This is a genomic window from uncultured Mucilaginibacter sp., assembly GCF_903893715.1.
GTDB lineage: Bacteria > Bacteroidota > Bacteroidia > Sphingobacteriales > Sphingobacteriaceae > Mucilaginibacter.
The window spans coordinates 1-56,047 of the sequence record NZ_CAITNG010000038.1 but is presented as its reverse complement, the minus strand read 5'-3'; the positions used below and the strand labels follow the sequence as shown (position 1 = coordinate 56,047).

The window sequence follows — 56,047 nt, the reverse complement described above, 5'->3', positions numbered from 1 at the left end:
GCATCCTCGCGGCCTTTGGCAAAACGCAGGGCAAGCGTAAACACAAAACGCTGGTGCCGTTTAATCAGGATGGCATAAGCCCCCTGGTTACCCGCCAGTGTTTGGTCTATCAGTTCTATATCTGTAAGCTTGCTTTGCATTATATATAGTACTCTGACGCATGTACCCGTTTTGAGGTTACATTTAAAATTACATTAAATTATTCATGCAACCTTAAATTTATTTTCCGGAAAATAATTTGTACCCGGGTGTAACCTGTTTAAAAATGCTGTTGTCATAGCTTACATAACACACAGTAATAATCGATTTTTTAACTTTAATTTAGACAAAATGAATAGCGGAGATTTAGTAGGTGCAATAATTTGCACAAGTATGTTTGCCATGATATTTGGAATTGTGTACCTGTACAACAAACAAAAAATGGCCATGATTGAACGGGGGATGGACCCAAGGTCATATCGGTCGCAGCCGGCACCCTTCAGATACTTAAAATGGGCCTGTTTGTTAATGGGCGCCGGATTAGGCCTGTTTTTAGCCAACATTCTCGATCGCACGATAATGGCACCACCTGTACAGGATTTCGAAAAACACAACCCGGCAATCTACTTTTCGCTTATCGCGGTATTCGGCGGCCTCGGTTTATTTATCTCGTACCTTATCGAAAAAAAGGAAACGGTTGATAAAAAAGAAGAGTGATTTTAATGGAAGATGTATGATGTAAGATGGGCCAAAAGCCGTCTTCCATCTTACATTTTCCATCTTCCATCCAAAGCTATTGCTTTGGTAGTATCGCCACCGTCAGCCTGCTGATGCAATTCATCTTCCCCCGGTCATCATATAGCTTAATGTCCCACACATGGGTTTTGCCACCAATGTGGATAGGGGTGCAGATCCCGGTTACCTGCCCGGTTTTTACCGGTCGCAAATGGTTGGCATTTACTTCCAGTCCAACAGCCATATATTTTTCAGGGTCAATTATCAGGCTCGATGCTATGCTGCCCAAACTTTCGGCCAATACTACCGACGCCCCGCCATGTAAAATGCCATAAGGCTGGTGGGTACGGGCATCAACGGGTATAGTGGCTTTGATGTAGTTGTCGCCTATTTCAGTAAAGTGCAGCCCGATGAGGGCGCCAATGTGGTTGGTATGGCGGCCATTAATGTCGTCAACAGTAGGGTCGCCAAACCAAATTTTGCTCATAGGTAACGTTCTTTTATAATACCGATGTGATGGTGCTCATGCCCGGCAATAATGTACAGCAGCGCGTTTACTGTAACAGGGTTTCCGCTGGCCAGGCCCCCGCGTTTTTTTTCTTCATCGTTCAGGTTTTTAAAAAAGTACAGGTTGGCTTTGCGCAACTGCATAAACTCATCGGCCAAATCGTCCAACGTACGCTCGTTAAAACGCGAGTTGGCCATATAATCGTCCTGGTCAAAACCTTTTAGTTCGTTGCTGTCGTTCCGTGCAAAACGCAGCGCGCGATAGGCCATCACCCGTTCGGTATCGGCCATATGGCCCCAAACTTCTTTAATGGTCCATTTGCCGGGGGCATAGGCATATCCGGCTTTTTCGGCAGGTATGCTTTTAGCCAAAGCATGGGTGCTGTGCATTTGTTGTTCTAAAATGTCGACAATGTCACCGTCGCCAACCTTGCTTACATAGGTGGCATAAAACGGCACGTACTCTTCAGGTCCCGGTTTATTCATAGCTGGTCTGGTTTTCTAATATAATGCGGAATGTTGTTCCTATCCCCAATTCGGAGTCTTTTACAAATATATGTCCGTTATGGTAATTTTCTATCATCCTTTTGGTGAGCGATAATCCCAAACCCCATCCCCGTTTGCGGGTAGTATAGCCCGGCTCAAACACCGTCAAAAATTTTGAACGCGGTATGCCCTTGCCCGTATCGCTAATGTCAACATATACCTGCGGCTTTGTTGGGTGTGCCGATATATCAATGCGGATATTCCCGCTCTCGTCAATGGCATTTACAGCGTTTTTTAGCAGATTCTCTAAAACCCAGTCAAACAAGGGCACATTCAACCCGGCCTCTACAGCTTGGTCGCCTGTTAATTCGAAATGTATCTTGTTGCTTACGCGGACTTTGAAATAGTCAACGTAGTCCTTTACCACATTGTAAACATTATGTAGTTCCAGCTTCGGTTTCGAGCCTATTTTCGAGAACCTGTCGGCAACAATCTCCAGGCGCTTAATATCGTTCTCCATCTCCGCCACAAGCGGATCATCTTCGGCGCTAAACTTATTTTTTATCAACTCCACCCATGCCATCAGCGATGAGATAGGCGTGCCCAACTGGTGCGCCGTTTCTTTGGCCAAACCCACCCAAACCTGGTCCTGCTCCGATTTACGCGAGGTATTGAACGCGATATAAGCCATCAGCAAAAATACGCTGATAACCGATAATTGTACATAGGGAAATATCCTCAGCTCCGTCAGCAAAACCGAATCCTGATAATACACCAACCAGTACTGGCTGCTAAATAAATTGATGCGGATAGGCTCATGCTGGCTTGCCATATAGGCCAGCTTCGCCTTAAAATAAGGGAGATCATATTTAAGTGCCTTTTTGCCAACCTGCCTGTTTTCGGCCGAAGGCTGTATCCAGGTACGTGTCGAATCCAGCTCACGTGCAAATACAAAATCGCCCTTTTCATCAACCACAATGGCCGGCATCGACAGGCTATCACGCACCGAAGTAACATAGTTGTAAAAGTCGTTGTCATCCATCGAGAACAACTGCCGCATACTCGCCGCCCAAATCTGCGCGTTTTTGCGTTCCTGCCGTTCCAGTCCTCTCACCAAAAAGCGGGTGTACAGCAACGAACCCAAAGCAATCACTACCGCAAAGGCAAGCAATAAATATTTCCAGCGCCGTTTTTGTTCGTATGGGTTCATTTAGCTGCACAAATTACTTATTTATTTCGGATGTGGTGTCATTTCGGATGTCGGATTTTCAATTTCGGATTTAGAAGACGCTTACATACCTGTTATTTCAATTAAAAATAAAATAAATCCGAAATCGAACATCCGAAATCCGAAATCGAATATCTTTGCCCCCATGTCAAGTCCTAAAGTCCGTGTACGTTTTGCGCCAAGCCCAACCGGTGGTTTGCACCTGGGTGGCGTGCGTACAGCCCTGTTCAATTATCTGTTCGCCAAGCAAAACGATGGCGATTTTGTTTTACGTATTGAAGATACCGACCAAACCCGCTTTGTTGAAGGCGCCGAACAATATATAATGGACTGCCTTGCCTGGTGCGGCATTACACCCGATGAAGGCCCGCATACCGGTGGCCATTACGCGCCATACCGCCAAAGCGAACGCAAATCAATCTACCGCGAGTACGCCGAAAAACTGGTGGCACAGGGACATGCTTATTATGCTTTTGATACTCCCGAGGAACTGGATGCCAAACGCAAAGAAATACCAAACTTTCAATACGGACAGTTTTACCGCAGCGAGATGCGTAATTCCACGTCCCTCAAAACAGCCGAGGTGGAGCACTTGCTTGATCAGGGCACCCCACATGTAATACGCATAAAAGTTCCGGCCGATGAAACGGTGCGTTTTCACGATTTAATACGCGGCAACGTGGTTTTCGAAACCAATCAGGTTGATGATAAAGTTTTGCTTAAGGCTGATGGTATGCCCACTTATCACTTAGCTGTAGTGGTGGATGATTACCTGATGAAAATTACACACGCTTTTCGCGGAGAAGAGTGGTTGCCTTCGGCACCTGTACACATCCTGTTATGGAAGTATTTGGGCTGGGCCGCCGATATGCCGCATTGGGCGCATTTACCATTGATATTAAAACCCGACGGGCATGGCAAACTAAGCAAGCGCGACGGCGCACGTTTTGGTTTCCCGGTATATGCCATGGATTGGCTCGACAATAAAACCGGCGAATTGACACCCGGCTTCCGCGAACTCGGCTTTTTACCCGAAGCTTTTTTAAACCTGCTGGCCATGCTGGGCTGGAACCCCGGCGGCGACCAGGAAATATTTTCGTTGGATGAACTGGTTGAAAAGTTCTCGGTCGAACGCATCAACAAGGCGGGGGCAAAATTCGATTACGAAAAAGCCAAATGGTACAATGCCGAATGGATAAAAAAGGTAGATGCCAAAAGGCTGTTGCCCGAAGCTAAGACCATATTGGAAGCCAAAGGCATAGCAGTTGCCGATGACGAGAAACTGCTCAAAGTGTTGACGCTGGTTAAAGACCGCTGCATACTCCTCACCGACATTTACCAACAAGCCGGCTACTTTTTTGAAACACCAAAGGAGTACGACCTGAACGCCGTAAAACCCAAATGGAGCGATACCAAAACCGATTTCTTTGGCTCATTGATTAACCAGTTTAAAGAAGTGCCAAGCTTTGAGGCCATGCAACTGGAGATAGACTTTAAATACCTGTGCGAAGAAACGGGCTTTAAAATAGGCGACGTGATGCTGCCCTTCCGCATTATGCTGGTAGGCGGCAAATTTGGCCCCCACGTTTTTGATATTGCCGAACTGCTTGGCCGCGAAGAAACTATCGCGCGGATTGAGAAGGCATTGGTAGCATTTGGTTCCTAAAAATAGCGATGGGTTTGAAACCCATCGCTATTTTTGCAAAGGGCTAACAGGGCTGATATTATATCCCAACCCTTCTATTATTTTCCCGCTATCTATCACCTTCCACTCCCGCAACTCATCTACAAATCCCGGTAAAGGTAAACCGGCATGTTTCGCCGCTTCGGTATAAAAATCCTGTTTGGCCGGGTGGTTTGGCGCGGCTGCGTGGTAAACTCCGTCAAATTTCTCGTGCTTTAAAACAGCTTCAACTATGCCAATGCAATCATCCAGGTGAATCAGGTTTACCGGTGCTTGCCCGTTAGGGATGTTTTGCCTGCCCACGAAAAAACGTGCCGGTGGCCTGCCGGGACCTATCAATCCCGCAAAGCGGATAATGGTCGTTTTAAATTGGGGGCATTCTGCAAAAAGCTGTTCCGATTGGTACAGCACATTATCGGGGTCAGCTTCGTTCACATCGCTGATTACTTTGTTCAATTCCGGATAAACCGAGGTCGAGCTGATAAATACCACATATTTAACCGGCGAGAGAGCAACGACTTGCCGCAATTGTTTCATTTGGGCCAAATAATCTGTGCCCCTCTGCTTGCGCAAACCCGGAGGTATGTTGATGAGCAATACCTCGCTTTCAAAAAAGTTTTTATCCGCAGCTGTTATGTTAGCCAGATGCACCAAATACGGCTCAATGCCTTGTTCGGCAAGCACCGGTAACTTGGTTTCTGTTGTGGTCGACCCTTTCACCTGCCAGCCATCTTCCAGCAGTTTAATGGCCAACGGAAAACCTAACCAACCACAGCCTAATACCGAAATGCTTTTATCCAACGTTATTTTTATATAATTGCAAAGGTATCATAAAAACTATTTGGCGCTTACTTTGTAACTTTACCAACTAAACAGAACATACATATATATGAATACTTTGAAACTAAAATTCGCTATTTGCAGCATTGCCCTCGCCACTTCGGCCATGTTGGTAACCAGCTGCGATACATTAACTAAAACACAAAAAGGTACCGCTATTGGCGCAGGTGCAGGCGGTACCATAGGCGCATTAATTGGCCGAAAAGCAGGCAATACGGCTTTGGGTGCCATCATCGGTGGCGCATTGGGCGGCACCGCCGGGGCCTTTATCGGGCGTAATATGGACAGGCAGGCCGCAGAAATAAAAAATACAGTTCCCGGTGCCGATGTGCAGCGTGAGGGCGAAGGCATCATTGTTAAATTCAGCTCGGGCATTTTGTTTGACATCGACAAAGCCGACATGAAACCCGCTGCCAAAGCCAATATCGACCAATTAGTGATATCCCTAAAAAACAACCCGCAAACCAATATCCTCATTGTTGGCCACACCGACAATACCGGTACAGCAGCCCATAACATGGACCTGTCCCTGCGCCGTGCCGAAGCAGTAAAAGCTTACGCGGTTGCCGCCGGTGTAGATGCTGCCCGTTTAACCACTCAGGGCAAAGGCGATACCGAACCCATTGGCGACAATACAACCATCGACGGGCGTACCCAAAACCGCCGCGTCGAAATTGTTATCGTGGCTAACGACCAGATGAAAAACCAGGCCAAGCAAAGCTCAGGACAATAAGGCATTTAGTAAGCTACAAAAGCGACCCCGGCAAAATGCCGGGGTCGTTTTTGTTTTCAGGTTTTTGATAAAAGCATGACAGACAATTACATCATTACCGCATAACTTCGCGGGCACTAACAATCAAACACATGAAAAAAACAATCCTTTTATTGACCGTAGTATTGAGCAGCGCTTTTGCTTTCGCCCAAAACAACAAAGTAGCCTGCTGTTACCCAACTGCAACACAACGTTTTGCCATGCTGGCCTCCGACAAGAAATTTATCATGGCGCACCCCAACCCAAAGGTCTTCCATTTTCAAAGCAGTATAGGCAAAGCCATTACCTATACCACAGCCGATGGTAAAACCGCCAACGCTTATGAGCTGAAAGCAAAAACACCTACCAACAATTACCTTTTAGTAGTACACGAGTATTTTGGCCTCAACGATTATATCAAACAAATTTCAGAAAAGCTATATAACGACTTTGGTAATGTAAACGTTATCGCCCTCGACTTGTACGATGGCAAAGTAGCTACCACCCGAGAAGATGCCGGTAAATACATGGCAGCAGTTAAAGAAGACCGCGCTCAAGCTATCATAAAAGGCGCTATAGCTTATGCCGGTCCAAAAGCGCGTATTGCCACTATAGGCTGGTGTTTTGGCGGCGGCTGGAGCTTGCAAAGCACGTTGGATGCCGGCAAACAAGCCATCGGCTGTGTAATGTACTATGGCATGCCCGAGCAGGATGTAAACAAACTGAAAACTTTAAATACCGACGTATTGGGCCTGTTTGCTAATCAGGACCAATGGATAAACACCAAGGTAGTAAGCAAATTTGAAGAAGACATGAAAGCTGCGGGCAAAAAACTAACCGTTTACCAATACGATGCCAATCATGGTTTTTCTAATCCCAGCAACCCTGCCTACAACAGCGCCGCCACTACCGACGCTTATGCCCACACTGTTGAGTTTTTAAAACCAAGGTTTAAATAAGCCATATTTTACATGATGCCAAAATGCAACGGATTGCTTTAATCCTTCCCATTTTGGCATAACATGTCCTTTATAATGGTCAAATCATGCTTTGTTTCGGGGTCGTTTTCCTGCAGCTTTGGTCGTTAATTTTAAAACTGACGCTATAAACTATCTGACAATCATGTGGTTAAGTTATCTTTAATATACGGATAGAAAAATACCGCGATAAGCTTTTTTTTGCATAATTTCGGACATATATGTTTAAACTTTGAATGGAAAGTTTTAACCCGAATAATAGCGAGGATGAATTGATAAGGCTGCTGCTCAAACGGCAATCCGAATTAAACTCATTGCTCGAAGTAACCCGGGCTATCAATAAAAACACTTCTACACAGGTATTGATAGAGATGTTGGAGGTAATTCTGAAAAATTACCTCGCAGTGGGCACGCTCCGTTTCCTGATTGAAAAGTTTGGTAGCTATGCATGTGTCTCAAAATACGGCGGTACGTTCGAAACCAATAACGAACTGTACAAGGCATGCATGAAACTAAACAAGTTTAAATTGCCTACCCTCGTATCCGACCATAAAGACCCCTTACTGTCAAAATACGATTACTTTATCCCCATCTATCATAAAAGCAAACTGCTGGCATTTGCCCTGGTAGGCGACTTTAACACCACCGACGAAATGGTGGATAACGACCTGGCATTCATCAAAACACTGATGAACGTAATCGTGGTGGCGCTCGAAAACAAGAAACTCTTCCGCGAGCGCATCGAAGCCGAACGCTTTCAGCGCGAAATGGAGCTCGCGGTCGAAGTGCAAAACATGCTCATTCCGCAAAGGCTGCACATGGAAAAAGGCGTCGATATCGGCTCCCGCTACCTGCCCCATCAAAACATCGGCGGCGACTATTTCGACTTTATGCGCCTTAACGACAAAGAATACTTATGGTGCGTTGCCGATGTGTCGGGAAAAGGGATATCGGCAGCCTTGTTAATGGCCAATTTCCAGGCCAGTTTACGCGCCTGGGCCACGGTTGAAGACGACCTGACGGCGCTTATCGAACGCCTTAACCAAATAGTTTTACGCATTACCAAAGGCGAAAAATTCATCACCCTGTTTTTGGCCAAATACAACGAGGAAACGCGAAAGTTGACCTATATCAACGCCGGGCACAACCCGTCTCTGTTGTACCTTAACGGTACCGCCGTACCGCTGAACGTTGGTACCACCATGATCGGTGTTTTTGACGAACTGCCCTTTTTAAAACAAGGCGAATTAAAAATTGAGCCCGGTACGCTCATATTTAATTATACCGATGGCCTGTTGGATTATGAACCCGAGGATGCCAACGTGTGGAACGAAGAGGTGCTGATGGGCTTCCTGTTACAAAACGGCGACCTGCACCCAGATAAGTTCAACCAGAAGTTATTGAACGAAGCAGGGATCCTTGTGAAGTCGAAACCTATCGACGATATTACCATACTTACACTAAGGATATATTAACGCGTCATGCTTTCGGCCAGGTTTCAATATGACCATTTGGAATGCGGTTGCGACGAAGCCGGTCGCGGTTGTTTGGCCGGCCCGGTATTTGCCGCAGCTGTAATTTTGCCCGAAAAATTTGAACATCCGCTATTAAACGACTCCAAACAACTCTCGGAAACGGCCCGCTATCAACTACGCACCGAAATTGAACAATGCGCCGTGGCCTGGGCCGTAGAATCTGTGGACCATGCCGAAATCGACCGTATCAACATTTTAAACGCCTCTTTTTTGGCCATGCACCGTGCAATCGACCAGCTAAAAACAGTCCCTGGTTTTTTGATTATCGATGGCAACCGTTTTAACAAATACCAACAGGTGCCGCATCAATGTATAGTTGAAGGCGACGCCAAATATTTTAGTATAGCGGCAGCTTCCATACTGGCCAAAACCTATCGCGACGATTACATGAAAAAAATAGCCGAGGAGTGCCCGGGATACGATTGGTTGAACAATAAAGGCTATCCCACCAAAAAGCACCGCGAGGCTGTCTTAAAGCTCGGTTATTCACCTTATCACAGGCTCACCTTTAGGATAACCGACCCCCAACTGTCATTTTTTTGATGCATTGCTTTGAATAAGCAAAGGGTCTTGGTATTTTTGGGAAAACAGCAATCTTAATTTGTGAAGATATTAATACTGAGTAACCGCGTTCCTTTCCCTCAAAATGGTGGCTATCCTATCGTGGTGCGCAATACCATACTGGGCTTGGTGAACGAGGGCCACGAGGTATCTGTATTTACACTGAACAATAAAAAGCAGCTTACCGATATACAAACCAATGATGAGCTCATCAATCGGATACATTACCAAAGTTATGACATCGACATCAGTATTTCCGCTTGGGACATATTCATCAACCTCTTTCGAAAGAAAACGTACAGTATCGACCGTTTTTACGATATAGGGTTTGAACGGCTGCTAATTACCGAACTTAAGCAAAAAAAATACGACATCATCCAGTTCGAAGGTTTGTTTATGTCGTCGTATGTGGCTGCCATCCGTAAAAACAGTACGGCCAAGCTCATCTACAGGGCGCACAATATCGAGCATCTCATTTGGCAGCGCCTGTCCGAACAAAAAAACGACCCCTTCAAAAAAACATATCTCAGCCTGTTGGCCAAACGTATCAAAACGTTCGAACTGATGTACCTCGAAAGCTTCGACGCGATTGCCGCGCTTACCCAGCAGGACAAGCAGCAAATGCTCAAATTTAGCACCCAAATACCCATCCGTGTTTTGCCGGTTGGCATCGATATCAGCCGCTATAAACCCGATTATAACAAAACCGAATTTCCCAGCCTTTTCTTTTTGGGTGCGCTGGATTGGATGCCTAACCGCGAAGGGATGGAATGGTTTCTCGAGAATTTTTCGACCGAGCTGACGGAAGGCGACCTGCGCGTTAAATTTTATGTGGCCGGCCATAACATTCCTGATGATTTTGACGACTACCAGGTACTGGGCAAAATATTTATCCAGGGCGAGGTTGACGACGCTTTGGAATTTGTAAACAGCAAAGCCATTATGATTGTTCCGCTGCTATCGGGTGGGGGCATGCGCGTTAAAATCGTGGAAGCCATGGCCATGCAAAAATGCATCATCACCACCTCACTCGGTGCCGAAGGCTTGCGTTACCAACACGGTTATAATATCCTGATTGCTGATAACCGCAACGAATTTCATGATGCCATAAAACGCTGCATTGCCGATGAAGCCTTTTGCAAAGAAATAGGCGACAACGCACGTAAGCTGATAGAAACCGACCACGACATGAACGTGGTAACTGCCCAGTTCATCAAATTCTATAAAGAGCTCATCAAGGCTTAACGTTACCCGCATTTTTACTAATTTAGCACCATAATTTAACCATAATGAAGAATACGGCTTTAACTGATATACACATACAACTGGGCGCCAAAATGGTGCCGTTTGCGGGTTATAACATGCCTGTGCAATACGAAGGCATCAATGCCGAACACCAAACGGTGCGTAACGCGGTAGGTGTATTTGATGTGAGCCATATGGGCGAGTTTATTTTAAAAGGCGATAATGCCCTGGCCCTGATACAAAGAGTTACCAGTAACGACGCCTCAAAACTATATGATGGCAAAGTACAGTATTCATGCCTGCCTAACGAAGATGGCGGTATAGTTGACGACCTGTTGGTTTACCGTATCGACGAAAAAACATACATGTTGGTGGTCAACGCCTCGAACATCCAAAAAGATTGGGATTGGATATCAAAATATAACAACCTTGGCGTGGATATGAAAAACATATCCGATCAAACATCGCTTCTCGCCATACAGGGTCCCAAAGCCACCGAAGCTTTACAAAGCCTCACTAATATCGATTTGGGTTCGATGGAGTACTACACTTTCCAAAAGGGTGTTTTTGCCGGGATAGGTAATGTTATCGTATCGGCAACGGGTTATACCGGCGCAGGCGGTTTCGAGGTTTATTTTAATAACGAATACGCCGAAGAAATTTGGAAAGCCATTTTTAAAGTAGGCGCGCCTTTGGGCATTAAACCAATAGGCCTTGGCGCACGCGATACCCTCCGTTTGGAAATGGGTTTTTGCCTGTACGGTAACGATATTGACGATACCACATCGCCTTTAGAGGCCGGCTTGGGCTGGGTAACCAAATTCAATAAAGAGTTTACAAATTCTCCGGCATTACAGAAACAAAAAGAGGAAGGCGTTAGCCGTAAATTGGTGGGCATCGAAATGATCGACCGCGGTATCCCCCGCCATGGTTACCCGATAGTTGACGCCGACGGCAACGAGATTGGTGTGGTAACCTCGGGCACGCAATCGCCATCGCTGCAAAGGGCTATTGGCATGGGCTATGTAAAAACCGAATTTGCCAAGGAAGGCACCGAAATTTACATCAGCATACGCGATGCTAAAATTAAAGCCAAAGTAGCAAAACCTCCATTTTATAAATAAAAAAGAGTCATCCTGTCCGTTAGCTAACGGATCGGGATCCCATCATACATCCCGCTACATGCAAAGTGGGGTGCTGAAACAAGTTCAGCATGACAGAGAAAAAACGATTAGAAGTTTGCCTTACCCCGGCCTTATTGCCTTTATTCGATATCGAAGACAGCATTGTGGTCATCATCGATATATTCAGGGCTACCTCATCCATTTGCTACGGGATAGAAAATGGCGCCGAAGCAATTATCCCTGTATCACAGGTGGAAGAGTGCGCCGCTTACCGCGAAATGGGCTTAGGTTATTTATTGGCTGCCGAGCGCGACGGCAAAGTGGTTGATGGTTTCGATTTTGGCAACTCGCCATTTTCGTACACCAAACAAAAAGTTAATGGTAAAACCATTGTGCTCACCACTACCAATGGTACACACGCCCTGCATTTATCAACCGAAGCTAAACGTATCATTATCGGGTCTTTTTTAAACCTTACGGCTGTATGCAATTGGCTAAAAGCACAAAACCAAAATATACTACTGGTGTGCGCCGGTTGGAAAAACAACTTTAACCTCGAAGATACCCTGTTTGCCGGGGCAATAACTGAACGTTTAGCAAACTATACCCACACTGCAGACGACGCCGCCATAGCTGCAGCTGATTTGTACAGTTTAGCGAAAGACGACCTTAACGCTTACCTCAAAAAAACATCGCACAGCGAGCGCCTGAAACAATTGGGTATTGAAGCGGATATCGACTTCTGCCTGAATGTGGACGTTGCGACAGCGATACCTGTTTTGGATGGCAACAGGTTAGTCAGGCTGCGCCATTAATGGCCCATAATCACAAAAACGTAAACAAGGGCAAAAACTGTAAGCAACAGGTCTACTACGATTACGATACCAATCGCTTTGAAAAATGATTGTAATTTGTGCACGGCCCGCGCCATCAGTTCGGCATCTTTTACCATAATGGCAGCCAATGCACGGTTGGCAAACTGGTACAAAAACAGGTGGATAACAAAGCTCACCAAAGCCGCGGCAATATAAACGGCTGTAAAAATAACCACCGTACTCGATGTGTACGCGGCTAAAGCGGTAAAGGATGTTAGCGATGAACTTGCGCCAACGCAAAAGGCCGCGATGGCTATAAAAGCCGAAAACACAAAGCCGATTATAGCTATAAACCTGGCCCATCTGGCGGCCTTGCCCAAATCAAATACAGCAATTTGGGTTAAACGTATGCCGCCGTCATCAGTGGCATTTGTTTGTTTTTCGGTAAATTCGCTCATCTTTCAAAACTTTTTACGATAAGTTAAAAATATAAAAAATGAACAATAAAAGCTTGATTGGTCATGCTTTTGAAGGAATTATTTCAATTTTTCATTTTCCCGGTGCCTGTCTTTGTCCCTGATGTTTTTCTTTTCCATATTTTTCACTAACGCGTCTGTCAGGTCTATCCCGGTTTGGTTGGCCAGGCATATCAGCACAAAAAGCACATCGGCCATCTCGTCGGCAAGGTTTACTTCCTCGTCGCTTTTTTTAAACGATTGCTCGCCGTATTTTCGCGCCATTATCCGCGCAACCTCGCCAACCTCCTCCATTAAAATGGCGGTATTGGTTAGTTCGTTAAAATAACGTATGCCGGTGGTGTTTATCCAGTCGTCAACCAGTTGCTGGGCTTCTTCTATCGTCATTAAGCTCTCAGCTTAGCCATCTGATAACATTCAAAGGCTTTTTCTTTATTATATTCCAACGCGAGTGTTTTGTGATTAGCAAGGTCGACGATTGAGCCAATAAAGCAAAACCCCAATGTAAAAAAAAACAATAAGCCCATTCCTATTTGCCCTATCATAAACCTTTGAAAACCGTGAAGAAAGGTAGCAAAGCCGATAATACAATACATCAGCATATCTGATTCACTTTTGCGTTTACTCGAATAATACAATTGAAAAGCGGACATCTGACTCTCTGTTAAACCGGTGACAGCCTGTCGTAAAAAGGCTATCTCTTCGTAGGTAGCGCCCGGAAATGCGAAGTTTGGATTTTCGAACATAAGGTTAAGTTTTTTTAAAGATAGCGGTTTGCAAAAACAAAACAAACATGCGGTGAAATATTATGATAACAGCCGGCACACCCAGCCAATGCGCACGGAAAGATGGCAGCAATTTGCCGCGAAAAAGGTACGATATGGAATGCCCAAGGCCACAACCGGGGCACCAGCTAAACCCCATCAGTTTTAAAGGGCATAAAGTGTAATGCGGCTTGGTCGGGTCGCTAAAGGCAAGCGCAACCATGGCCGATACCCAGAATATCAGTTCAAAATTATCGCGCAAGAACTTTTTTAGCTCATACATTTTTATGCTTGTTCGCCAGCAGCAACGCTACCGCTAACGAAAATAGCAAACCCAACAGCAAAGCGCCAAATATTTGTCCCGAAAAATCGGTAATGCTCATCGCCGAAACATAGGAAATAAACAAGATGGCAAAGGCAACGGCTATCATACCACCTAAAATCAATATCTTAAAACTTTCGGACAGGCCTTCCAAAAAACTCATTTGCCCGCCCAATACTTCATTGCGGTAAGCGCGTACACCAAAATATAGTCCCAATAAAGGTATCAGTCCTGCGGTCAGTTCTATCGGGCTAAAATCTGTCGTTGGTTTAGTGCTAATGCCAAGCCTATACATTCCAAATATCCAAACTGCGCTAAGCACGCCAATTATGGCGCCGGAAATCAAAGTGGTTTTCATCATTATTCAGGTTGGTTTATAAATATAAATTTATATTTAATTGTTCAAAATCAACACTTTATTCAGCTGATTGACAATTATAATTTACAAGTAAATTATGCTGCCTTTTGTTTTCATTTTTTTGTTTGGCGCTAAAAAGCTTCGCCCGCTAAGCCCGCTTTCCGTATATTTGCAGCGATTTGAATATTCGAGATATACTGGAGCGATACAAAGCCGACGAACGCATACAAACGTTGGCAAAAGCGCTGAATGCTACTAAAAACCCGAGGGTACACCTACGGGGGCTTGTCGGATCGAGCGATGCGGCCATGGCGGTAGCTTTGTATTTTTTGAAGCACAGCCACATGCTGTTCGTACTGCCCGACAGGGAAGAGGCCAGCTATTTTCAGGCGGATTTGGAGAACATGCTCGACAAAGAAGTATTGGTATTCCCTTCCTCCTTCCGCAAACCTTTTGAGTTTACCCAGCCCGACAGCACCCATGTTTTGGCCCGCGCCGAAGTACTGAACGAATTGAACCATTCATCCGAATACGGCAAACTCATCGTTACTTACCCCGAAGCCATCGCCGAAAAGGTGATAGACCGCGCCTCGCTCGAAAAGAATACCCTCGAAATTGCCATAAACAACAAACTAAGCCTCGATTTTATCAACGAGTTTTTAATTGAGTACGATTTTGAACGCGTTGATTTTGTGTACGAACCCGGCCAGTTTTCCATTCGCGGTGGTATTGTTGATATTTTCTCCTTCTCGCACGATTTGCCCTACAGGGTTGAGTTTTTTGGCGACCTGGTGGAATCCATCCGCACCTTCGAAATTGAAAGCCAGCTATCCGTCGAGCAGGTAAAGACCATTACTATCGTGCCTAACGTACAGTCGAAGTTTTTAACCGAGAACAACATCTCCTTGTTAGAATATATCGACCCATCCACGCAGGTATGGATAAAAGATGTGCAGTTTACACTGGATATCATCCAAACCGGTTATAAAAAGGCCACGCAATTGTGGAAGGCTTTATCGGCAGAGGATAAAAACCAAAACCCCGACTGGATAGACCCCAAGTTTGCTTTTACCGATGAGAAGCTTATCGCCGACCAGCTCCATGATTTCCCGGTTATTGAATTTGGCAAACAGTTCTTCTACACCCCTACGGATAGCGTCCAGTTCGATATCAGGCCACAGCCATCCTTCAATAAGGATTTTAGCCTGCTCATCCATAACATCAAAAACAACGAGGCCGATAAAATAGAGAACTGCATTTTTACCGATAGTACCCGGCAAATGGAGCGCCTCTACGCTATTTTTGAGGATCTGGACAAATCAATCAAATTTACCCCGGTAAACGTTTCCATCCGCGAGGGCTTTGTGGACCTGCAGCAAAAAATCGCTTGCTATACCGACCACCAGATATTCGATCGTTACTACAAATACAAGCTCAAAAAGGGTTACCAGCGTTCGCAGGCCATTACCCTGAAAGAGCTGCGCGAGCTAAAACCCGGCGATTACATTACGCACATAGACCATGGTATAGGCAAATATGCCGGGTTGGAAAAAGTGGAGGTTGCGGGCAAAATGCAGGAGATGATACGCTTGCTTTACGCAGATAACGACTTGCTGTACGTCAACATCAACTCGCTCAACCGCATCTCAAAATACAGCGGCAAGGAGGGCACTATGCCCAAAATGAACAAACTTGGAACAGATGCCTGGGACAAGCTAAAAAAAAACACTAAAAAAAAAGTTAAAGACATAGCCCGCGACCTGATACAGCTTTACGCTGTACGCAAGGCCCAAAACGGCAATGCCTTTTCGCCCGATAGTTACCTGCAAACAGAGCTGGAGGCCTCATTTATTTATGAGGACACCCCCGACCAGGAAAAGGCCACCGTCGATTTTAAAAAAGACATGGAATCGCCGCACCCCATGGACCGCCTCATTTGCGGCGATGTAGGTTTTGGTAAAACAGAAATTGCCATACGAGCCGCTTTTAAGGCTGTTGCCGATAGCAAACAGGTGGCTATTTTGGTACCTACCACTATTTTGGCGGCCCAACACTATAAAACTTTTTCCGAGCGCCTAAAAGGCTTTCCTGCAAATATTGATTATGTGAACCGTTTTAAATCAACCGGTCAAATTAAGGAGACCTTGAGCAAACTGGCCGAAGGTAAGGTCGATATCATCATTGGTACGCACCGCCTGGTAAGCAAGGACGTAAAGTTTAAGGACCTTGGCCTGATGATCATCGACGAGGAACAGAAATTCGGGGTAACCACCAAAGAAAAATTAAAGGCCATGCGCGTAAATGTAGATACACTCACGCTTACCGCTACGCCTATACCACGTACGCTGCACTTCTCGCTCATGGGCGCACGCGATTTGTCCATCATATCCACACCACCGCCTAACCGCCAGCCCGTAGTAACCGAGCTGCATGTATTTAACGATAAGCTGATAAAAGAGGCCGTTGAATACGAGATTGAGCGCGGCGGGCAGATATTCTTTATTCATAACCGCGTTGCCGACTTACCTCAGTTAGGCGGTATGATACACAAACTGGTACCCAAAGCCCGTGTAGGTATTGCCCACGGCCAGTTGGAGGGCGACGACCTGGAAGACGTAATGCTCAAATTTGTGAGCGGCGAATATGATGTACTGGTAGCTACCACCATTATCGAGGCCGGTTTGGATATACCCAACGCCAATACCATCATCATTAACCACGCCCACATGTTTGGCCTGAGCGACCTGCACCAGATGCGCGGCCGCGTTGGCCGGAGCAACAAGAAGGCTTTTTGTTATTTGTTGAGCCCGCCGCTATCAACCTTGACACCCGAAGCGCGCAAACGCCTGAGCGCCATCGAAGAGTTTAGCGACCTGGGCAGCGGCTTCAACGTAGCCATGCGCGATCTCGACATCCGCGGAAGCGGTAACCTGTTGGGTGCCGAGCAAAGCGGTTTTATTGCTGAGATAGGTTTCGAAATGTACCATAAGATACTGGACGAGGCCATACAGGAACTAAAAGAAGACGAGTTTAAAGGTCTGTTTACCGACGAAAAACCACGGGCGTTCATCTCCTTCACCCAAATTGATACCGACCTGGAGATACTGATACCCGACGAATATGTAACCAGCATACAGGAACGTTACAACCTGTACACCGAACTAAGCAAACTGGAAAACGAAACCCAACTCGATGCCTTCGCGCACCAACTGCACGACCGGTTTGGCCCTGTGCCCCGCCAGGTAAACGACCTGCTCAATACCATGCGCCTGCAATGGCTGGGTAAAAGCATCGGCTTCGAAAAAATATCGCTTAAAAAGAATGTGTTGCGTGGCTACTTCATCGCTAACCAGCAAAGCGCCTATTTCGAAACCGACCAGTTTAAACAGGTACTCACCTTTTTACAGGCCAACCCGCGCCGCTGCAATTTAAAAGAGGTGAAAAATACCCTACGATTGAGCATTGAAAACGTGCAAGGCATTGATGAGGCTGTAGAGTTGTTGAGCGAGATTGCGGAGCCGGTTGGGGTGTAGGATTTTTGTGGGAATATTTTGTAAATTTGGATATGACAACATTAACGGTGGAAATAGACAAAGAGAAAGACCTCCCGGTTTTACAGGCCCTGTTAGATCGGTTAGATTTAAAATATCATGTTGAGAATGACAATTATAAATTGTCGGATGCCGAGCTTAAAGGTATCAATATGGGATTGGCTGATCTTGATGCAGGTCGGGTTCATACCATGACCGAAGTTAAAAGCCGTATCAGCGAAAAGATAAAAAACTTCCGTTCCAGCAATGGCTGAAAGGAAATTGTTATGGTCTGACAGAGCCTTAAATGACTATGAAAGCCTTGTTGACTATTTATTGGAGGAATGGGGCAAGGAAATAACTATTCGTATTGCAACGGAAATCGACGAAACTATAGAACGCATTCAAAACAATCCCGAACACTATCCTATGGTTTTAAAAGACAAGTCCATTCAGAGATGCGTTTTTTCGGCACAAACGTCTATTTATTTTCGGGTAACCAATGAGTTGGTTGAAATCGTTTCTCTTTTTGATAACAGACAAGACCCGTATAAATTAACACAATTATAAGCTACTTCACCCCCACAACCGGCCAACCCTCACTATCCCAACCCAATTTTTCTATCCTCAACTTCGACCGCCCCTTATCCGCCGCATCATAGGCATGAAAGATGATATAATCCACCCCGTCAAAGCTACAAACGGCATTATGGCCTACGCCGTACCAATCTTTGTCGCCGGCTAAAACCAAGGTGCCGCCGCCTTTGGCCAAGTCGGTGCCGTTACGGTCGGTATAGGGGCCGGTCAGTTTTTTGGAGCGGCCAACCATCATTTTATAGGTGCTTTGAGGCCCGCGGCAACAATAATCCCAACTGGTAAACAGGTAGTAATAGCCGTTCTTTTTAAAAATGAAAGGGCCTTCAATGGCGGCGTTACCAGCCACGCTATCGGGCAGGTTTGCTTTGCGCGGACGACTGGCTATGGTTAACCAGGGTTTGGGCTCTATAGGCTGTTTCAAGTCGGCGCTCAGCTTTACCAGTTTAATGCCGTCCCAAAAGGAGCCGAAAGTCAAGTAAGGCGCATCTTTTTCATCACGTATCAAATTCGGGTCGATGGCGTTGAACATATCCTGCCCCGGGAAGGATTGTATCACCAACCCTTGATCCACCCATTTAAAATCCGGCGAATCGGTATGCAGGGTTTTGTTGGTGGCTAAGCCGATAACGGATGTGTTCTTACCAAAAACCGACACCGCGTAAAACAGGTAGTAGGTGCCTTTATAGTACGATATATCAGGCGCCCAAAAATCGTTTGGGCGTGCTTTGGGGATGGCCTTTGACGCCCAATCGGGTGTTTGGGTAAAAACGGGTTTTTCCCGCGTCCAATCCGTCATATTTTTTGACGACCATACGGCGATACCCCTGCCGGTGCAAAAAATATAGTACATACTATCCTGTTTGAACATCACCGGGTCGTGTACGGAGATGCGGGGTTTTACGTTTTGTGCATGCGTCGACAATTTAGATAACAGAAGTAAAACAATCCAAATCAATCTTTTCATTGTACTGCTTGTCCTTTTACGTTTTTTTCTAAAAGTGCATAGGCGTTCCCTATCCCTATCAAAGCATCCTCATAGGCTATCTCACATTTTTTCTTATCAACCTGTAAAAAAGTCAATGGGCCTTTTGTACATGTAATTAGTTCGATTATGTATGGCCGATGTAACCTTGTTATCCTGATGTGTTCTACACTAAGTTTATTGCTTGCGCTGTTTTTCTCGTTGTCGATTTTATCTGTAAATGTTCCGGATTGTACATAAAGTTCAATTTTGGGGGTCGCATTTAAGCTTTCCGCGGACGTCCAAACTTGATAAGTTAAGCTGTCGTTGCGGGTTTTATGATAATGGACTTTTTTGAAATGAATGTCTTCTAACATTTCAATGCTCTTTAATTCCTTTTTCAAATTTGCGAGACTTGATTTGTACACAATTACCCCATGACTTAGATTTATCTTTCTAATTTCAGAACTAATTAATGAATCGAGTTTAAACGCTGTGGTAGCGGTTTGCGAATCCGCATTTAAATACAGTCCCAAAAAAAGCAAACATACCAACACATATTTTATCATTTCACCAATTGATAAATATCCTTCAAATTGCGGCCCAGCTCTTTGTAATCCAAACCATAACCTACCACAAACTTGTTCTCAATTTCAAAACCAACATATTGCAGTTCGGGTATATCATGTTCCATGGCCTCTGGTTTATACAGCAAGGCGCACACTTTGATGGATGCCGGGTTCAAGGCATTCAACTTGTCAACCATGTAGCGCAGGGTATTGCCGGTATCCACAATATCTTCTACCAAAACTACGTGGCGGCCTTGTATGTCAACGCTCAGGTCAAGGTCCTCGCGGATGCTGCGTGTGCTTTCCAAGCCACCCCTGTACGACGACAATTTCATAAAAGCAACCTCGCAGGGCAGGTTTACCTGTTTCAGCAGGTCGGCCGTAAACATGAAACAGCCGTTTAGAACGCCCACAAATATCGGTGTGCTATTTTGGTATTCTTTGCTGATGGTTTGGCCCAGCTCCGCAGTCCGTTGTTCGATATGCTCAAAAGGTATCATTTTCTCGAACTCCAAGTCGTGAATTTTAACTTTCATCAGGCTAAAATAGTTAAAATCGGGCAGCAATGTTCAAAAATCAGGATTGGGATATTTACTTATCTTTGCCCGCTTATGGATTACCAGGTTCACACTTTACAAAACGGCATCCGCCTGCTGTACAAGCCCGTAGCATCGACCATAGCGCATTGCTGCTTTGTGGTAAATGCCGGCGCACGCGACGAGGCGCACGGTAGAGACGGCCTGGCGCACTTCATCGAGCACCTGCTGTTTAAAGCCACTGTGCGCCGCAATACCAATCAGATACTGAACCATTTGGAATTGGTGGGTGCCGACCTGAATGCCTATACCACCAAAGAGTATACCTGCATACATGCTTCGTTCTTAAAACAACATTTGGAGCGGGCTATCGACCTTACGGAAGACATTGTTTTCCACTCCACCTTCCCCGAAGAGGAATTGGTGAAAGAAAAGGGTGTGATACTGGACGAAATAGCGTCCTACCTGGACCAGCCCGACGAAGCCATACAGGACGATTTTGAGGATATCCTGTTTAAAAACCATCCCCTTGGCCGCAATGTTTTGGGTACTGCCGAAAGCGTAAACCAATTGAACAGGAACGATATTCAGCAATTCATCGCTCAAAACTACAATACCCACCAAATGGTTTTTGCCGTTTTGGGCGAATACGATTTTAAGCAACTGGTTAAACTGACAGAGAAATATTTTGGTGCGGTTCCCGAAAATGCTTCATTGAAGAATCGTATCAAACCCGAAATTGGTTTGACGGAAACCCTGCGCTTTTCGAAACCTATATCGCAAACGCATGGCGTCATCGGCAGCCAGGCTTACGCTTTGAACAACCAAAAAAAGAATGGGCTACTATTGCTCAACAATATTTTGGGAGGCATGGGCATGAGTTCGCGCTTAAACCTCGAGATTCGCGAAAAATATGGCATCGCTTACTCCATCGAGTCTAACTATTCGGCGTTTTCTGATAGCGGCATCTTTTCCATTTATTTTGGTACTGATACCGAAAAAGCCGAACGCGCCATCAAGCTCATCCACAAAGAGCTCAAAAAACTGCGCGAGCAAAAATTGGGTACTTTACAATTGCAGCAGGCAAAACAAAAATTTATCGGCCAGATCGCTTTGGGCGAAGAGAACCGTATCAGCCTGATTATCGCCATGGCCAAAAGCCTAATCGATTTTGAACGGGTTGATAGCTTAGAAGAAATTTTCGCCAGGATAAACGCTGTTACTGCCGATGAGTTGATGGATATTGCCAACGAAATTTTTGACAACAGCCGTATGGCTACCTTGCTATTTGAGCCTAACGATTAGGTTTCAATAAAGTCAAGCTCAACCGGGAGCGATAGCTTTTCGGAAGCATTTAATACCTCAATACCTATTACAGAGCCGTCGGCAGCATAGTCAATTATCATCACGCCATTCTTGTCTTCATCGCTTTCATTTATTTTTTCGGCTTTGAATTGAATGTATAATGCATCCGTCTCCTTATCATATGTTACCTTCATAGTACTTGTTTATTTTTGATGTTTTGTATGCTGTTATAACTACGTTGGGCTCTTTAAAGTGATTAACAAATATCCTGATTAAATATTGCTTTCCATCATCTTCAATGATCGATTGATATATCCTTTTATCATTCAAATTAATTATCTGGCCGGGGCTGTCTAATATTTTTATAACTACATCTTCCGGTATACCTCTTAATACGATTTGTTCAAGTGCATGTTTAGAAATTATGTAAGACATTCATAAAAATATTAAAATTTTTATCAAAAATTAAATCTTGTATTTTTGCAGGAATGAAATTACCTATCATAGCATACGGCGACCCGGTTTTGAAACGTGTTGCTACCGATATTGAGCCGCACGAATATCCGAACTTAAAAACGCTTATAGCCGATATGTTCGAAACCATGTACGGCGCAAAAGGTGTTGGTTTGGCAGCGCCGCAAGTTGGCCTGTCGATGCGGTTGTTTGTAGTTGATGCCACACCCTTCAGCGACGACGAGCCTGAGCTGGACGGTTTTAAAAAGACCTTCATCAATGCCCGAATATTAGAAGAAAGCGGTGAGGAGTGGCCATTTAACGAAGGTTGCCTGAGCATACCCGAAATACGCGAGGACGTTTACCGCCCGGCCAATTTGGTGATTTCTTATTATGATGAGGATTGGAAACACCACCAGCAAAACTTTGGCGGATTGGCAGCACGTATCATCCAGCATGAGTACGACCATATTGAAGGTAAACTATTTACCGATAAATTGAGTCCGCTACGCAAGAGGCTGATTGAGAAAAAACTAAACGATATCTCCAAAGGGAATATATCGGTAGATTATAAAATGAAGTTTCCGGCAGCTAAAAAAGGCCGTTAATAATCAGAAGATACACCTCTGCTCTTATCACCCGCGGCAATTTCCTTGATCAGTGCACCCCAAGCAAATGGGTTCAGCAAAGGATTGGTGATGGAATGTGAGTTCACCAAATTGGTGTGCATATCATTGTAGTTGAGGATTGTTCTGTCACCTCCGTCAAGCGGTAATGTTTTCTCGAGGGACGATATTGATTTCCCGGTAAGGTTTTTACGCGCTATGGCCAAATCGTCATCGGCTATCTTCATCGACAAAAAGTCTTTGTTAAACTCATCGGTAGTGGCCCAGGGGAATACCCTAACCGCCGGCAAATGCGTAATCGAGGCACTTAACCTTACCTGTATGGTATAGCTTTTATCATTCACCTTAGCGGGGATGACAATAGTAGTCGAAGCGTAGCCTATCGAGGTAAATTTGATGGTATCCTGTTCGTGAGCTACAAAAGAGAAGTAGCCTTTGTAGTTGGCCAAATTTACCTGTTTATTGAACGAAAGGTTAGTGATGGTTACGTAAGGTACAATACCGCTGCTATCGGCGTTGATCACCACGCCCGAAAACTGCACCAGCGGACGCTCGGCTTTTTGCTGGGCAAAAACCGATGTGGCGGCTAACATACTTAATATGAACAGTAAACGCTTCATCACAAATTGGTTGCAATTAATGTACCCGCTATATCTATGCCAAAAACTAAATTGGTTGTTTAAACGGATATACAAAATAAACGATTTTTATATCAAATAGTTACACGTAACAACATTTTAACATTCTTTAACGCTTAGCGCAGGTTTGCGGGCAAAACCGCGTTCGGGTCGTCAATATCTGTCAGGTTCAAAGCTTCAACAGCGGTTATTTCGGGCACTGCCTTTTTAATGGCTTGCTCAATACCTGCTTTCAGCGTCATAATACTCATCGGGCACGAGCCACACGAGCCCAACAGCTGTAACTTCACCACGTTATCGGGTGTAATTTCGGCTATCGAAACATTGCCGCCATCCGTTTCCAAATAGGGGCGAATGGAATCCAATGCTGCTTCAACCCTTTCTAACAAACTCATATTCAAATATATTTGTACAAAGATACTAATTTATTAAACAAGCGCAGCTTGCGCGGCGTTGGCGTTCACAATGGCTACCTGCTGCGCCACCCGTTTTGCCAGGTCGATAAAGGCATGTGCCATCGGGTTGTTATCATCCATAATCATTGGTGCACCCGCATCACCCGAATCGGAGATGCTTTTTACCAATGGTATTTGCCCTAAAAAAGGCACATCCAATTCTGCGGCCAGTTTCTTACCACCACCTTCACCAAAAATATAATATTTGTTGTCTGGTAGTTCGGCCGGGGTAAAATATGACATGTTTTCGATGATGCCCAGCACGGGTACGTTAATGGCTTTCATCATAAACATGCCTACACCTTTGCGGGTATCGGCCAAAGCCACATTTTGCGGCGTAGTAACAATTAGCGCCCCGGCAATCGGGAAACTTTGGGTAATGGTGATGTGGATGTCACCGGTACCCGGCGGCAAATCAACCACCATATAATCCAGCTCGCCCCAATCGGCATCGGTAAACAACTGTTTCACCGCTGTCGACACCATTGGCCCGCGCCATGGTACCGGTTGATTAGGGTCGGTAAAAAAGCCTATCGACAATAATTTGATTCCGTATTTCTCCATCGGTTCGATACGGGTTTTGCCATCAACCTGCGTGCTATGCGGCCTTGCACCTTCCAAACCAAACATCATCGGTACCGAAGGGCCGTAAATATCTGCGTCTATCAAACCTACCTTGGCGCCTGTTTTGGCCAAACCGACGGCCAGATTTGCGGCAACGGTAGATTTACCGACACCACCCTTACCCGACGATACCGCGATAATGTTTTTGATACCCGGCATACTGTTGTTGGTCTGCGTGGTTACTTTCGATGTCATATTGATACTCACTACCGCCTCTTTATCTACAAAATATAAAATGGCGTTGCGACAGGCATTCTCTATCATGGCCTTTAAAGGGCAGGCAGGTGTAGTTAGTATTACCGAAAAGCTCACGTTCAGTCCATCAATTTTGATGTCTTCTATCATGTTCAAGGTAACCAGGTCTTTCTTCAAATCCGGCTCTTCAACATTGCTCAACGCGGCTAAAATTTGTTCTTTGGTAATTGTCATCAGTTTAAATCGTCAAATAAATATAAAACATGCAGCATCAACGTTTGTTAGGGTAATTATTATCGGCCACTAAACGGTTGTAAAGATAAGATTATTAGTTTTGTCAAAATTTAAGATGCAGCGTATTCCTCAAAAATATATCCGCACTGCCGGAAAAGTTTTACTCGTACTATTTGCACTCCTCTTTTTGGGCGGTATCATCGCCTGGTTTAAGCGCGAACAACTGTTGCATAATGCGATAGACAAAGCTACCGCAAAAGCCAAAAGGGATTATAATTTAGATGTAAAAATAGGTTCGGCCCACTTTAGCGGACTGAGCACGGTTTCCTTTTCGGAGATTACCATTGTACCCGAAAACCGCGACAGCCTGTTGCACATCAGCAATTTTGAAGTAGGCATTAAGATATTGCCTTTAATTTTTGGCGAAATCAAACTCTCATCGGTAAAGATCGAAAACGGGCTGCTTAACCTCAGCAGTATCAAAGGGGTACGAAACTTCGACTTCCTGTTTAAAAAGAATAAAGATACCACGCAAACCACAGGTACCGACCTTTCGGTGGTAGCCAATAATCTGGTTAAACAAGTGCTGTACAAAATCCCCGATGACCTGGACGTGAGAAACTTTAACATAAAGTATCATGACGATAGCACCAGCGTTAGTCTGCTCACCCACTACGCCCTCATCAAAAACAGCGACCTGAGTTCGGCAATCGTAGTGAACAATGGCGAGTCGACCCTGCATCTGATGGGTAAGATGCGCCCTTCAGATAAGTTTATCAACGTTAACCTTTATGCCGATAACCACAAAAAGGTAGAGCTGCCCTTTATCCAAAAAAAGTTTCATCTAAAGTTAAGTTTCGATACCCTGAGTACCGAGTTGAAGAAGGTTGATCGTAACAACGGCGAAACACAAATATACAGCACGTGGTCGGTAAGTAATTTGGTGGTCAACCATCCCCGGCTGGCATCAAACGATATCGTCGTCCCGTCCGGCTCAATGGATGCCAACATATTTGTTGGCCCGCAATATGTGTCGTTGGATAGTTCATCGGTTATACGGATCAAAGATGTATCACTTAACCCCTACATCAAATACACCCTAAAGCCGGCCAAGGTTTACGAGCTCAAGCTCGCTATGCCCATGACCGATGCGCAATCGGTTTTCAACTCCTTCCCGCAAGGCACGTTCGACGCGCTGGATGGCATAAAAGTATCAGGGAAACTCGCTTATAACATGAACCTGTACCTTGATAGCAGCAAACCCGATTCGCTCGATTTTAGCTCTAACTTAAAACAGGATAATTTCCACATCGTAAAATATGGCAAAACCGATTTAGGTAAGCTGAATGGTACATTTGTATACACGCCTTACGAAAAGGATAAGCCCATGCCTTCGCGCACCATCGGTCCGCAAAACCCAGATTATACCCCGCTGACCGATATTTCGCCGTACCTGCAGCATGCCGTAATGACTGCCGAAGACCCTTCGTTTTTTGTTCACCACGGCTTTGTGCCGCAATCCATCAAAAAATCCATCGCTATCGACTTTAAGGAGCATAAATTTAAGCGCGGCGGCAGCACCATCTCCATGCAATTGGTAAAGAACGCCTTTTTGAACCGTGAGAAAACCCTCACCCGCAAAATTGAGGAAACGCTCATTGTATGGATGATTGAGAACACACACATCATGGCCAAAAGCCGCATGCTCGAAGTCTACTTCAACATTATTGAGTGGGGAAACAACGTGTATGGTATTGGCGAAGCCGCGCGCTATTATTTCGACAAAACCCCTGCCGAACTCAATTTGGGCGAAAGCATTTACCTGGCCAGCATTGTGCCCAAACCGAAGGCGGGCTTATACTCATTCCAGCCCGACGGCAGTTTAAAGGATTATATAGCCAACTATTTTAACCTCATTGGCGGCCTGATGGCCGGCAAAGGCTATGCCGAACCCGATAGCAGTGGTTATGGCTTTTACAGTGTTCGTCTTAAATCAACTTTACGTCAAAAATTAGCCCTTACCGATTCGGCTACCATTAGTAACGCCTTGAAAGCCGATGAAAATGATGACAACGCCGATGCCATCATCCCCGTAGCCGTGCCCGAAAAGAAGCCCAACTTCTTCCAGCGTATTTTTGGCGGGGGCAAAAAAGACACCGTTGCCGCTGCACGCAAAACCGATACCGCCAGGTCAAAAAAAGAACTGCGGCAAGAGCGCAGGGCCGAGCGCAAGAAAGAAAATGAGGCTAAAAAGGCCCTGTCAGACAAAGGTCTGTTTTAGATGGCTGCCAGATGACAAATAATAATGTTTAAACATCTATTTTTGTCCATTATTCAAAGAACATCATGTCACTCATAGAAAAATTAAACTGGCGCTATGCCACCAAAAAATTTGATACGGCTAAAAAACTAAGCCCCGAGCAATTAGATACTTTATTGACCGCCATTCAACTGGCACCTTCATCGTTCGGTTTGCAATCGTACAAGGTATTGGTTGTTGAAGACCCTGCCATCCGTGCCCAACTGCGCGACGCTGCTTATGGCCAATCGCAACTCACCGACGCCTCACAAGTTATCATCTTCGCATCCGAAACCGTTATCGACTCGGCTTTGGTAAACAAATACGTAGACCGTATTGCCGAAGTACGCCACATGGAACGTGTGCACCTGGGTGCTTACGAAGATACCATGGTAGGTACCGTTAACCGTTTGGCCGAAGACCAAAAAATGACCTGGTCGAACAAGCAGGCTTATATCGCCCTTGGCGTATTGCTGACCGCCGCTGCCGATTTAGGTATTGATGCCTGCCCGATGGAAGGCTTTCAAGCCGGTAAATTCGACGAAATATTAGGCCTCAAAGCATTAGGCTTAACTACTACCGTTATCGCACCGGTTGGTTTCCGTGCCGAAGATGACACATATAGCCATTTAGCCAAAGTACGCAGGCCAAAAAGCGAATTGTTCATCCATATTTAAGATACATCATTCTCCGTAATAGAGCCTTTCGAGTAATCGGAGGGCTTTTTTTATTTGTTGGAATTATCGCTACAGGTTGACCAATCAATGACATCATACGGTGTCATTATTTTAGTGCCGTCGTACCTGATAAACAATTTGATCATCTTACCATCCGCGCCAATAATCTCAGTTTTATAAACATCAACAGGATCGTAAAGGATTATATAGCTATATTGATATTGGGTATGTTTAGTAACAACTAAATCCTGTTCAATTTGCGCCCATTCCGGCTTATTTTTATTTAGCCATTTCAATAGCGACTGTTTCAAAACGACCTCATCTTTCGCATTAAAAGCATATGGCTTCTTATTAATTAATGCAGTTATCGCACCGTTACAATACACTGGCGAGTACCCCTTTGCCATTAATGGTCTGATATCAACTTCTTCTGGAAGCATATTGTTCATCACCAATTTATTACCGCAACCTGTTAGTATTGCTATTGATAAAAGGGCAAAAAAATTGAATGTCTTTTTCATGCTTTCTCACTCCAAATCAGCCAATTCAATATTGTCCCAACTCTGCTTGCGGTAGTAATTGTACATTACCGTTATGCAAGCATCGCTACAAACCCAAACTACCTAAAGCTCCAAAGTTAATTTCAAATGCCCGCCCAACCCTTGTTGTATAATCTTCATCAGGGTAGATAAACGGATGTCTGACGAATTGTTCTCAATCCGCGAAATATAAGATTTATTTGTTCCGCACTTTTCAGCCAGTTCTTCCTGCGTCATCCCTAATTTTAGCCTGGCTTCTTCCAAAAGCACGCCTAAATGAAAGGTTTCAAACTCTTGTTCCCACTTTTCTCTTTTGGCAACGCCCCGTTTGCCATATTTCCCATCCAATATTTCGTCTAAACTGGTAATATCTTTGCTTTTATTTGGTTCCATCATAATATTCCTCCATTATCTTCAGGGCTTTTTCTATTTCCTGTTTCGGTGTTTTTTGTGTTTTCTTTTGAAATGCGTTTCCCAATACAACAAGGTTGCCTTTATCAAAAAAAGAAAATATCCTGTAAATGTTACTGCCTACTTCTACTCTTATCTCATACAAACCTTTAGTTCCCTCCATGTGCTTAAAATACTTTTCGGGTATTTGATAGGTTACACGGATCAGGTTCAATGTCCATTCTATTTTTGCCTGAACATTTTGTGGCTGTTGGGTGTAGAAATCTAAAAAATACCTCTTATAAGCAACTACCTGTCTTATGAGTTTCACTGTACAAAAATAATAATTAAAGTTAACTATTCAGACAACTTTTGAAACGATTCCCCTTTCAAATCTTTTATATAAACTTCACAAGACCTACCCCTCCAAATCCGCCAACTCAATATTGTCCCAACTCTGTTTGCGGTAGTAATTGTACATCACCCAGTTCAACAACGCTGCCAATACCACGCATATCCAAATCACGGTTTCCCAGCGCGCCAGTACATAATGGCCAAAGCCTACTATACCTGCAATAAACAGCACCGCTAACGACATAAAACCCCGGCCGCTGCCCCGCCTGTTGAGCAAGGGTTTTGAAAACGGAAAGCCTTTTACCATAAACAGGGCAAGCATAATACCCAATACCTGGTTAACAAAAAATGCCAGTAAAATATCGTTGATAACTGCAGGGCCCCATACCACCAATGCAACAATGCTTAATACCAGGTAATATGGCACAAAATACAGAGCGATGATGGCTTTGTACATGCCGCCCAATATTTTGCCCGGCGCGCTGATGGGCATGGCATAATACACCCACGATGCTTTGAATTTATTGCTTTGCGATACGTTTTGTAAGATGAACGATAAAACAAAAACGCACATGTAAAACAAAAAGATATAGCTTTTGCCCGCCTGCAAACCGGCGTAGTTACCTGCCAGTCCCCCATCGCTGCGGCCGCTTAGCATAATGTACACAAAATACACCGGCACATAGGCAAAAGAAGGGTAAACCTTCATTTTAAACTCACGGGTGCGGGCGGCCAGTTTCCAGGTAATGCGGAAACCGGCATTCTCCACCGGGTCGGGTGCTAAAAAGTTGGCCACTTTATCAATAAAACCTGCCCTTTTAATTTCTTTTGGTTTTACCGATGAGGATACCCCATCCGAGGCGGCCATAATGGCCATTATACGGTTAAAGCCCGGCGCCAATACATTGGCCACCACCCAAATACTGGCAACGGGTATGGCAATGCCCGCAAAGGCCAGCAGCGCTTCAATATAATTTGCCCGGTGGGCATGTATCAAAACTTCGTTAAGCGACGATATCCAAATCGGCGGCAGCAGGAACAACCAGGGGTGTTCGATGATAGAAAAGTGGCCCAGGTTTAAAAAACTGAACATCCGCGGAACACGTGCCACCGCAAAGATGATGATGGAAAAAGCAATTTGAAAATAGCTGACGATATCTTTCACTCTTTGCGCGCTAACCGAGCGCATCAACGTCAGATACACAATGTTCACGGTAAATATGCTCAGCAAAGTAGCTTCCATCAACTGGAAAAAGAAAACCGGTACAGCGGCAATGCCATCGATAAAGCCAATCATTATCATGCCGGGAATGCCCTGCAACAGCGCCAGCCGCATCACATAAATGGTAATGTGCAATATGCGCGCCATGGATGCGGTGCGGTCGCTCACGGGCCTTGGCAAAATGATGTATTGGTCGCGCACATCCATCAGCACATTGGTAAAATCGGTAATGAGCGTCAAACACATCAGCATCATAAACACGAAAAAGTACAGCGTCTGCCCCATCAATGGGTTATCATGGAAAGCAAACAGGAAAATACCATACAGCGCACCCATAATCATACTGAAAATCAACACCCCCCATGATGTACCAACAGTGGTTGGCGCTTTGGTGGCTGCAATAGCGGCCTTGCGCCGGGCAAACATGGCCGTAGGGCGCCGGTTATCTATCAGCAGTTTTACCCGCAATATGTGGTGCAGCTGGTAGGTATCCACGCCCACCCGTTCAAAAAACGGGTTAAAAAAGCCCACCACAGTTAAAAATAAGTTGTCTATCATGGCGGGTTAGTCAAAAGCGTTCATAATAGCGTCTGTTTCATTCGTCGACTCATCACGGCCGGTCAGCTTGGCGAAGATGTTCTCCAGGGTATCGCTGTTGTTTTGTTTTAGCGACTCGAAGGTACCGTCAGCCACAATCTCACCTTTGTTGATAAGCAATATCCTGTCGGATACCTTCTCCACCACGTCCATCATGTGCGAACAATAAAATATGGTTTTCCCCTCCGCCGAAAGGCGTACCATCAATTCCTTTACCATAATTACCGCGTTCGCATCCAGACCCGACAATGGCTCATCCAGCACTATAATGCGCGGGTTATGTATAATGCCCGAAATGAGTAATACCTTTTGTTTCATCCCCTTGCTAAAGGTATCCATCCGGTCGTTCAGGTTGGAGCCTAAGCCAAATGCGGTCAATAGCTTCTGCGCGCGCTCGGTTAAAACATCTTCTTCCAATTCATACAGCTTACCGATAAAATCCAGATACTCCATTGGCGTAAGCACTTCGTATATCTCCGCATTTTCGGGCACATATCCCATCAGGCGTTTTATTTCGAGCGGGTTTTGCGCCAGGCTATACCCATCCACAATTACTTCGCCTTCAAAATCGGGTATCAGTCCGGTCAGTATTTTTACCGTGGTCGATTTACCCGCCCCGTTCGGACCAATATAACCAATCACCTGCCCCGGGTAAATATCCAGCGTCAAGCCTTTCAAAACCTGTTTCGAACCATACGATTTCCGCAGGTTGCTGATTTGTATCAGTGGTGTAGTACTCATGGGTAAATATGGGTGTTTTTTTATTATTTATTGATTTCACAGATGTCGGATGATTTCACCGAAAAGCAAGATATGGGTAAATATGGGTATGTCAAATTTCGGATTTAAAATTCCTGATACATTTTACATCTTCCGTCTTACATCTTCCATCATAATATATGGGCATTTATGGGTATTCACAAAATATGCAAATGCCTTTACCTTTCTTACACTTTGCCCGATGCGCTTGCGAAACACATGGGTAAATATGGGTATTTTAAAGAACTTTTTTCCGGTACTTTACGCTATGCTCCATACGCTTTGCTAAACCCTACAATATACGCATAAATTTCGGCATCATAAAATATTTCGCCGCTCATGGCCTAAAGGGCCACTATCCAATATTTTATTTAGATTTACTAACCAATTCTAAACCCAATGAAAACGCTTATTTATATTCTACTTTTCATATGCCCGACCATCGTCCTCGCCCAACAACCCACCGAGCACTACCCGGTCGATTCAGCGTCCGTGGTTCACCCCGGCGTACCCAAAGGCGAAGTGCTTAAATTCAAGTTCACAGGTTCAAAAATATACCCCGGTACTTATCGCGAGTACTCGGTTTATATCCCGGCTCAGTACGACCCCGCAAAACCTGCCTGCGTTTTTGTTGACCAGGATGGCGTGCAGTTTAAAGCACCAACCGTTTTTGATAACCTTATCAACAGCAAAGAAATGCCGGTTACCATAGGCGTATTCATCACCCCCGGCCGTGTTGTGGCTGCCGACACCACCATGCTCGACCGCTTTAACCGCAGTTATGAATACGATGCCCTCGGCGATGCCTATGCCCGCTTTTTATTGGAAGAATTATTGCCCGATGTAGAGAAACATAAAACCGGCGATGGGCGCCCCATCGTGCTCAGCAAAAACGGTAACGATCGCGCCATTGGCGGCACCAGCAGCGGGGCTATTTGTGCCTTTACTGCCGCCTGGGAACGCCCCGATGCCTTTACCCGCGTATTTAGCGGCATAGGCACTTATGTTAGCCTGCGTGGCGGCGACCGCTATCCATCCCTCATCCGCAAATACGAGCCAAAACCTATCCGGGTATTTTTGCAGGATGGCTCGCACGACCAGAATGCCTATGGCGGCGATTGGTTTTACGCCAACCAGATGATGGCCCGCGCACTCGAATTTGCAGGCTACGAAGTAAACCACGTTTGGGGCGAAGGTGCCCATAACAGCAACCAATCCAATGCCATTTTCCCCGAGGCCATGCGCTGGCTATGGAAAGGTTATCCCGAACCGGTTAAAGGCACGCCAACTAAAAATCCTTTTTTAAACGATATTTTGATACCAAGCGAGGGTTGGAAATTGGTCAGCGAAGGCAAAGGAGAAATCAGCAGTTTATCGCCAACGCCCAAAGGTGTTTTGGCGGTCAGTAAAAATTTGGTTTATCAATTGGATGAAAACGGCAAAGAGCTTTCGAAGGCTCAATTCAAATTATCCAATGTTAAATGTAATTCCGTGTTATTTACCGATACATCTGCCAACAATTACAGCTATTATTATACCGGTGCCGACGGCACGCCCGATGCCCGCAAAATTTACCTATCCGGCAAAAAAGGCGGCAAGTACCTGCTCGACCAGGGCCTTAATAATCCTTACGGCATGGTGTTTACTCCCGATAGGACACAGTTATACGTTACCGAATCGAACACCCATTGGGTGTGGATTTACAATGTTAACCGCGATGGCTCATTGACCAACAAACAGCGCTACGGTTGGCTGCACGTGCCCGATACAGCCGAAAACGCGCGTCCGCGTGAAATTAAAGTAGATCGCGAGGGGCATGTGTACGTAGCCACCAACCTGGGTATCCAGGTGATGGATCAAATAGGCCGCGTAAATTGCATATTGCCATTACCGTTTGACTCAGGGCAGCCAACCCGCCTATGTTTTGGCGGCCCCAATGCCGATATTTTATTTGTAAGCTGCGGCGATAAAATTTACCGTCGCAAATTAAAAGTAAAAGGAATGAACGATTTTGATACGCCCATAAAACCGCCAAAGCCGCATTTGTAGTTAGCAATGCTGATAAATTTGTAAACGGTTTTTTAACAAAAAAGTAAAAAACAAAGTCATTTTAATCGTTGTTGCGTATACATGTTTGTCTCAATAAAAAAATAAATGATGGATATGCAAGCGCTACCTACCGAAAATATCATCACATCGCTCATAGAAGCTGTTGAAAAATTGATACCTGTTTATATGCAAAACCCGCTTGATGAAGAAAAATCGAACGGGAACACCGCGTTTTGCATTATTGATGAAGAGGGCAACGTGCACGGCAAATTTTTAGGCGCCGACAAGATACGTGCCCGCGAGCTGTACCGCATTGCCTGGACTAAAGCAAGCCAGGCCTATATTACCGGCACAAATACCGGTGAGTTCGAAAAAATGTACTTTAACGACCCAGACAATACCGACAGCTTCGGTATTAAAGCGCCCGACTTTATTGGCTGGTTTGGCGGACAGGTTTTGCAGCTCCAATCGGGCGAAAAATTGTACGTAGGTTTCAGTGGTTTTCGTGGTACCACCGATATTGAAATTATGCGACAAGCATTGGCAGCAATTGAAGGGTAATCGTTAATTCTGTGGCCTGATAAAAACAACCAACGAAAAAATAAATGCGGCCCCTGAACTGGGTATAAAACTTTCCTGAATGGCGTCAAAAATACCATTATGGTATAAAAGCACACTAATCAAAGCCATCGCCAATAGCGACACCACAAAGCTGCCTAAAAAAAACAGCGCCCATAACCTTGTCCGGCTGCTGTTCATTATATCAGGGGATGATTGTTCATTTTTTATAAATGATACCCGCCTTTTAGCTTTAAAAAATTAAAAGACAGGGTACAAAGATAAGCTTAAGTTTACCCGATTTGCAAAATCATTGTCACTATCCCGCTTTAAACAAAAAACCCCGCCGGGATGGGTCAAGCATCGGGGTAGGGCAGGTTTACGGGGTGTATTTTTTAAAACTTGACGCCGGCAATATGCGCCAAATGGTGCTTGCCATGCCAGGCGTAAAGTCCCAAATTTCGGCGTAGTGGCACTGTGGCGCCTGTTTCGGGATGTATAAAACTACGGTCCCATTGCTCTTCGGTCATGCCGTCCATCAATGCCACCCATCGCATGTGCAATCCTTCCAGCAAACGTAACGATGGTTCGATAGGTAGCCGCGAGTCGGGCAGCAACGCCCAATCGGCCTCTTCATATGCTTTAATCGTCGGTTTATCCTCAGTTAAAGCCAGCTTAAAACGTATCAAAGCGTTCATATGGCTGTCGGCAATATGGTGCACTGTTTGGCGTATGGTCCAGCCGCCGGTGCGGTATGGGGTATCCAGCTGTTTTTCGTTAAGTGTCATCACGGCCATGCGCAATTTGCCGGGCAATGCCTTAATGTCATCAATCCATTCCTGCATCTCGTGCTGGGTGTATGATGCCGGTGCCTTAAATTTTCCGATAGGATATTTGGCTTCTTCGGTTGCTGTTGTGCTCATAATGGTAACAATTGGTATTAAAAGTTTAAGGTAGGATGTTTTTTGTTAAAATCCGTAGCATCCTGGTAAATTTTTGCTGCTTCTAAAGTTTTGCCTTCGCCAAACAGCTGGCCCATAAAGGTAATACTGGCAGGCAAGCCCCTTTGGTTTAAACCATTGGGTAATACCACACAAGGGTTGCCTGTTAAATTGGTCAGCGATAAATTCTGGCTGAACGATGGCGCTATATACAGGTCTAACCCTTTCAATTGCTCGTACCATTGTTGTATCAGCACGGTGCGCGCACGGTTGGCTTGTATATACTCCACTGCAGGTATAAACTGCGCAGAGCGGAAAGTGTTTGGCCATGCGCCTTTTCTTTGTTGGGCAAGCATATCGTCTTTGTGGTTCAACACCAATTCCTGGAAAGCGGCCCCGGCCTCGGCATTCAATATCATAGTGAGCGGGCCAAAAGGTAGTTTTGGTAAATCAATAGGTACCAATTCAGCACCTAATGCCTTCAACTTCACCAAAGTCAACGAGTCGTTCAGGTGGTTTTGCGTGCGGCGGTTATCAAAAGCCACCTTCAGGTAACCAATTTTCCAACCCTTCAGGTCTTTTATAGTACCATCATACTTAAACGGCGCGGCAATGGTACTCAGGTCGTTCGGGTCGGTGCCTTGTATGCAGTTGAATACAATCGCATCATCCTCAACGCTGCGGCAAATAGGGCCAAGCTTATCCATGCTCCAACTCAATGCCATTGCGCCGTATTTACTTACGCGACCAAATGACGGCCTCAGACCGGTATCGCCGCACTCCGTCGATGGCGATACGATGGAACCCAGAGTTTCCGAACCTATTGCGAAAGGCAAACAACCGGCACTCACCGCCGATGCCGGCCCTGCCGATGAGCCGCTCGAGCCACGTGTAATATCCCATGGGTTGCGTGTGCGCCCACCAAACCATACATCGCCTTGGGCCAATTCGCCTAAGGTTAGTTTGGCTATCAGTACGGCACCTGCATCTTCTAACCGTTTTACTACCGTAGCATCAATGCCTAAACTTTGGTCCTTATAAGGTGCCGCGCCATAAGTGGTCTTTGAGTCAGCCGATGAGAGTAAATCCTTTACCCCAAACGGTATACCGTGCAGCACCCCTTTGTATTTACCCGCCGCTATTTCGGCATCAGCCTGCGCCGCTTGTTTCAGGGCGTGCTCTTCGGTAAAATTCACCACAAACAACAGCTTATCATTATATTTCTTCAGCCTATCTATAAAAAATTGAGTCAATTCTACAGAGGTTATCTGTTTTGTCCTTATCAGTTCGCTCAATTGCCTAACGGTATAAAAAGCCAGGTCGTTTTTATCGGCAGGCATTTTTACCGCTTCAATTTTCGATAGCTTAAACCCGCTGGTTTTGTCGGGATTTGTAAATCCGACAGGAACCGGGTTAAAGTTCAAAGCCGGCACCGTGCTGTTAGGCAGGTTAAGCTTGCGCAAGGCTTGGTAAATGTTAACGTTATTGTTCAGGTTGGTCAGCATCGAGTCGGTTTGCGGCTGGGTAAACTCCAGGCCTATTATCTTTTGCGCTTCTTTTACCACATCGGCTGTGATGGGGCTGTTATCCACCTGGTGCCAAACAAAAGCACCAAATACAAAGCTTAAGCTGCAAATGGCCATAAGGCCAAACCGTTTACGGGTAAAAATTTTATTCATTTTTTGTGATTTAATGGGGTTGAGCGTAATATATTTTGTTTTTTTATGTTTCTAACACCTGGTATAGTTAAATAGGTCAAAGCTTTGCCCTAATTTAGCATTTTGAGCATATCACCCTTATACAGAATGATAAAGAAAATATTTTTTACTGTTTTTATTACATTGCCATTACTCACGGCGGCACAAAACATAAAAACCGATGTACTTGTTATAGGCGGCGGCGCGGCCGGTGTGGCGGCGGGCATACAAGCGGCACGCAGTAACGTAAAAGCAATCATAGTAGAACCGGGGCCCTGGCTGGGCGGCAGTATGACGGCCGGCGGCAATTGCATTGTTGATGCCAACCGCAATTTACCATCGGGCATATGGGGAGAATTTAGGAAGCGGGTGCGCGATTTTTACAAAAATGAACCGGGTTACGATACCACGTATAATGCGGCGTTACGCTTCGAACCCTATACCGGCGCGGCCATCCTCAAAAAAATAACCGATACCGTTAAGCGCCTTACCGTAAAACTGAACACGCCCTGGACCAATATCAAAAAAGATGGCGATGGTTGGATAGTCACCATTCGCGAGAAGAACGAAAATGTGCTCATCCGCGCGCAGGTGGTGATAGATGGTACCGAAACAGGCGACGTAGCCGCCAAAGCCGGGGCAGAGTTTGATACCGGATTCGATGCGACGAAAAAAACAGGCGAAAAACTCGCGCCCGATAATGCCATCGACCAGATACAGGAAGTTACATGGATAGCGGTTTTAAAAGACTATGGCCGCGCTGCCGACCGGACCATTGATAAGCCCGAAGGCTACGACGCTACATTGTATACCAGCTTAAAAGGCAAGGATATTAAAAAAATGTTGGCCGATGCCAAGCTGCCCAACGAAAAGTACATGATAAAATGGCCGGAGTGTTCATCGCCAACCACCAGTGATGACCTGGAACCCGAAAACCGGGAAGATTTTTACAAAAAAGGCCGCCTGCATACCTTGGGTTTGGTTTATTACCTCCAAACAGAATTGGGCTACAAAAACCTTAGCCTCGACTATGCCGAATTTGATACGCCCGACCATTTACCCTTTATCCCCTACATCCGCGAAGACAAACGCGCCGATGGCCTCATCAGGATGGTAGGCGACGATATTTTTACCCCTTACGACCGTGCTTCGAAGCTGTACCGAACTTCCATCGGCGTTGGCGATGCCATGCCCGGCCAGCATTACGAAAAAGGCAGCAAAGCTGTACCTATAGATTACCCGCCCTTCCCGGGATACAGCATTCCCTTGGGCACAGTAGTTTTACGAAATATCGATAACTTGCTGGTTACCGAAAAAGCTTTGTCAACAACGCATATCGTAAATGCGAGTACCTTTTACCCATCTGTACAAATGACGTTAGGGCAAGGTGTAGGTACCCTCGCCGCTTATTGCGCGTTTTTTAAAACCACCACAAAAAAGCTGGACGTACGTAAAGTGCAGGATGAACTGCTGACTTTTAAAGGCTATTTAATGCCTTTTGTGGATGTTACCCAAAGCGACAGATACTTCAGGGCCATACAGCAGATAGGCGTTACCGGGATGCTTAAAGGCGTACAAAAAGCCACGGGCAAATCCGCCGCGGTTTATTTTTTACCCGATTCCGTTGTGATGACGGCCGAGATAAAACCTGTAATGCTCAAGATCTACGCGCGCTCATTCATCTGGTTCAACAAAACCAAACCGGGCGCGGTATTTACCGTAGGCAACCTGCTTTCCTTTATCAGCGAAATGACCCTTGCCGACCCTAAAACCCTGCAACTTGATATGCAAAAACTATGGAAGGGCAAATACAAATTCACGTCCGACTTTAGCGTAGATAAACCCATCACCCGCCGCGAGTTTGCCATATTGGCCAACCAATACATCAACCCCTTTGCGCGTGCCGTTGATATTACCGGGAAGTTGATTAATTAAAAGAAGCCATCATACCACAGGTCATGCCGAATTTATTTCGGCACCTCACACGCTAAGTGGCGAATTACATGTCGCAGAGTATCTTTCTCATGGGATGCCGAAACAAGCTCGGCATGACCTCACATAAAAATAGCGATGAGTTTCGAACCCATCGCTATTTAATATGAAGTATTCTAACTTTTTACTTTTGGCTTTTAACTTCCTTCACGGGCTTCTTTTTAATCTCCATATACAACGCTCCCAGTAACGCCAACACCAGGAGTATCGAACCTACCAGCGAAATACTTTCGCCCATGTAGTATGATTTTGGATGGAAGATAAATTCTATTTTATGGTTGCCAACAGGTATCTGCGCGGCACGCAACAGGTAATCGGCCCTGAAGTATGGGCTTTCGGCACCGTCTATATACATTTTCCAACCCTTGTTATAGTATATCTCCGAGAATACTGCAACCTGCGGTGTTGTCGAACCACTGCTGTAAACCATATGGTCGGGATTATAGCTCACCAATTTAATACTGGCCGTTGTGTCGAGCGAACTTTGTTTATCGTTTAACAGGCTGGTGTATTGCTTGTCAACAATAGCTTCGTTTTTTGGATCAAAACTGCTGATAGCCTGCATTTCGGCATCGGCGTTTTCGGCAAATTTTACGCTTTTAACAAACCAGGCATGGCCGCAGGCTGTCTCATTTCGGTGAACAGTTAAGCCCTGGCTTTTTTGGTCAACAGTGATGATATACTTGGTGTTCAGCATATCCAGCACATCCAGATTGATACTTTTGCTGAACTGGCTGGTCTGCAACTCGTCAAAACGTTTCAGCTTGGCCGCATGGTAACCACCCACCGATTTATAGTAGAACAGGTAACTTGCATCCTGGAACGGATTGTTCAAACTCATGTCAAAAACCTTGAAGTCGGGGTCTTTGTCCAATAAGATAAAACTGTCCACTTCGCGCGGTTTTGGTTGCTGCATATCTTCTTTGGCACCAAAACTGTCTTCGCGCAGGTAACGTTTATCAATGGTCCAAAGGTCAACCAACACCAATGCCAGCAAGGCTACCGAAACAATGGTAACGTTTACTTTTTGTTTGATAAAGGCAAACAATGCACCAAATGCCAATGCGATTAAAATAAACGAGCGCCATGCATCGGCTTTCGCCAGCGACTCCCTGTCTTGTATCAGCGCGTTGCCAATGGCGGTGGCAGTCGCGCTATCGCCTTTAAGTGTTTGTGTCAGCTGTGAAACAAGCCCATCCTGACTGCTCCCCTTAAATGAGAAAAACAACTCCGGCATAATAGCTAATACCAATGTGAGGCCGCCCGTAATATAAAATGCCAGCAACAATTTTTTCAATATCGGTGCTTTATCTTTGGCGGCGATAACCTCGCTTACTGCAAAAAACGCCAGTATGGGGAAACACAATTCGGCCACAGCCAAAATTGACTCCACCGACCTGAACTTATTGTACAGCGGGAAATGGTTAAAGAAAAAGTCGGATACAAAAGGCCAGTTCTTGCCGAATGACAAGAGCATCGTTAAAACCACCGTGCCCAATATCCACCACTTTACTCTGTTTTTAACGATAATTAAACCGAATACAAACAAGAAACAAATAATGGCGCTAAAATAAAACGGACCGCTGGTAAATGGTTTTTCGCCCCAGTAAAACGGCAGGTTCTGTGCAAAGTTGATGGCTTGGGTCGAATCAACATTTTTGCTGGTTAACAATTGTACCACCCTCGAGTCCTGATCTAAAGTTACACTGCCACCGCCGCCATACAGGTTGGGTACTAAAAAGGTTAAACATTCGCCAACGCCCTGGCTCCACATGTATGCGTAATCTTTACCTAAACCGGTGCTGGGCTCGTCGGTATGTTGTGTCAGGTTCGATTGCCCGCGGTTAGTCTCCTGCCCGTATTCAAAGGTTGTCCAAAGTTTGGAGGCGTTTACCGAAACAGCCAATAAGGTAGCCACTGCCAGATAAGCTATAGCCGTACCGAAGCCTTTTAACGCTTTGCCTTTTATGGCATGATAAAGTTCAATGCACACCAATATCAAGATGGCAAACATTAAGTAGTAGGTCATTTGGATGTGGTTGGCATAAATTTCCATCGACAGGAAAAAGGCCGTTAATGCCCCGCCTAAAACATATCGCCCCCTTAAAGTGAGGATGATACCCGCCAAAACCGGCGCAAAAAACGCGATGGCAAAGGCTTGGTTGGCATGCCCCGCCGCCAGCAAAATAATATTGTAAGATGAGAACGCGAAGGCTATGGCACCTGCAGCCGAGAGCCATGGGTTTATTCTTAATACACAAAACAACAGGTAGGCACCCAGCAGGTACAACAAAGCGGTATCAACCGGCACCGGGAAGACGGCTTTTATAGCCTTCACCACATAGCCGGTTACGTTATGCGGATAGGGAACCCAAATCTGGAAGGTGGGCATACCACCAAACATTTGGTTGGTCCACAAGATGGTGGTGTCTTTAGCCTTATAATCATTTATTTCTTTTTGCGTGCCTTCGGCTTGTAAAACGTCGCTTTGGCCCAATACTTTTCCCTGAAAAGCAGGCGCAAAATAAACCAGACAGATGGCGAAAAAGAGACCGATAATGGCCAAATGGATGCCATTTTGTTTAAACCAATTGTTCATTAAGTTGTGTTATGAGTTTCAAAAATAGGAATTTGAACGGGAATACAAACTTTAAATTAGTTTTAATGGCTAACAGTTGTGTGCACCTGCCCTGAACAGGAAAAACATCAAAACCAATCCCACCAGGCTGATGCAGTAGCCAATAGTGCGGGCTTTGTCATACATCTCGCGTTCGCGGCGCAGCTGGTAAAAGTTATAAAAGGCCAAAACAGCCAACGTTATCCAAAAATAGATGCTGATGGGGTTGCACATGGCGAAGAAGTCGGTCGCGATGGCAACGGTTACATAATTGGCCGTAATCAAAAAAAAGGACTCGGGCGTACCCCAATGCCTTCGTTTGTATACTTCTTCGGGAAGCATGTTTATTTTATTTCCTCGTAATCAATAAAGTCGCCTTCCGAATCGGGTATCGAACCTTTTTTCTTTGGCGCATAATCTACGTGTACTTTATTATCTGGTCGGCTTGTTTGGCGATATTGCTGCTGCCCGCCATGTTGCTGTGCTTTGTTTACCACCCGCTGAAACAGCATGGGTAATAACAGGCGGATAAGCATCCTGATAAAGTACAGTACAAAAGCGGCAGTTACTAAAAATTCAATAAATTCCATTTGTCAAAAATATAATCTTCAAAATTACATAAATAAATTTCACGGAAAAAATCCATGAAAGGGTCTCTTATAAAGAGACTAAACCACTCCGCGTATGTTACAAACAAACAACGATGGAAAAGGTTGTTTATGATTTATGATATATTGATGACTATTTCTATTTCTTAAACAGTAACCGTTGAAGCAGGACAATTAATGTCCCGCCAATACCAGTTTCACCCAAAAATCCTGCGATTCCGACATGTCCGAGTCGTCTCCGCCACCTTGTCCACCGCCGCTGCTGCCGCTGCCTGCGCCTGCGCCCCCGGCGCCGCCGCCACCTCCGCTACCACCACGGCCACCTCCACCGCGCCCGCCGCTTACCGCACCGAAGTTGCTGTTTGCGGCAGAACTTACCGGCCTCGAGTCGCTACGGTCAATTCCGTTTACCGAGATATTGATATTGAGGTCTGCCCCGGGTTTTAATGCCAGGAGTTTAAGTGGGATGGCTATTTCATAACCCAGGTTACGGCTATCGTCAAACTTTGCAGCTGCTTTAAAACCGTTAGCTGCCGAAGCTGTTATATCTTCGGGCAAACCTTTAAAGCCCGAAATTTTGAGATTTACGGGTGGGGGTGGTGTAGGTTGTCCATTATCATCGCCGCCACCGCGTCTGAATCCCCCACGGCTGCCCGGCAAGGGGTAAGTAACGCTATAAGTTTTTTTCTTTTTTCCTTCGGTATTGATGCTCACCGTTAGGCCGGCACCCATTATTTTCATTTTCGACCTCCGGTCAACCGTGTAGGCTACGATGTATAATGTACTGTCATCGTTTGCTACCTCGTAACTTAATTTGGTCGCGCTGTCGTACATGGGCAGGGTTCCGCCCCATTTACTTGTATTTCCGTCGATGGTTACTCCGGCAGGTGCCCGCTTCATGGCCGGGGTTTGCGCATGGGCTTTGGCTAAAATCGCAAGCACACCGGCAATAATTACCGGTATGGCAATGGTGTGTCTTAATTTCATAACGTACAAGGTCAGTTGTGTACCTGCAAGTTATAAAAATTAAAAGCACTTTTCAATACATTTTAAGCTAATTATTAGTGTGGATGGATTATGGCGTCGCCAATGCCATTTTAACCCAAAAATCTTCTTCCTGACCCATACCGGATTGGTCTGAGGGGCTCTGGCTACCACCGCGACCGCCACGGCCTCCGCCGCGACCGCCGCCTCCACCACCCATTCGGCCACCGCCGCCGCCCATTCCTCCACCGCCGCCCATTCCTCCACCGCCACCCATGCCGCTGCCGCCTATACCTTCCCCCGCACCGCCCTCACGTTGCGATGGCCGTTGTATGCCATTTACCGATATATTGATGGCCAGTTCTTTATTTTTGCTCTCTTTTAAATTCAACATTTTAATAGGCAGGGCTATTTCGTAGCAAAGGTTATGCTTGTCGTCGAATTTTACAGCCGCTTTAAAACCATAGGTATTTGATGTGGTGATGACATCGCTTTCTACATCTTTAAAGCCCTCTATCTTGATACTGGTGGATTGCAATAGTGATGGTTTTTGCGCCTGGTAGGCATTGTCATCATCTGTTTTGCGGGCAAAAATCATGTTCTTATCAGGCAAAGGATAAGTAACGCTATATTTCTTGTTCTTTTTACCATCCGGGTTTACCGATATGGTAATGCCCCCTGCCATAATTTTGCGTTTAACATCCTTATCCGACGCGAAAACCACCACATACAAAGCCGTATCATCATTGGCAACAGTATAGCTAAGTTTGGTTTTGGAGTCGTACAGGGCCAGCGAATCGCCCCATTCTTTTATCGAACCATCTACACTCGCCGACGAGGGCGCACGCCGCATCAACGGCTTGTTGTCCTGCGCGCGGGTATCCATCATAGTGAGTAATATAAAAGCGACGATCAGCAGTATAATTACCGATGAAGTGATGAAGTATTTGAAATAGGCGTTCATTTTTCGCAGGTTTAAGGCTTCAGACATAGCACAAACTTCCCCCATTAAAATGAAAATCGCATGAACTTTTATCGCCTGCTACACTATAACAACATTGTTACGCTTAGGTATTTACGAAAACTTTTCCTCCATCATTTTTTCCAACACAAACATCTCGTCGCGCAGTTTGGCGGCCAATAAAAAGTCCATATCCTTTGCCGCTTCGAGCATATTTTTCTTGGTGTTTTCTATCGATTTTTTCAGCTCGGCCTTGGTCATGTACTGTACTATCGGGTCGGCGGCAATGGTGGCTGCGGCATTGCTTTCAATATATTCGCGTTGTACGCCTCCTTTAAAATCAACTACCGATGTCTGCTCAATAATGCCCTCTTTCGATTTGCCAACTGTTTTTGGTGTAATGCCGTGCAGCGTATTATAAGCTATCTGCTTATCGCGGCGGCGGTTGGTTTCCTCGATGGTTACCCGCATCGAATCGGTTATTTTATCGCCATACATAATTACCCGGCCCCTGTCGTTACGGGCGGCGCGACCAATGGTCTGTATCAGCGAACGGCCCGAGCGTAAAAAGCCCTCCTTGTCTGCATCCAGGATAGCCACCAATGATACTTCGGGCAAATCCAAACCCTCGCGCAATAAGTTGATGCCGATGAGTACATCAAACTCACCCAGGCGTAAGCCACGCAATATTTCCACACGCTCCAATGTTTTTACTTCGCTGTGGATATAGCGGCATTTAATGCCGAGCCTGTCCATGTATTTGGCCAGTTCTTCGGCCATGCGTTTAGTGAGCGTGGTTACCAGTACACGATCACCAAGCTTAATGGTTTTGTCCACCTCGTCCAACAAATCATCCACCTGGTTAATTACCGGGCGAACTTCTATAACCGGGTCTAACAAACCTGTCGGCCGTATCACCTGTTCCACTACCACGCCATCGCATTTTTCCAGTTCAAAATCACCCGGGGTTGCACTTACGTAGATGGTTTGGGGTGCCAAACGTTCAAATTCATCAAAATTGAGCGGGCGGTTATCCAACGCTGCCGGCAAACGGAAACCATAATCCACCAATGATATTTTGCGCGACCTGTCGCCTCCATACATCGCCCGTATCTGGGGTACGGTAACGTGGCTCTCATCAATCACCATCAAATAATCATCCGGGAAATAATCGAGCAAACAAAATGGCCTTGCCCCCGGCTTGCGCCCGTCAAAAAAGCGGGAGTAATTCTCAATGCCCGAGCAATAGCCCAATTCGCGTATCATTTCCAAATCATAGTTTACCCGTTCTTCCAAACGCTTGGCTTCCAAAAAGCGGCCATCATGAATGAACTGTTTTTTTCGGCTTTCCAGTTCTTCCTGTATCTCCCAAACCGATTGCTGAAAACGCTCTCTCGGGGCTACGTACAGATTGGCAGGATAAACCACCATATCTTTCATTTTTTCTACCGTTTTCCCGGTCTGCGGGTCAAAGGTGGTCAGTTCTTCAATATCATCGCCAAAAAACGAGATACGGTAAGCAACATCCATATTGGCCGGGAAAATATCTACGATATCGCCCTTCACCCTAAAATTACCGCGACGGAAATCGGCCGTGGTGCGGGCGTACAATATCTCCACCAAACGGTGCAAAAAGGCATTGCGGCTAATGCGCGTACCCACCGAAAAACGGAACACCGAATTGGCAAAATCTTCCGGGTTGCCCATACCATAAATGCAGGAGATAGACGATACTACGATAACATCCCTCCGACCCGACATCAAAGCCGAAGTGGTGCGCAAACGCAGTTTTTCTATCTCATCGTTTATCTGCAGGTCCTTTTCAATATAGGTGTTCGATGAGGGTATAAATGCTTCGGGCTGATAGTAATCGTAGTACGATACAAAATAGTTCACCGCGTTCTCCGGGAAAAACTGTTTGAACTCGCCATATAGCTGCGCGGCCAGGGTTTTATTATGGCTTAATATAAGGGTAGGCTTTTGCGTTTGCTGTATAACGTTAGCAATGCTAAAGGTTTTACCCGAGCCGGTAACCCCCAACAGCGTTTGGTAATTATCGCCTTGGTTTATGCCTGCAACCAATTGTTTTATAGCCTCGGGCTGGTCGCCATCGGGTTTATAGTGCGATGTTAATTTAAATTCCATTGAATATCAAAAATACACAATTTGGAACCAAGAGTTTAGCATCAAGAATTAAGATTACACACCATCAATAAATCCGAAATTGAACATCCGAAATTCGAAATCACATCACATACTCCCGCTGATAACTCAACGGGCTTTTTCCGGTTATCAGTTTAAAATATTTATGGAAGCCTACCAGGTTGTTAAAACCACATTCAAAGCATATTTGTTTAATGCTCAGCCGGTTTTCTATCAGCAATTTGCAGGCATCGCCAACGCGTATCTCAATTAAAAACTGCGAGTAGGTTTTGCGTGTGCGCGATTTAAAATAACGGCAAAACGAGTTCTCGCTTATGCGGGCCACATCTGCTATCTCGCTCAACTGAATCTTCCTCCTAAAATTGGCCAGCGAATACTCGTAAATGGCATTAATGCGTTCGTTCTCCACATCGTTAAAATCGTGCCTGAACCCGATGGACGATAAAAAGGTGAGTTTATTGCACCCGGCTATGGTTGATAATACTTCCATTAAAATGATGATGCGCTGCAAACCTTCCGCCTCCACCATTTTTTTTATCAAAGCGGCAACGGTTTTCGCTGTGGCACCCGAAACATAAATACCGCGCTTAGCTTTCTCCAACAAGGTTTTTATGGGCTTGTTTTCGGGCAGGTTTAAAAAATGTTCGCCCCAAAAAGTCTCGGCAAAATGTATCACGGCGGCATCGGCGCTTAAATCGGTGTCAGGTTCAAAATAACCATCGTCATATCGCCAGTAATGGGGCAAATGAGCGCCTACTAACACCACATCGCCCGTGTTAAAACGCTTGATGTTATCGCCGATAAACTGCGTGCCGCTGCCCTTGCGGATGTGTATCAACTCCACTTCCGGGTGATAATGCCACAGGTTGTTGATATATGGATGCAGATCCTGCCGTACACTGAACGAATACGTAGGCTCGTTGGTTACTTTAAGCAGCTGAGGCTTCATTAAACTAAAAATTCGTTAATAATGAATAAACTTGTTATTTATATGCCAAGATAGTTTATTATTTAGATAGCGCAAACAAATTGAATTGCGGTAAAACATTCTTTCTTTGTATAACCAATTATTTCACTGTAAAAATTATGCAGCCAACCACTTCAAAGCCGGTAACGCAAAGCGGGGGGAAAAACAATCAGGTATTTGCTTTCGCGCTCATTACCTCTTTATTTTTCCTATGGGGATTTGCCCATAACCTCGACCCCATTTTGATACCGCATTTAAAAAAGTCGTTTACTCTATCAACTGTCCAGGCAACCTTGGTCGATTCAGCCGTTTTCGCCGCTTATTTTATCATGGCCATTCCAGCAGGTTTTATCATGAAAAAGTACGGGTACAAAGCCGGTATCATTATCGGTTTGTTAACCTTCGCCTTCGGCTCGTTTTTGTTTGTTCCCGCCGCCAATACCCAGTCGTACACATTCTTTCTCATCGCATTATTCATTATCGCTTGCGGACTGGCGACCCTTGAAACGGCTGCAAATCCATACGCAACAGCACTGGGCGACCCGGAAACAGGCACATTCAGGCTCAATTTCTCTCAATCGTTTAACGGCCTGGCGGCTTTTTTGGCACCAATAGTTGGCGCGCACGTCATATTTACCAAAGGCTATACCGATAAGGAGTTGCACGCCATGACAGCTACGGCAAGGCAATTTGCGTTAGCCGCCGAGGCATCTTCGGTAAAACTACCTTATATGGTTTTGGGTTGTGTATTAATTGTTATCGCCATAGCTTTTGCCTTTACCAAATTGCCCAAAATCCAAAACACCGAAGAGCATCCCACCAGCGAAAGCATTTTTCATGCGTTTAAACATAAACATTTATCGTGGGGTGTAGCCGCGCAATTTTTTTATGTGGGCGCTCAAGTTTCGGTATTTAGTTTATTTATTTTATATGCCGAAAAATCGGCAAACCTTACCGAAACTACCGCGGCTTATTACTTAGGCGGTTGCGGGCTTGCATTTTTGGTCGGCAGGTTTTTAGGTACTATTATCATGCGTTTTGTTCCGCCTCAAACACTCCTTGCAATTTATGCGGCGGTAAATATCCTGCTGTGCACGCTGGCTATATTTTTAAGTGGTATGATTACCGTTTATATCGTGATCGGGATTTGTTTTTTTATGTCGATTATGTTCCCTACCATCTTTGCGTTGGGAATAAAAGGATTGGGTGGCGATACTGAGTTTGGGAGTAGTTTGATTATCATGTCGATTGTAGGAGGCGCCATTGTACCGAGGTTTTTCGGCATCATAAGCGATGCTACAGGTAACATTCAAAACGGCTACATAGTACCGCTGGTTTGTTTTATTGTCATCGCGATATTTGGCCTGTCGGGTTATAAAATTGTAAAAAGTAAAGATGTCGAAACAAGTTTTGACCCTGGGAATTTAGGATAGAAAACCATGAAAAAATACTGCCTCACCTGCGACCTGGTTAACGACCCCGAACTGATAGCCGAGTACGAACGTTACCACCTGCACGAAAATAAATGGCCCGAAATAATGGACAGCATTACCGGCTCGGGTATTACCAATATGGAAATTTACCGCTTTGGCAACCGCATGTTCATGATCATGGAAACGGATGACACCTTCGATTTTGAGCGCAAAGCGGCCATGGATGCCGCTAACCCCAAAGTACAGGAATGGGAACAGTTGATGTGGAAATTCCAGCAAGGCGTGCCCGGCTCAAAACCCGGCGAAAAGTGGGTATTGATGAACAAAATATTTCAATTATAAAATTAAAATAAAGTCTTCCTTACCAGGGGAGATTTAGAGGGGGCTTATGCTAAGTTTAAAAGGAAAAACAGCGATCGTTACAGGTGGCGGCAGCGGCATAGGCAAGGCCGTGGCAACCACTTTTGCCCGCCAGGGTGCCGTTGTGCATGTGGTCGACCTGAGTTTGGAAGGCGGCCAACAAACCGTTAACGAAATTGTGGCCGCGGGTGGCCAGGCTTTTGCCCATGCCTGCGATGTAAGCAACCAACAGCAGGTTGATGAGGTGTTCGGCAAAATACCTGCTGCAACCTTGTTGGTAAACAACGCGGGGGTAGCACACGTTGGCAAAGCGGCCACCACTACCGAGCAGGATTTCGATCGGGTTTACAACATCAATGTGAAGGGCGCATATAACTGCCTGCACGCCGTATTGCCCGTTATGCAGGCCAAAGGCGGCGGGGCTATATTAAACCTATCGTCGATAGCGGCTATTGTAGGCATTGCCGACAGGTTCGCTTACTCCATGAGCAAAGGCGCCATACACGGCATGACTTTATCTGTCGCCCGCGATTATATGGCCGATGGCATCCGTTGCAACTCGGTTTGCCCGGCAAGGGTGCATACTCCGTTTGTGGATGGCTTTATCAGCAAAAACTATCCCGGCAAGGAAGAAGAGATGTTCGAAAAGCTATCAAAATCGCAGCCAATCGGCCGTATGGGCACACCACAGGAAGTAGCCAACCTGATATTGTACCTATGCTCGGACGAAGCGTCGTTTATTACCGGTTGCGATTACCATATTGACGGGGGTTTTATAAAATTAAATAATTAATAGCCCCACCCAAACCCTCCCCGGAAGGGAGGGCTTTTTGACAAGGGGCAAACAAAAAAAGTAAATATTAAAAGTCTCCCCTACCGGGGGAGATTTAGAGGGGGCCTATATGAAACTGATACGATACGGAGAACTGAACAAAGAGAAAACCGGCGTTATGCTGGAAGACGATAAATGCTACGATACTTCGGCATTTTGCAAAGATTATAACGAAGGCTTTTTTGAGAGCGATGGGCTGAGGCGGTTAAAGATATACCTCGAGGAACACCGGGCCCGCCTTACCCAAATACCGGCCGGCTCACGCCTGGGCAGCCCCATCGCACGGCCATCAAAAATTGTGTGCATCGGCCTTAACTACGCCGACCACGCCCGCGAAACCGGCGCTGCTATACCACCCGAGCCTGTAGTGTTTATGAAAAGCACCACCGCTTTGGTTGGCCCGTTTGATGATATCATTATCCCAAAAAATTCGGTGAAAACGGATTGGGAAGTAGAGATAGCCGTAGTAATAGGCAAAAAAGCATCGTATGTTGACGAATATACAGCGCCAAAATACATTGCTGGCTACGTACTGCACAACGATGTATCGGAACGTGAGTTCCAGATAGAACGCGGTGGCACCTGGGACAAAGGTAAAGGCTGCGATACCTTTGCACCGATGGGCCCCTTTATGGCTACGCCCGACGAAATTGAAGATGTGGACGATCTGCGTCTTTGGCTAAAGGTGAATGGTAAAAAAATGCAGGACGGCAATACATCCAATTTTATTTTTAAGATTCCTTTCATCATCTCGTACCTGAGCCAATTTATGACTTTGCTACCCGGCGATGTGATATCAACCGGTACACCCGCCGGCGTTGGCCTGGGCTTTAAACCGCCCGTCTATCTGAAACCCGGCGATGTGGTTGAGTTGGGCATTGATGGCTTGGGCAGTTCGAAACAAACCTTAAAAGCTTATGGCTCGCATTGATGCTCACCAGCATTTTTGGATATTCGACCCGGTAAGGGACAGTTGGATAAACGATGACATGTCGGTAATCCAACGGGATTTTTTGCCCGGCGACCTGGAGCCCATTTTGCAAGCCAATGGTATAGATGGCTGCGTGGCCGTACAAGCCGACCAATCGGAAGAGCAGAACGATTTTTTGTTGGAACTGGCCGAATACAATGGCTTCATCAAAGGCATTGTCGGTTGGGTAGATTTGCGGGCTGACAATATCGAACAACGACTGGAGTATTACAGCGTTTTTAGCAAAATGAAAGGCTTTCGGCATGTGTTGCAAGGCGAAACGGACCGTGCCCTGATGCTGAACCCTGCCTTTATGAACGGCATTGGCAAATTGCAAAAACATAGCTTTACGTACGATATTTTGATATTCCCTGACCAGTTACAATACGTAAGCGAATTTGTGGCGGCGTTTCCCGACCAAAAATTTGTGATAGACCATATCGCCAAGCCAAATATCAAAGACAAAAAAATCGATGATTGGGCCGCTGATATGAAAAACGTAGCGAAACACGAAAACCTGTATTGCAAAATATCGGGCATGGTAACCGAAGCCGACTGGAAAAAACACAAACCGGCAGATTTCATCCCATACATGGATGTTGTTTTTGAAGCCTTTGGGGCCGACAGGGTGATGTTCGGGTCCGACTGGCCGGTTTGCCAGGTGGCAGCAAGCTACACCGAAATGAAAAGTATTGTTGAGCAATATACCATCGCTTTATCTGCCGCCGAACAAGCAAAATTTTGGGGGGATAATGCCGTTAAATTTTACAACCTATAAAAGGAGAAGGATATGGACTTACAATTAAAAAATAAAGTAATCATTGTAACCGGCGGTGCAAAAGGCATTGGCGAAGGCATTTGCAAGGTTTTGGCAGGCGAAGGTGCCATCCCGGTGGTGGTTGGCCGCAAAGCTGCCGATAACCAAAAGGTGGTAGATAACATTATCGATGCGGGCGGACTGGCTTTCCAGGTTGCTGCCGAGTTATCAAATCCCGAAGAGTGCAAAACTGCTGTTGATGCCGTTGTGGCTCAATTCGGCCGTATTGATGGCCTGGTGAACAATGCCGGCGTGAATGATGGTGTAGGTTTGGAACATGGCAGCTACGAAGGCTTTATGGCATCGTTGCACAAAAACGTGGTACATTATTATTTGATGGCGCATCATGCTTTGCCCGAGCTCATCAAATCGAAAGGGGCGATATTGAATATCACTTCAAAAACCGGCGAAACGGGTCAGGGTAACACCTCGGCCTACGCTGCAGCTAACGGCGGCCGTAATGCACTGACACGCGAATGGGCAGTAGAATTATTGAAATACGGCATCCGTGTAAACGCCATTGTAGTTGCTGAGTGTTGGACTCCTGCTTATGATACCTGGATAAACGGATTGCCTAATCCTGAAGAAAAGTTAAAAGAAATAACCGCTAAAATACCTTTTGAAAACCGCATGACCACCGCCGAAGAGTTAGGTAATGCCGCAGCGTTCTTATTATCGGAGCGCTCAAGCCACACCACCGGGCAAATTATCCATGTGGACGGCGGCTACGTACATTTAGACAGGGCGTTGGCCAACGCGTAAATTCGATTCACCATAGCGATGGGTTTCAAAACCATCGCTATGGTGAACATTACCGAAACTACAGGATGCGTCAGTAGAGTTAAACCAAAAATAGTTGGTCTCTTTGACGAGAACTATCCAAGGCGTCATGTTGAGCTTGTCGAAACACGATGCCGATAATAACACACAATGAAAACATTAGTATGTACCACACCGGGGCAATTTGAATACAGAACCGGTACAAAGCCCGAACTAACCCCCGGTAATGCCATCATCAAAATAAAACGTATCGGCATTTGCGGTACCGACTTACACGCCTTTGAAGGAACTCAGCCTTTTTTTTCGTACCCGCGCATTTTGGGCCATGAGTTGGCAGGCGAGTTGATTGATTTTGACGATGCCCCAGGTTTTACCAAAGGCGAAACAGTAACTTTTATACCTTACTTTAATTGCGGAACCTGCATTGCCTGCCGAAACGGAAAGGCTAATTGCTGTACCGATATCAAAGTTTTTGGTGTGCATATTGATGGCGGCATGACCGAATATGTTTCCGTGCCAAGTTATTCTTTAGTACATGGCGAAGGCCTAAGCGAGGATGAACTGGCATTGGTTGAGCCATTAGCCATTGGTGCGCATGGCGTTGCCCGGGCTGATGTACAACCCGGCGAGTTTGTATTGGTGGTAGGCGCGGGGCCGATTGGCTTAGGCATTATGGAATTTGCGCGCATTGCCGGAGCCAAGGTTATCGCGATGGACATTAACGAGAACCGCCTTAACTTTTGTAAAGAAAAACTAAAAGTACATTATACCATAAACGCCGCTACCGAAGATGTAAACGAGGCGCTGAAAGCCATCACCAATGGCGATTATCCTACAGTGGTGATAGATGCTACTGGCAGCCTGCGCGCCATCACCAATGCTTTCCCATACATGGCGCATGGGGCAAGGTATGTGCTGGTTGGTTTACAAAAAGGCGACATCAGTTTTAGCCACCCCGAGTTTCACAAACGCGAAGCTACCCTGATGAGCAGCCGTAACGCCACCCGTGCCGATTTTGAGCATGTGATAGCCTGTATGAAAAAAGGCCTCGTAGACCCGACAAATTACATCACCCACCGCGTAGCTTTTAGCGAGGTAAAAGATGAATTTGCCGGCTGGCTCGACCCGGCGAATGGGGTGATCAAGGCGATGGTATCGATATAAAGCACGCAAAGCCGCGAAGACGGTAAGGAAAACTTTTGCGACTTAGCGTCTTTGCGTGAACCTATGTCAGGATTGCTAATCTTTTGTTAGCTGCCCCCATCGGGGCTACCTATTTGTAGCAAAAAACATTAAAATAAACTTGCGCCGTAGGTGCTACCCATCCCAAATGGATTTTTTGCCAAGGGTAGCCACTGACGTGGCAAAAATATATCCTCCCATATTTCTACAAACAGGTAGCCCCTACGGGGCATACTTTTAAATCAACAGTCTATCCTATTTTGGATAGCGGCAGATACCCCAAATGTATCACGTCTTCTGTTAAAACTTCTAAAGGTGTTAATTTTAGATGATACATCGCTTTTTGAAATGCAGGCAAAATATCCTGTATCTTAAAAACATCATCTACATCTATTCCGTACTTATCATCAATATGACTCACCGCTTTTCCAAATTGATTTTGCTGATAGAACGCGGTTTCCTTTGCATATCTTGACGCCGAGGGCAGGTCGGGCTGAACTGTGAGCAGCGTGTAATGCTGTTCTTCAAATTTTTGTGGCAGATAACCTCCCAAATTAATAAAGAACAAGGTTTGGTTTTGGATTGGCAATTCTGTTGTAACCTCTACCCGGTACCCATCCACAGCGGTCACCTCGCGCCAGGCATCAATGTGCATATTGCCTTTGGTTTCCGGCCAAAAACTTTTAATATCGGGTATCAGTTCTTTTAGTGATGGCGCTATCCCAAAGAAAAAATCATGCTGCTCCACATGCCTGCCAGGCGGGCGGCAACCTAAGAGCAGCATGTAGAGTTTGGGTTGGGGCATTATTTACTTTGCCAAAACACTTTTTCCGGGTGCCAGCTGATATGCTTTACCTGATACAAAAACTTCACAAGCTTTATCTGCTTGCAAGTGCGAACCTTCAGCATCAACCTTAATATTGATCAAGGCCCCTCGGAACAATATCTTAAACGAATACCCTTTCCATTGCGCTGGCAAGAAGGGGTTAAAAAACAATTTCCCGTCTTTTACGTGCATGCCTGCAAAACCTTCCACTACGCTCATCCAGGTACCGGCCATCGAGGTGATGTGGCAGCCGTCTTCGGTATCGTTGTTATAATCGTCCAGGTCGAGGCGTGATGTGCGCAGGTAAAAGTTATAGGCATCCTGCTCTAACCCAAGTTTGGAAGCTAAAATGGCATGTATACAAGGTGATAACGAGCTTTCGTGCACGGTAAGCGGCTCGTAAAACTCATAATTTCGGCGCAGGGTATCCATATCAAATTTATCGCTGAAAAAGTACAAGCCCTGTAGCACGTCTGCCTGCTTGATATAGCAGGAGCGCAGTATCCTGTCCCAGCTCCATTTTTGGTTTAAGGGGCGGTCGGCAGCGGGCAGATCATGTACGGGGATGAGTTCTTTATCCAAAAAGCCGTCCTGTTGTAAAAAAATGCCTTTGGCTTTATCCTCGCCCAGATACATATTGCCGGTTATTTTTCTCCAATCGGCAGTTTCTTCGGCTTCGTTGAAATTGGTTTTGGCAACCAGCGCCTTGTATTTATCGGGCGCGGTGGTTTTTACATAAGCGGCGCATTCGGCAGCGTAATCCATACACCAGCAGGCCAGCATACTGGTGTACCAGTTGTTGTTCACGTTGTTTTCGTACTCGTTTGGCCCGGTTACGCCCAGCATCACATATTTGCCTTTGTCGGCGCTCCAGTTTACACGCTGTTTCCAAAAACGGGCAATACCAATGAGCACCTCTAAACCATAATCGTTCAGGTAATCGCTATCGCCCGTAAAGCGGATATAGTTAAATATCGCGTAAGCAATGGCGCCGTTACGGTGTATCTCTTCGAAAGTAATTTCCCATTCGTTATGGCATTCCTCACCGTTCATGGTTACCATGGGGTACAAGGCGGCGCCTTTGTCAAAGCCCAATTTAACGGCATTTTCAATGGCTTTGTCGAGTTGTTTCCAACGATAGATCAACAGGTTTTTGGGCACTTCCTGCGGGGCGGTACCCAAATAAAAGGGCACGCAATAGGCTTCGGTATCCCAATAGGTTGAGCCCCCGTATTTTTCGCCGGTAAAACCTTTGGGGCCTATGTTGAGGCGGGCATCGCTGCCGGTATAGGTTTGGCTGAGCTGGAAAATATTGAAACGGATGCCCTGCTGTGCCTTCACATCGCCATCGATAACGATATCG

General features: G+C 45.6%; 61 protein-coding genes (1 of these 61 cut by a window edge). 26 read left to right on the top strand and 35 right to left on the bottom strand.

Features of this window, described 5'->3' with window-relative positions; genetic code table 11:
* Window positions 1–140 carry the 5' end (the start) of a sigma-70 family RNA polymerase sigma factor gene (locus QZX97_RS05015; RefSeq protein ID WP_295653340.1) on the bottom strand. Its footprint begins 442 nt before the window's first position, so only the first 140 of its 582 coding nucleotides appear in the window; its start codon is at window positions 138–140; its stop codon lies beyond the left edge, outside the window.
* 190 nt (window positions 141–330) lie between these two features.
* On the opposite strand from QZX97_RS05015, the gene QZX97_RS05010 reads away from it, so the two are divergent.
* The gene (locus QZX97_RS05010) at window positions 331–696 is read left to right on the top strand and encodes a DUF6249 domain-containing protein (RefSeq protein WP_363151953.1); all 366 of its coding nucleotides are present in this window, start codon (window positions 331–333) and stop codon (window positions 694–696) included.
* Between the two features lie 76 nt (window positions 697–772).
* Here the strand turns inward: QZX97_RS05010 and QZX97_RS05005 are convergent, their stop codons facing one another.
* From QZX97_RS05005 to QZX97_RS04995, 3 genes are read right to left on the bottom strand one after another with little or no spacing between them, the layout of a single operon-like run.
* The gene (locus QZX97_RS05005) at window positions 773–1,201 is read right to left on the bottom strand and encodes a hotdog fold thioesterase (RefSeq protein ID WP_295653337.1); all 429 of its coding nucleotides are present in this window, start codon (window positions 1,199–1,201) and stop codon (window positions 773–775) included.
* Complete coding sequence (locus QZX97_RS05000; protein ID WP_295653336.1) at window positions 1,198–1,707, bottom strand: DinB family protein; 510 nt, start codon at window positions 1,705–1,707, stop codon at window positions 1,198–1,200. Before QZX97_RS05000 ends, QZX97_RS05005 begins: the two co-directional genes overlap by 4 nt.
* On the bottom strand, window positions 1,700–2,917 hold the full coding sequence (locus tag QZX97_RS04995) for a HAMP domain-containing sensor histidine kinase (RefSeq protein WP_295653334.1): 1,218 nt from the start codon (window positions 2,915–2,917) through the stop codon (window positions 1,700–1,702). The genes QZX97_RS05000 and QZX97_RS04995 overlap by 8 nt, the downstream gene beginning before the upstream one ends.
* A 163-nt stretch (window positions 2,918–3,080) precedes the next feature.
* Between QZX97_RS04995 and gltX the strand changes: the two genes are divergently transcribed.
* Window positions 3,081–4,601: a glutamate--tRNA ligase gene (gene gltX / locus QZX97_RS04990; protein WP_295653332.1), complete on the top strand. Its 1,521-nt coding sequence runs from the start codon at window positions 3,081–3,083 to the stop codon at window positions 4,599–4,601.
* A 27-nt stretch (window positions 4,602–4,628) separates the two neighbouring features.
* Here gltX and QZX97_RS04985 read toward each other — a convergent pair whose 3' ends face one another.
* Entirely contained in the window at window positions 4,629–5,420 is a 792-nt protein-coding gene (locus QZX97_RS04985) for an SDR family oxidoreductase (protein ID WP_295653331.1), read from the bottom strand.
* An 88-nt stretch (window positions 5,421–5,508) separates the two neighbouring features.
* Here QZX97_RS04985 and QZX97_RS04980 point away from each other — a divergent pair, with 88 nt between their 5' ends.
* The 7 genes from QZX97_RS04980 (at window position 5,509) to QZX97_RS04950 (ending at window position 12,467) form a co-directional block, all read left to right on the top strand.
* On the top strand, window positions 5,509–6,192 hold the full coding sequence (locus QZX97_RS04980; RefSeq protein ID WP_295653330.1) for an OmpA family protein: 684 nt from the start codon (window positions 5,509–5,511) through the stop codon (window positions 6,190–6,192).
* Window positions 6,193–6,323: 131 nt separating this feature from the next.
* The gene (locus QZX97_RS04975; RefSeq protein WP_295653329.1) at window positions 6,324–7,169 is read left to right on the top strand and encodes a dienelactone hydrolase family protein; all 846 of its coding nucleotides are present in this window, start codon (window positions 6,324–6,326) and stop codon (window positions 7,167–7,169) included.
* A 254-nt stretch (window positions 7,170–7,423) separates the two neighbouring features.
* Complete coding sequence (locus QZX97_RS04970) at window positions 7,424–8,662, top strand: PP2C family protein-serine/threonine phosphatase (RefSeq protein WP_295653327.1); 1,239 nt, start codon at window positions 7,424–7,426, stop codon at window positions 8,660–8,662.
* A 6-nt stretch (window positions 8,663–8,668) separates the two neighbouring features.
* Window positions 8,669–9,265: a ribonuclease HII gene (locus tag QZX97_RS04965; protein WP_295653325.1), complete on the top strand. Its 597-nt coding sequence runs from the start codon at window positions 8,669–8,671 to the stop codon at window positions 9,263–9,265.
* A 60-nt stretch (window positions 9,266–9,325) separates the two neighbouring features.
* Window positions 9,326–10,528, top strand: coding sequence for a glycosyltransferase family 4 protein (locus QZX97_RS04960; protein ID WP_295664296.1), 1,203 nt, complete (start codon window positions 9,326–9,328; stop codon window positions 10,526–10,528).
* A gap of 44 nt (window positions 10,529–10,572) precedes the next feature.
* Entirely contained in the window at window positions 10,573–11,652 is a 1,080-nt protein-coding gene (gcvT, locus tag QZX97_RS04955; RefSeq protein ID WP_295653320.1) for a glycine cleavage system aminomethyltransferase GcvT, read from the top strand.
* 89 nt (window positions 11,653–11,741) lie between these two features.
* Window positions 11,742–12,467 carry a 2-phosphosulfolactate phosphatase gene (locus QZX97_RS04950; RefSeq protein WP_295653319.1) on the top strand — a complete coding sequence of 242 codons (726 nt, stop codon included), beginning with the start codon at window positions 11,742–11,744 and terminating at the stop codon, window positions 12,465–12,467.
* Here QZX97_RS04950 and QZX97_RS04945 read toward each other — a convergent pair.
* The 5 genes from QZX97_RS04945 to QZX97_RS04925 form a co-directional block, all read right to left on the bottom strand.
* The gene (locus QZX97_RS04945) at window positions 12,464–12,925 is read right to left on the bottom strand and encodes a DUF5362 family protein (RefSeq protein ID WP_295653317.1); all 462 of its coding nucleotides are present in this window, start codon (window positions 12,923–12,925) and stop codon (window positions 12,464–12,466) included. The genes QZX97_RS04950 and QZX97_RS04945 overlap by 4 nt on opposite strands.
* 78 nt (window positions 12,926–13,003) lie before the next feature.
* Window positions 13,004–13,330 carry a nucleotide pyrophosphohydrolase gene (locus tag QZX97_RS04940; protein WP_295653316.1) on the bottom strand — a complete coding sequence of 109 codons (327 nt, stop codon included), beginning with the start codon at window positions 13,328–13,330 and terminating at the stop codon, window positions 13,004–13,006.
* Window positions 13,330–13,689, bottom strand: a complete 360-nt coding sequence (locus tag QZX97_RS04935; protein ID WP_295653314.1) for an NINE protein — start codon at window positions 13,687–13,689, stop codon at window positions 13,330–13,332. The genes QZX97_RS04940 and QZX97_RS04935 overlap by 1 nt, the downstream gene beginning before the upstream one ends.
* Before the next feature lie 4 nt (window positions 13,690–13,693).
* Window positions 13,694–13,990, bottom strand: a complete 297-nt coding sequence (locus tag QZX97_RS04930; RefSeq protein WP_295653313.1) for a DUF2752 domain-containing protein — start codon at window positions 13,988–13,990, stop codon at window positions 13,694–13,696.
* Window positions 13,983–14,390, bottom strand: coding sequence for a DUF4199 domain-containing protein (locus tag QZX97_RS04925; protein ID WP_295653311.1), 408 nt, complete (start codon window positions 14,388–14,390; stop codon window positions 13,983–13,985). Before QZX97_RS04925 ends, QZX97_RS04930 begins: the two co-directional genes overlap by 8 nt.
* A gap of 176 nt (window positions 14,391–14,566) precedes the next feature.
* Here QZX97_RS04925 and mfd point away from each other — a divergent pair, with 176 nt between their 5' ends.
* Genes mfd through QZX97_RS04910 form a run of 3 tightly spaced genes read left to right on the top strand, consistent with a single transcriptional unit; the run spans window position 14,567 to window position 18,487 of the window.
* Complete coding sequence (gene mfd / locus QZX97_RS04920; RefSeq protein ID WP_295653308.1) at window positions 14,567–17,920, top strand: transcription-repair coupling factor; 3,354 nt, start codon at window positions 14,567–14,569, stop codon at window positions 17,918–17,920.
* Between the two features lie 32 nt (window positions 17,921–17,952).
* A complete protein-coding gene (locus QZX97_RS04915; protein WP_295653306.1) occupies window positions 17,953–18,192 on the top strand; it encodes a hypothetical protein in 240 nt (79 codons plus the stop codon).
* Window positions 18,185–18,487 (top strand): type II toxin-antitoxin system RelE/ParE family toxin, encoded by a 303-nt coding sequence (locus QZX97_RS04910; RefSeq protein WP_295653303.1) that lies wholly within the window; start codon window positions 18,185–18,187, stop codon window positions 18,485–18,487. Before QZX97_RS04915 ends, QZX97_RS04910 begins: the two co-directional genes overlap by 8 nt.
* A gap of 1 nt (window position 18,488) precedes the next feature.
* On the opposite strand, the gene QZX97_RS04905 is transcribed toward QZX97_RS04910, so the two are convergent.
* From QZX97_RS04905 to hpt, 3 genes are read right to left on the bottom strand one after another with little or no spacing between them, the layout of a single operon-like run.
* Entirely contained in the window at window positions 18,489–19,478 is a 990-nt protein-coding gene (locus QZX97_RS04905; RefSeq protein ID WP_295653302.1) for an arabinan endo-1,5-alpha-L-arabinosidase, read from the bottom strand.
* A complete protein-coding gene (locus QZX97_RS04900; protein ID WP_295653300.1) occupies window positions 19,475–20,044 on the bottom strand; it encodes a hypothetical protein in 570 nt (189 codons plus the stop codon). Before QZX97_RS04900 ends, QZX97_RS04905 begins: the two co-directional genes overlap by 4 nt.
* Window positions 20,041–20,580: a hypoxanthine phosphoribosyltransferase gene (hpt, locus tag QZX97_RS04895; RefSeq protein ID WP_295653297.1), complete on the bottom strand. Its 540-nt coding sequence runs from the start codon at window positions 20,578–20,580 to the stop codon at window positions 20,041–20,043. The genes QZX97_RS04900 and hpt overlap by 4 nt, the downstream gene beginning before the upstream one ends.
* A gap of 75 nt (window positions 20,581–20,655) precedes the next feature.
* On the opposite strand from hpt, the gene QZX97_RS04890 reads away from it, so the two are divergent.
* Window positions 20,656–21,885 (top strand): pitrilysin family protein, encoded by a 1,230-nt coding sequence (locus tag QZX97_RS04890; RefSeq protein ID WP_295653294.1) that lies wholly within the window; start codon window positions 20,656–20,658, stop codon window positions 21,883–21,885.
* On the opposite strand, the gene QZX97_RS04885 is transcribed toward QZX97_RS04890, so the two are convergent.
* Window positions 21,882–22,079, bottom strand: coding sequence for a DUF2283 domain-containing protein (locus QZX97_RS04885; protein ID WP_295653292.1), 198 nt, complete (start codon window positions 22,077–22,079; stop codon window positions 21,882–21,884). The genes QZX97_RS04890 and QZX97_RS04885 overlap by 4 nt on opposite strands.
* Entirely contained in the window at window positions 22,063–22,320 is a 258-nt protein-coding gene (locus tag QZX97_RS19060; protein WP_363151942.1) for a DUF4258 domain-containing protein, read from the bottom strand. The genes QZX97_RS04885 and QZX97_RS19060 overlap by 17 nt, the downstream gene beginning before the upstream one ends.
* A 53-nt stretch (window positions 22,321–22,373) precedes the next feature.
* Between QZX97_RS19060 and def the strand changes: the two genes are divergently transcribed.
* On the top strand, window positions 22,374–22,946 hold the full coding sequence (def, locus tag QZX97_RS04880; RefSeq protein ID WP_295653289.1) for a peptide deformylase: 573 nt from the start codon (window positions 22,374–22,376) through the stop codon (window positions 22,944–22,946).
* Here def and QZX97_RS04875 read toward each other — a convergent pair.
* The 3 genes from QZX97_RS04875 to QZX97_RS04865 form a co-directional block, all read right to left on the bottom strand.
* Window positions 22,943–23,584, bottom strand: coding sequence for a hypothetical protein (locus tag QZX97_RS04875; RefSeq protein ID WP_295653286.1), 642 nt, complete (start codon window positions 23,582–23,584; stop codon window positions 22,943–22,945). The two genes, def and QZX97_RS04875, sit on opposite strands and share 4 nt — an antisense overlap.
* Window positions 23,585–23,718: 134 nt before the next feature.
* A complete protein-coding gene (locus QZX97_RS04870) occupies window positions 23,719–23,997 on the bottom strand; it encodes a NifU family protein (RefSeq protein WP_295653283.1) in 279 nt (92 codons plus the stop codon).
* A 33-nt stretch (window positions 23,998–24,030) separates the two neighbouring features.
* Window positions 24,031–25,110 (bottom strand): Mrp/NBP35 family ATP-binding protein, encoded by a 1,080-nt coding sequence (locus QZX97_RS04865; protein ID WP_295653281.1) that lies wholly within the window; start codon window positions 25,108–25,110, stop codon window positions 24,031–24,033.
* Between the two features lie 115 nt (window positions 25,111–25,225).
* On the opposite strand from QZX97_RS04865, the gene QZX97_RS04860 reads away from it, so the two are divergent.
* Window positions 25,226–27,391 (top strand): biosynthetic peptidoglycan transglycosylase, encoded by a 2,166-nt coding sequence (locus QZX97_RS04860; protein WP_295653278.1) that lies wholly within the window; start codon window positions 25,226–25,228, stop codon window positions 27,389–27,391.
* Window positions 27,392–27,456: 65 nt separating this feature from the next.
* Window positions 27,457–28,086 (top strand): NAD(P)H-dependent oxidoreductase, encoded by a 630-nt coding sequence (locus QZX97_RS04855; protein WP_295653275.1) that lies wholly within the window; start codon window positions 27,457–27,459, stop codon window positions 28,084–28,086.
* Window positions 28,087–28,136: 50 nt separating this feature from the next.
* Here QZX97_RS04855 and QZX97_RS04850 read toward each other — a convergent pair whose 3' ends face one another.
* The 5 genes from QZX97_RS04850 to QZX97_RS04830 form a co-directional block, all read right to left on the bottom strand.
* Complete coding sequence (locus QZX97_RS04850) at window positions 28,137–28,607, bottom strand: hypothetical protein (protein WP_295653272.1); 471 nt, start codon at window positions 28,605–28,607, stop codon at window positions 28,137–28,139.
* Between the two features lie 102 nt (window positions 28,608–28,709).
* A complete protein-coding gene (locus tag QZX97_RS04845) occupies window positions 28,710–29,021 on the bottom strand; it encodes a helix-turn-helix transcriptional regulator (protein ID WP_295664293.1) in 312 nt (103 codons plus the stop codon).
* Complete coding sequence (locus QZX97_RS04840) at window positions 29,005–29,346, bottom strand: type II toxin-antitoxin system RelE/ParE family toxin (RefSeq protein WP_295653267.1); 342 nt, start codon at window positions 29,344–29,346, stop codon at window positions 29,005–29,007. Before QZX97_RS04840 ends, QZX97_RS04845 begins: the two co-directional genes overlap by 17 nt.
* Before the next feature lie 87 nt (window positions 29,347–29,433).
* Window positions 29,434–31,149, bottom strand: coding sequence for a hypothetical protein (locus QZX97_RS04835; protein ID WP_295653265.1), 1,716 nt, complete (start codon window positions 31,147–31,149; stop codon window positions 29,434–29,436).
* 6 nt (window positions 31,150–31,155) lie between these two features.
* Window positions 31,156–31,929: an ABC transporter ATP-binding protein gene (locus tag QZX97_RS04830; RefSeq protein ID WP_295653263.1), complete on the bottom strand. Its 774-nt coding sequence runs from the start codon at window positions 31,927–31,929 to the stop codon at window positions 31,156–31,158.
* Between the two features lie 417 nt (window positions 31,930–32,346).
* Between QZX97_RS04830 and QZX97_RS04825 the strand changes: the two genes are divergently transcribed.
* Both QZX97_RS04825 and QZX97_RS04820 read left to right on the top strand, forming a co-directional pair.
* The gene (locus tag QZX97_RS04825; protein WP_295653261.1) at window positions 32,347–33,996 is read left to right on the top strand and encodes an SMP-30/gluconolactonase/LRE family protein; all 1,650 of its coding nucleotides are present in this window, start codon (window positions 32,347–32,349) and stop codon (window positions 33,994–33,996) included.
* 105 nt (window positions 33,997–34,101) lie between these two features.
* Window positions 34,102–34,557 carry a hypothetical protein gene (locus QZX97_RS04820; protein WP_295664290.1) on the top strand — a complete coding sequence of 152 codons (456 nt, stop codon included), beginning with the start codon at window positions 34,102–34,104 and terminating at the stop codon, window positions 34,555–34,557.
* 3 nt (window positions 34,558–34,560) lie between these two features.
* Here QZX97_RS04820 and QZX97_RS04815 read toward each other — a convergent pair whose 3' ends face one another.
* The 3 genes from QZX97_RS04815 to QZX97_RS04805 all read right to left on the bottom strand — a co-directional run bounded on the left by QZX97_RS04815 (window position 34,561) and on the right by QZX97_RS04805 (window position 37,174).
* Window positions 34,561–34,755: a hypothetical protein gene (locus QZX97_RS04815; RefSeq protein ID WP_295653255.1), complete on the bottom strand. Its 195-nt coding sequence runs from the start codon at window positions 34,753–34,755 to the stop codon at window positions 34,561–34,563.
* Between the two features lie 194 nt (window positions 34,756–34,949).
* On the bottom strand, window positions 34,950–35,477 hold the full coding sequence (locus QZX97_RS04810) for a YfiT family bacillithiol transferase (RefSeq protein ID WP_295653252.1): 528 nt from the start codon (window positions 35,475–35,477) through the stop codon (window positions 34,950–34,952).
* Window positions 35,478–35,494: 17 nt separating this feature from the next.
* Window positions 35,495–37,174, bottom strand: a complete 1,680-nt coding sequence (locus QZX97_RS04805; protein ID WP_295653249.1) for an amidase — start codon at window positions 37,172–37,174, stop codon at window positions 35,495–35,497.
* Between the two features lie 126 nt (window positions 37,175–37,300).
* Here QZX97_RS04805 and QZX97_RS04800 point away from each other — a divergent pair, with 126 nt between their 5' ends.
* Window positions 37,301–39,127, top strand: coding sequence for an FAD-dependent oxidoreductase (locus QZX97_RS04800; protein ID WP_295653248.1), 1,827 nt, complete (start codon window positions 37,301–37,303; stop codon window positions 39,125–39,127).
* Window positions 39,128–39,308: 181 nt separating this feature from the next.
* On the opposite strand, the gene QZX97_RS04795 is transcribed toward QZX97_RS04800, so the two are convergent.
* The 7 genes from QZX97_RS04795 to QZX97_RS04765 form a co-directional block, all read right to left on the bottom strand.
* The gene (locus QZX97_RS04795) at window positions 39,309–41,783 is read right to left on the bottom strand and encodes a YfhO family protein (RefSeq protein ID WP_295653246.1); all 2,475 of its coding nucleotides are present in this window, start codon (window positions 41,781–41,783) and stop codon (window positions 39,309–39,311) included.
* Window positions 41,784–41,852: 69 nt separating this feature from the next.
* Window positions 41,853–42,143: a hypothetical protein gene (locus QZX97_RS04790; protein WP_295653244.1), complete on the bottom strand. Its 291-nt coding sequence runs from the start codon at window positions 42,141–42,143 to the stop codon at window positions 41,853–41,855.
* Between the two features lie 2 nt (window positions 42,144–42,145).
* The gene (locus QZX97_RS04785) at window positions 42,146–42,391 is read right to left on the bottom strand and encodes a DUF4834 domain-containing protein (protein ID WP_295653241.1); all 246 of its coding nucleotides are present in this window, start codon (window positions 42,389–42,391) and stop codon (window positions 42,146–42,148) included.
* 192 nt (window positions 42,392–42,583) lie between these two features.
* Window positions 42,584–43,396, bottom strand: coding sequence for a hypothetical protein (locus tag QZX97_RS04780; RefSeq protein ID WP_295653240.1), 813 nt, complete (start codon window positions 43,394–43,396; stop codon window positions 42,584–42,586).
* 88 nt (window positions 43,397–43,484) lie between these two features.
* Window positions 43,485–44,384: a hypothetical protein gene (locus QZX97_RS04775; RefSeq protein ID WP_295653238.1), complete on the bottom strand. Its 900-nt coding sequence runs from the start codon at window positions 44,382–44,384 to the stop codon at window positions 43,485–43,487.
* Window positions 44,385–44,468: 84 nt separating this feature from the next.
* Window positions 44,469–46,499 (bottom strand): excinuclease ABC subunit UvrB, encoded by a 2,031-nt coding sequence (uvrB, locus tag QZX97_RS04770; protein WP_295653235.1) that lies wholly within the window; start codon window positions 46,497–46,499, stop codon window positions 44,469–44,471.
* A gap of 100 nt (window positions 46,500–46,599) precedes the next feature.
* The gene (locus QZX97_RS04765; protein WP_295653231.1) at window positions 46,600–47,466 is read right to left on the bottom strand and encodes an AraC family transcriptional regulator; all 867 of its coding nucleotides are present in this window, start codon (window positions 47,464–47,466) and stop codon (window positions 46,600–46,602) included.
* Between the two features lie 137 nt (window positions 47,467–47,603).
* On the opposite strand from QZX97_RS04765, the gene fucP reads away from it, so the two are divergent.
* The 7 genes from fucP to QZX97_RS04730 all read left to right on the top strand — a co-directional run bounded on the left by fucP (window position 47,604) and on the right by QZX97_RS04730 (window position 53,840).
* Entirely contained in the window at window positions 47,604–48,917 is a 1,314-nt protein-coding gene (gene fucP, locus QZX97_RS04760) for an L-fucose:H+ symporter permease (RefSeq protein WP_295653228.1), read from the top strand.
* Between the two features lie 6 nt (window positions 48,918–48,923).
* Window positions 48,924–49,259, top strand: coding sequence for an L-rhamnose mutarotase (locus QZX97_RS04755; RefSeq protein WP_295653226.1), 336 nt, complete (start codon window positions 48,924–48,926; stop codon window positions 49,257–49,259).
* 46 nt (window positions 49,260–49,305) lie between these two features.
* Complete coding sequence (locus QZX97_RS04750) at window positions 49,306–50,070, top strand: SDR family oxidoreductase (RefSeq protein WP_295653223.1); 765 nt, start codon at window positions 49,306–49,308, stop codon at window positions 50,068–50,070.
* 109 nt (window positions 50,071–50,179) lie between these two features.
* A complete protein-coding gene (locus QZX97_RS04745; RefSeq protein ID WP_295653220.1) occupies window positions 50,180–51,040 on the top strand; it encodes a fumarylacetoacetate hydrolase family protein in 861 nt (286 codons plus the stop codon).
* Complete coding sequence (locus tag QZX97_RS04740; RefSeq protein WP_295653218.1) at window positions 51,027–51,857, top strand: amidohydrolase family protein; 831 nt, start codon at window positions 51,027–51,029, stop codon at window positions 51,855–51,857. Before QZX97_RS04745 ends, QZX97_RS04740 begins: the two co-directional genes overlap by 14 nt.
* A 12-nt stretch (window positions 51,858–51,869) precedes the next feature.
* Window positions 51,870–52,658 (top strand): SDR family oxidoreductase, encoded by a 789-nt coding sequence (locus tag QZX97_RS04735; protein ID WP_295653216.1) that lies wholly within the window; start codon window positions 51,870–51,872, stop codon window positions 52,656–52,658.
* 168 nt (window positions 52,659–52,826) lie between these two features.
* Window positions 52,827–53,840: a zinc-binding alcohol dehydrogenase family protein gene (locus QZX97_RS04730; RefSeq protein ID WP_295653214.1), complete on the top strand. Its 1,014-nt coding sequence runs from the start codon at window positions 52,827–52,829 to the stop codon at window positions 53,838–53,840.
* A gap of 268 nt (window positions 53,841–54,108) precedes the next feature.
* On the opposite strand, the gene QZX97_RS04725 is transcribed toward QZX97_RS04730, so the two are convergent.
* Both QZX97_RS04725 and QZX97_RS04720 read right to left on the bottom strand, forming a co-directional pair.
* Window positions 54,109–54,642 carry a DUF1543 domain-containing protein gene (locus tag QZX97_RS04725; protein WP_295653211.1) on the bottom strand — a complete coding sequence of 178 codons (534 nt, stop codon included), beginning with the start codon at window positions 54,640–54,642 and terminating at the stop codon, window positions 54,109–54,111.
* A 24-nt stretch (window positions 54,643–54,666) separates the two neighbouring features.
* On the bottom strand, window positions 54,667–56,047 hold a 1,381-nt coding region (locus QZX97_RS04720), incomplete at its 5' end, for a glycosyl hydrolase family 65 protein (protein WP_295653208.1).

What these genes read in the sequence shown, in the direction of transcription:
- QZX97_RS04790 (WP_295653244.1), bottom strand. Translation starts at nt 42,143, where the DNA reads ATGCTTCCCGAAGAAGTATACAAACGAAGGCATTGGGGTACGCCCGAG.
- QZX97_RS04730 (WP_295653214.1), top strand. Translation starts at nt 52,827, where the DNA reads ATGAAAACATTAGTATGTACCACACCGGGGCAATTTGAATACAGAACC.
- QZX97_RS05010 (WP_363151953.1), top strand. Translation starts at nt 331, where the DNA reads ATGAATAGCGGAGATTTAGTAGGTGCAATAATTTGCACAAGTATGTTT.
- QZX97_RS04745 (WP_295653220.1), top strand. Translation starts at nt 50,180, where the DNA reads ATGAAACTGATACGATACGGAGAACTGAACAAAGAGAAAACCGGCGTT.
- gcvT (WP_295653320.1), top strand. Translation starts at nt 10,573, where the DNA reads ATGAAGAATACGGCTTTAACTGATATACACATACAACTGGGCGCCAAA.
- QZX97_RS04740 (WP_295653218.1), top strand. Translation starts at nt 51,027, where the DNA reads ATGGCTCGCATTGATGCTCACCAGCATTTTTGGATATTCGACCCGGTA.
- QZX97_RS04935 (WP_295653314.1), bottom strand. Translation starts at nt 13,689, where the DNA reads ATGTTCGAAAATCCAAACTTCGCATTTCCGGGCGCTACCTACGAAGAG.
- QZX97_RS04825 (WP_295653261.1), top strand. Translation starts at nt 32,347, where the DNA reads ATGAAAACGCTTATTTATATTCTACTTTTCATATGCCCGACCATCGTC.
- QZX97_RS04855 (WP_295653275.1), top strand. Translation starts at nt 27,457, where the DNA reads ATGTCACTCATAGAAAAATTAAACTGGCGCTATGCCACCAAAAAATTT.
- QZX97_RS04735 (WP_295653216.1), top strand. Translation starts at nt 51,870, where the DNA reads ATGGACTTACAATTAAAAAATAAAGTAATCATTGTAACCGGCGGTGCA.
- fucP (WP_295653228.1), top strand. Translation starts at nt 47,604, where the DNA reads ATGCAGCCAACCACTTCAAAGCCGGTAACGCAAAGCGGGGGGAAAAAC.
- QZX97_RS04870 (WP_295653283.1), bottom strand. Translation starts at nt 23,997, where the DNA reads ATGAGTTTGTTAGAAAGGGTTGAAGCAGCATTGGATTCCATTCGCCCC.
- QZX97_RS04950 (WP_295653319.1), top strand. Translation starts at nt 11,742, where the DNA reads ATGACAGAGAAAAAACGATTAGAAGTTTGCCTTACCCCGGCCTTATTG.
- QZX97_RS04905 (WP_295653302.1), bottom strand. Translation starts at nt 19,478, where the DNA reads ATGAAAAGATTGATTTGGATTGTTTTACTTCTGTTATCTAAATTGTCG.
- QZX97_RS04915 (WP_295653306.1), top strand. Translation starts at nt 17,953, where the DNA reads ATGACAACATTAACGGTGGAAATAGACAAAGAGAAAGACCTCCCGGTT.
- QZX97_RS04910 (WP_295653303.1), top strand. Translation starts at nt 18,185, where the DNA reads ATGGCTGAAAGGAAATTGTTATGGTCTGACAGAGCCTTAAATGACTAT.
- QZX97_RS04795 (WP_295653246.1), bottom strand. Translation starts at nt 41,783, where the DNA reads ATGAACAATTGGTTTAAACAAAATGGCATCCATTTGGCCATTATCGGT.
- QZX97_RS04965 (WP_295653325.1), top strand. Translation starts at nt 8,669, where the DNA reads ATGCTTTCGGCCAGGTTTCAATATGACCATTTGGAATGCGGTTGCGAC.
- QZX97_RS04975 (WP_295653329.1), top strand. Translation starts at nt 6,324, where the DNA reads ATGAAAAAAACAATCCTTTTATTGACCGTAGTATTGAGCAGCGCTTTT.
- QZX97_RS04810 (WP_295653252.1), bottom strand. Translation starts at nt 35,477, where the DNA reads ATGAGCACAACAGCAACCGAAGAAGCCAAATATCCTATCGGAAAATTT.
- uvrB (WP_295653235.1), bottom strand. Translation starts at nt 46,499, where the DNA reads ATGGAATTTAAATTAACATCGCACTATAAACCCGATGGCGACCAGCCC.
- QZX97_RS04820 (WP_295664290.1), top strand. Translation starts at nt 34,102, where the DNA reads ATGATGGATATGCAAGCGCTACCTACCGAAAATATCATCACATCGCTC.
- gltX (WP_295653332.1), top strand. Translation starts at nt 3,081, where the DNA reads ATGTCAAGTCCTAAAGTCCGTGTACGTTTTGCGCCAAGCCCAACCGGT.
- QZX97_RS04860 (WP_295653278.1), top strand. Translation starts at nt 25,226, where the DNA reads ATGCAGCGTATTCCTCAAAAATATATCCGCACTGCCGGAAAAGTTTTA.
- QZX97_RS04995 (WP_295653334.1), bottom strand. Translation starts at nt 2,917, where the DNA reads ATGAACCCATACGAACAAAAACGGCGCTGGAAATATTTATTGCTTGCC.
- QZX97_RS04815 (WP_295653255.1), bottom strand. Translation starts at nt 34,755, where the DNA reads ATGAACAGCAGCCGGACAAGGTTATGGGCGCTGTTTTTTTTAGGCAGC.
- QZX97_RS04845 (WP_295664293.1), bottom strand. Translation starts at nt 29,021, where the DNA reads ATGATGGAACCAAATAAAAGCAAAGATATTACCAGTTTAGACGAAATA.
- QZX97_RS04865 (WP_295653281.1), bottom strand. Translation starts at nt 25,110, where the DNA reads ATGACAATTACCAAAGAACAAATTTTAGCCGCGTTGAGCAATGTTGAA.
- QZX97_RS04930 (WP_295653313.1), bottom strand. Translation starts at nt 13,990, where the DNA reads ATGTATGAGCTAAAAAAGTTCTTGCGCGATAATTTTGAACTGATATTC.
- QZX97_RS04970 (WP_295653327.1), top strand. Translation starts at nt 7,424, where the DNA reads ATGGAAAGTTTTAACCCGAATAATAGCGAGGATGAATTGATAAGGCTG.
- QZX97_RS04835 (WP_295653265.1), bottom strand. Translation starts at nt 31,149, where the DNA reads ATGATAGACAACTTATTTTTAACTGTGGTGGGCTTTTTTAACCCGTTT.
- QZX97_RS04765 (WP_295653231.1), bottom strand. Translation starts at nt 47,466, where the DNA reads ATGAAGCCTCAGCTGCTTAAAGTAACCAACGAGCCTACGTATTCGTTC.
- QZX97_RS05005 (WP_295653337.1), bottom strand. Translation starts at nt 1,201, where the DNA reads ATGAGCAAAATTTGGTTTGGCGACCCTACTGTTGACGACATTAATGGC.
- QZX97_RS04980 (WP_295653330.1), top strand. Translation starts at nt 5,509, where the DNA reads ATGAATACTTTGAAACTAAAATTCGCTATTTGCAGCATTGCCCTCGCC.
- QZX97_RS04805 (WP_295653249.1), bottom strand. Translation starts at nt 37,174, where the DNA reads ATGAATAAAATTTTTACCCGTAAACGGTTTGGCCTTATGGCCATTTGC.
- QZX97_RS04755 (WP_295653226.1), top strand. Translation starts at nt 48,924, where the DNA reads ATGAAAAAATACTGCCTCACCTGCGACCTGGTTAACGACCCCGAACTG.
- QZX97_RS04925 (WP_295653311.1), bottom strand. Translation starts at nt 14,390, where the DNA reads ATGATGAAAACCACTTTGATTTCCGGCGCCATAATTGGCGTGCTTAGC.
- QZX97_RS04750 (WP_295653223.1), top strand. Translation starts at nt 49,306, where the DNA reads ATGCTAAGTTTAAAAGGAAAAACAGCGATCGTTACAGGTGGCGGCAGC.
- QZX97_RS19060 (WP_363151942.1), bottom strand. Translation starts at nt 22,320, where the DNA reads ATGTCTTACATAATTTCTAAACATGCACTTGAACAAATCGTATTAAGA.
- QZX97_RS04875 (WP_295653286.1), bottom strand. Translation starts at nt 23,584, where the DNA reads ATGAAGCGTTTACTGTTCATATTAAGTATGTTAGCCGCCACATCGGTT.
- QZX97_RS04785 (WP_295653241.1), bottom strand. Translation starts at nt 42,391, where the DNA reads ATGGAATTTATTGAATTTTTAGTAACTGCCGCTTTTGTACTGTACTTT.
- QZX97_RS04885 (WP_295653292.1), bottom strand. Translation starts at nt 22,079, where the DNA reads ATGAAGGTAACATATGATAAGGAGACGGATGCATTATACATTCAATTC.
- QZX97_RS04780 (WP_295653240.1), bottom strand. Translation starts at nt 43,396, where the DNA reads ATGAAATTAAGACACACCATTGCCATACCGGTAATTATTGCCGGTGTG.
- QZX97_RS04945 (WP_295653317.1), bottom strand. Translation starts at nt 12,925, where the DNA reads ATGAGCGAATTTACCGAAAAACAAACAAATGCCACTGATGACGGCGGC.
- QZX97_RS04775 (WP_295653238.1), bottom strand. Translation starts at nt 44,384, where the DNA reads ATGTCTGAAGCCTTAAACCTGCGAAAAATGAACGCCTATTTCAAATAC.
- QZX97_RS04800 (WP_295653248.1), top strand. Translation starts at nt 37,301, where the DNA reads ATGATAAAGAAAATATTTTTTACTGTTTTTATTACATTGCCATTACTC.
- QZX97_RS04830 (WP_295653263.1), bottom strand. Translation starts at nt 31,929, where the DNA reads ATGAGTACTACACCACTGATACAAATCAGCAACCTGCGGAAATCGTAT.
- def (WP_295653289.1), top strand. Translation starts at nt 22,374, where the DNA reads ATGAAATTACCTATCATAGCATACGGCGACCCGGTTTTGAAACGTGTT.
- QZX97_RS04850 (WP_295653272.1), bottom strand. Translation starts at nt 28,607, where the DNA reads ATGAAAAAGACATTCAATTTTTTTGCCCTTTTATCAATAGCAATACTA.
- QZX97_RS04725 (WP_295653211.1), bottom strand. Translation starts at nt 54,642, where the DNA reads ATGCTGCTCTTAGGTTGCCGCCCGCCTGGCAGGCATGTGGAGCAGCAT.
- hpt (WP_295653297.1), bottom strand. Translation starts at nt 20,580, where the DNA reads ATGAAAGTTAAAATTCACGACTTGGAGTTCGAGAAAATGATACCTTTT.
- QZX97_RS05000 (WP_295653336.1), bottom strand. Translation starts at nt 1,707, where the DNA reads ATGAATAAACCGGGACCTGAAGAGTACGTGCCGTTTTATGCCACCTAT.
- QZX97_RS04940 (WP_295653316.1), bottom strand. Translation starts at nt 13,330, where the DNA reads ATGACGATAGAAGAAGCCCAGCAACTGGTTGACGACTGGATAAACACC.
- QZX97_RS04890 (WP_295653294.1), top strand. Translation starts at nt 20,656, where the DNA reads ATGGATTACCAGGTTCACACTTTACAAAACGGCATCCGCCTGCTGTAC.
- QZX97_RS04900 (WP_295653300.1), bottom strand. Translation starts at nt 20,044, where the DNA reads ATGATAAAATATGTGTTGGTATGTTTGCTTTTTTTGGGACTGTATTTA.